46 protein-coding genes and 1 tRNA gene (1 of these 47 running past the window's edge) are annotated in these 57,671 nt (G+C 60.5%); 17 read left to right on the forward strand and 30 right to left on the reverse strand.

What is annotated here, in order from left to right; translation table 11 throughout:
• Positions 1–406: 406 nt before the first annotated feature.
• From rplT to recJ, 9 genes are all read right to left on the reverse strand, one after another.
• On the reverse strand, positions 407–766 hold the full coding sequence (gene rplT / locus DW754_RS04470; RefSeq protein ID WP_006234421.1) for a 50S ribosomal protein L20: 360 nt from the start codon (positions 764–766) through the stop codon (positions 407–409).
• A gap of 46 nt (positions 767–812) precedes the next feature.
• Complete coding sequence (gene rpmI, locus DW754_RS04475) at positions 813–1,004, reverse strand: 50S ribosomal protein L35 (RefSeq protein WP_006234422.1); 192 nt, start codon at positions 1,002–1,004, stop codon at positions 813–815.
• A gap of 32 nt (positions 1,005–1,036) precedes the next feature.
• Positions 1,037–1,606, reverse strand: a complete 570-nt coding sequence (gene infC, locus DW754_RS04480) for a translation initiation factor IF-3 (RefSeq protein WP_089573296.1) — start codon at positions 1,604–1,606, stop codon at positions 1,037–1,039.
• A 431-nt stretch (positions 1,607–2,037) separates the two neighbouring features.
• A tRNA-Leu gene (locus DW754_RS04485) sits at positions 2,038–2,124 on the reverse strand.
• A gap of 39 nt (positions 2,125–2,163) precedes the next feature.
• Complete coding sequence (locus tag DW754_RS04490) at positions 2,164–3,597, reverse strand: transglutaminase-like domain-containing protein (protein WP_117758815.1); 1,434 nt, start codon at positions 3,595–3,597, stop codon at positions 2,164–2,166.
• A gap of 352 nt (positions 3,598–3,949) precedes the next feature.
• On the reverse strand, positions 3,950–4,816 hold the full coding sequence (gene fba / locus DW754_RS04495) for a class II fructose-1,6-bisphosphate aldolase (protein WP_117758814.1): 867 nt from the start codon (positions 4,814–4,816) through the stop codon (positions 3,950–3,952).
• 194 nt (positions 4,817–5,010) lie between these two features.
• A complete protein-coding gene (locus DW754_RS04500; RefSeq protein WP_117758818.1) occupies positions 5,011–5,694 on the reverse strand; it encodes an MBL fold metallo-hydrolase in 684 nt (227 codons plus the stop codon).
• A gap of 88 nt (positions 5,695–5,782) precedes the next feature.
• A complete protein-coding gene (locus DW754_RS04505; RefSeq protein WP_117758813.1) occupies positions 5,783–8,143 on the reverse strand; it encodes a bifunctional (p)ppGpp synthetase/guanosine-3',5'-bis(diphosphate) 3'-pyrophosphohydrolase in 2,361 nt (786 codons plus the stop codon).
• A 15-nt stretch (positions 8,144–8,158) separates the two neighbouring features.
• Entirely contained in the window at positions 8,159–11,446 is a 3,288-nt protein-coding gene (gene recJ, locus DW754_RS04510) for a single-stranded-DNA-specific exonuclease RecJ (protein WP_117758812.1), read from the reverse strand.
• Between the two features lie 276 nt (positions 11,447–11,722).
• Between recJ and DW754_RS04515 the strand changes: the two genes are divergently transcribed.
• Positions 11,723–12,721, forward strand: coding sequence for a bile acid:sodium symporter family protein (locus DW754_RS04515; RefSeq protein WP_117758811.1), 999 nt, complete (start codon positions 11,723–11,725; stop codon positions 12,719–12,721).
• A gap of 30 nt (positions 12,722–12,751) precedes the next feature.
• Here DW754_RS04515 and DW754_RS04520 read toward each other — a convergent pair whose 3' ends face one another.
• From DW754_RS04520 to DW754_RS04555, 8 genes are all read right to left on the reverse strand, one after another.
• Positions 12,752–13,549 (reverse strand): DUF4931 domain-containing protein, encoded by a 798-nt coding sequence (locus tag DW754_RS04520; protein WP_117758810.1) that lies wholly within the window; start codon positions 13,547–13,549, stop codon positions 12,752–12,754.
• A 3-nt stretch (positions 13,550–13,552) separates the two neighbouring features.
• Positions 13,553–14,230, reverse strand: a complete 678-nt coding sequence (locus tag DW754_RS04525; protein WP_117758809.1) for a copper homeostasis protein CutC — start codon at positions 14,228–14,230, stop codon at positions 13,553–13,555.
• Between the two features lie 294 nt (positions 14,231–14,524).
• Positions 14,525–15,238, reverse strand: a complete 714-nt coding sequence (locus DW754_RS04530; protein WP_199411351.1) for an ABC transporter ATP-binding protein — start codon at positions 15,236–15,238, stop codon at positions 14,525–14,527.
• Positions 15,239–16,099: an ABC transporter ATP-binding protein gene (locus DW754_RS04535; protein WP_055287178.1), complete on the reverse strand. Its 861-nt coding sequence runs from the start codon at positions 16,097–16,099 to the stop codon at positions 15,239–15,241. It abuts the gene before it with no gap.
• A complete protein-coding gene (locus tag DW754_RS04540; RefSeq protein ID WP_117758808.1) occupies positions 16,089–17,168 on the reverse strand; it encodes a branched-chain amino acid ABC transporter permease in 1,080 nt (359 codons plus the stop codon). The genes DW754_RS04535 and DW754_RS04540 overlap by 11 nt, the downstream gene beginning before the upstream one ends.
• 9 nt (positions 17,169–17,177) lie before the next feature.
• Positions 17,178–18,059 (reverse strand): branched-chain amino acid ABC transporter permease, encoded by an 882-nt coding sequence (locus DW754_RS04545; RefSeq protein ID WP_099432746.1) that lies wholly within the window; start codon positions 18,057–18,059, stop codon positions 17,178–17,180.
• A 139-nt stretch (positions 18,060–18,198) separates the two neighbouring features.
• Positions 18,199–19,386, reverse strand: a complete 1,188-nt coding sequence (locus DW754_RS04550) for an ABC transporter substrate-binding protein (protein WP_117758807.1) — start codon at positions 19,384–19,386, stop codon at positions 18,199–18,201.
• A gap of 271 nt (positions 19,387–19,657) precedes the next feature.
• Positions 19,658–20,824, reverse strand: coding sequence for an ABC transporter substrate-binding protein (locus DW754_RS04555; protein WP_117758806.1), 1,167 nt, complete (start codon positions 20,822–20,824; stop codon positions 19,658–19,660).
• A gap of 250 nt (positions 20,825–21,074) precedes the next feature.
• Here DW754_RS04555 and DW754_RS04560 point away from each other — a divergent pair, with 250 nt between their 5' ends.
• Complete coding sequence (locus tag DW754_RS04560) at positions 21,075–22,418, forward strand: homoserine dehydrogenase (protein WP_117758805.1); 1,344 nt, start codon at positions 21,075–21,077, stop codon at positions 22,416–22,418.
• Positions 22,419–22,688: 270 nt separating this feature from the next.
• Here the strand turns inward: DW754_RS04560 and DW754_RS04565 are convergent, their stop codons facing one another.
• Entirely contained in the window at positions 22,689–24,251 is a 1,563-nt protein-coding gene (locus tag DW754_RS04565; protein WP_117758804.1) for a cation:proton antiporter, read from the reverse strand.
• Between the two features lie 184 nt (positions 24,252–24,435).
• Here DW754_RS04565 and DW754_RS04570 point away from each other — a divergent pair, with 184 nt between their 5' ends.
• Together DW754_RS04570 and DW754_RS04575 are read left to right on the forward strand one after the other, a co-directional pair.
• Complete coding sequence (locus DW754_RS04570; protein WP_117758803.1) at positions 24,436–28,182, forward strand: phosphoribosylformylglycinamidine synthase; 3,747 nt, start codon at positions 24,436–24,438, stop codon at positions 28,180–28,182.
• A gap of 98 nt (positions 28,183–28,280) precedes the next feature.
• Positions 28,281–29,216 (forward strand): DMT family transporter, encoded by a 936-nt coding sequence (locus DW754_RS04575; protein WP_117758802.1) that lies wholly within the window; start codon positions 28,281–28,283, stop codon positions 29,214–29,216.
• Positions 29,217–29,316: 100 nt separating this feature from the next.
• On the opposite strand, the gene DW754_RS04580 is transcribed toward DW754_RS04575, so the two are convergent.
• From DW754_RS04580 to DW754_RS04595, 4 genes are all read right to left on the reverse strand, one after another.
• Positions 29,317–30,459 (reverse strand): diguanylate cyclase, encoded by a 1,143-nt coding sequence (locus tag DW754_RS04580; protein WP_117758801.1) that lies wholly within the window; start codon positions 30,457–30,459, stop codon positions 29,317–29,319.
• A gap of 188 nt (positions 30,460–30,647) precedes the next feature.
• On the reverse strand, positions 30,648–31,670 hold the full coding sequence (locus DW754_RS04585; protein ID WP_055250648.1) for a 2-keto-3-deoxygluconate permease: 1,023 nt from the start codon (positions 31,668–31,670) through the stop codon (positions 30,648–30,650).
• A gap of 142 nt (positions 31,671–31,812) precedes the next feature.
• The gene (locus DW754_RS04590; protein ID WP_117758800.1) at positions 31,813–32,136 is read right to left on the reverse strand and encodes an AzlD domain-containing protein; all 324 of its coding nucleotides are present in this window, start codon (positions 32,134–32,136) and stop codon (positions 31,813–31,815) included.
• On the reverse strand, positions 32,126–32,818 hold the full coding sequence (locus DW754_RS04595; protein WP_158561622.1) for an AzlC family ABC transporter permease: 693 nt from the start codon (positions 32,816–32,818) through the stop codon (positions 32,126–32,128). The genes DW754_RS04590 and DW754_RS04595 overlap by 11 nt, the downstream gene beginning before the upstream one ends.
• Before the next feature lie 137 nt (positions 32,819–32,955).
• Here DW754_RS04595 and DW754_RS04600 point away from each other — a divergent pair, with 137 nt between their 5' ends.
• Positions 32,956–33,768, forward strand: coding sequence for an HD domain-containing protein (locus DW754_RS04600; RefSeq protein ID WP_117758798.1), 813 nt, complete (start codon positions 32,956–32,958; stop codon positions 33,766–33,768).
• On the opposite strand, the gene DW754_RS04605 is transcribed toward DW754_RS04600, so the two are convergent.
• The 3 genes from DW754_RS04605 to DW754_RS04615 are packed head-to-tail and all read right to left on the reverse strand — an operon-like array spanning position 33,765 to position 37,390.
• A complete protein-coding gene (locus tag DW754_RS04605) occupies positions 33,765–34,970 on the reverse strand; it encodes an electron transfer flavoprotein subunit alpha (RefSeq protein WP_117758797.1) in 1,206 nt (401 codons plus the stop codon). The genes DW754_RS04600 and DW754_RS04605 overlap by 4 nt on opposite strands.
• Positions 34,971–35,786, reverse strand: a complete 816-nt coding sequence (locus DW754_RS04610; RefSeq protein WP_117758796.1) for an electron transfer flavoprotein subunit beta/FixA family protein — start codon at positions 35,784–35,786, stop codon at positions 34,971–34,973.
• Positions 35,787–35,788: 2 nt separating this feature from the next.
• Positions 35,789–37,390 (reverse strand): FAD-binding oxidoreductase, encoded by a 1,602-nt coding sequence (locus DW754_RS04615; RefSeq protein ID WP_117758795.1) that lies wholly within the window; start codon positions 37,388–37,390, stop codon positions 35,789–35,791.
• Positions 37,391–37,735: 345 nt separating this feature from the next.
• Here DW754_RS04615 and DW754_RS04620 point away from each other — a divergent pair, with 345 nt between their 5' ends.
• The 9 genes from DW754_RS04620 to DW754_RS04660 all read left to right on the forward strand — a co-directional run bounded on the left by DW754_RS04620 (position 37,736) and on the right by DW754_RS04660 (position 47,457).
• On the forward strand, positions 37,736–38,032 hold the full coding sequence (locus DW754_RS04620; RefSeq protein WP_117758794.1) for a hypothetical protein: 297 nt from the start codon (positions 37,736–37,738) through the stop codon (positions 38,030–38,032).
• Complete coding sequence (locus DW754_RS04625; RefSeq protein WP_117758793.1) at positions 38,029–38,538, forward strand: hypothetical protein; 510 nt, start codon at positions 38,029–38,031, stop codon at positions 38,536–38,538. The genes DW754_RS04620 and DW754_RS04625 overlap by 4 nt, the downstream gene beginning before the upstream one ends.
• Before the next feature lie 88 nt (positions 38,539–38,626).
• The gene (locus DW754_RS04630) at positions 38,627–39,226 is read left to right on the forward strand and encodes a hypothetical protein (protein ID WP_117758792.1); all 600 of its coding nucleotides are present in this window, start codon (positions 38,627–38,629) and stop codon (positions 39,224–39,226) included.
• Entirely contained in the window at positions 39,210–39,467 is a 258-nt protein-coding gene (locus tag DW754_RS04635; RefSeq protein WP_117758791.1) for a hypothetical protein, read from the forward strand. Before DW754_RS04630 ends, DW754_RS04635 begins: the two co-directional genes overlap by 17 nt.
• Before the next feature lie 41 nt (positions 39,468–39,508).
• Positions 39,509–40,921 carry a hypothetical protein gene (locus DW754_RS04640; RefSeq protein ID WP_117758790.1) on the forward strand — a complete coding sequence of 471 codons (1,413 nt, stop codon included), beginning with the start codon at positions 39,509–39,511 and terminating at the stop codon, positions 40,919–40,921.
• 118 nt (positions 40,922–41,039) lie between these two features.
• The gene (locus DW754_RS04645; protein WP_199411451.1) at positions 41,040–41,756 is read left to right on the forward strand and encodes a DUF554 domain-containing protein; all 717 of its coding nucleotides are present in this window, start codon (positions 41,040–41,042) and stop codon (positions 41,754–41,756) included.
• An 88-nt stretch (positions 41,757–41,844) separates the two neighbouring features.
• Positions 41,845–43,599 (forward strand): TerB N-terminal domain-containing protein, encoded by a 1,755-nt coding sequence (locus tag DW754_RS04650; protein WP_233508868.1) that lies wholly within the window; start codon positions 41,845–41,847, stop codon positions 43,597–43,599.
• On the forward strand, positions 43,592–44,896 hold the full coding sequence (locus tag DW754_RS04655) for an ATP-binding protein (protein WP_117758789.1): 1,305 nt from the start codon (positions 43,592–43,594) through the stop codon (positions 44,894–44,896). Before DW754_RS04650 ends, DW754_RS04655 begins: the two co-directional genes overlap by 8 nt.
• Positions 44,897–45,012: 116 nt before the next feature.
• Complete coding sequence (locus tag DW754_RS04660; RefSeq protein WP_117758788.1) at positions 45,013–47,457, forward strand: DEAD/DEAH box helicase; 2,445 nt, start codon at positions 45,013–45,015, stop codon at positions 47,455–47,457.
• A 26-nt stretch (positions 47,458–47,483) separates the two neighbouring features.
• Here the strand turns inward: DW754_RS04660 and DW754_RS04665 are convergent, their stop codons facing one another.
• The 4 genes from DW754_RS04665 to DW754_RS04680 all read right to left on the reverse strand — a co-directional run bounded on the left by DW754_RS04665 (position 47,484) and on the right by DW754_RS04680 (position 51,987).
• Entirely contained in the window at positions 47,484–48,362 is an 879-nt protein-coding gene (locus tag DW754_RS04665; RefSeq protein ID WP_117758787.1) for a spermidine synthase, read from the reverse strand.
• Entirely contained in the window at positions 48,363–50,270 is a 1,908-nt protein-coding gene (locus DW754_RS04670) for an elongator complex protein 3 (protein WP_117758786.1), read from the reverse strand.
• A 98-nt stretch (positions 50,271–50,368) separates the two neighbouring features.
• Positions 50,369–51,268 carry a DUF4097 family beta strand repeat-containing protein gene (locus DW754_RS04675; RefSeq protein WP_117758785.1) on the reverse strand — a complete coding sequence of 300 codons (900 nt, stop codon included), beginning with the start codon at positions 51,266–51,268 and terminating at the stop codon, positions 50,369–50,371.
• Positions 51,265–51,987, reverse strand: a complete 723-nt coding sequence (locus tag DW754_RS04680; RefSeq protein WP_117758784.1) for a helix-turn-helix domain-containing protein — start codon at positions 51,985–51,987, stop codon at positions 51,265–51,267. The genes DW754_RS04675 and DW754_RS04680 overlap by 4 nt, the downstream gene beginning before the upstream one ends.
• A 267-nt stretch (positions 51,988–52,254) precedes the next feature.
• On the opposite strand from DW754_RS04680, the gene DW754_RS04685 reads away from it, so the two are divergent.
• From DW754_RS04685 to DW754_RS04695, 3 genes are all read left to right on the forward strand, one after another.
• The gene (locus DW754_RS04685) at positions 52,255–53,127 is read left to right on the forward strand and encodes a hypothetical protein (protein ID WP_117758783.1); all 873 of its coding nucleotides are present in this window, start codon (positions 52,255–52,257) and stop codon (positions 53,125–53,127) included.
• A 117-nt stretch (positions 53,128–53,244) separates the two neighbouring features.
• Complete coding sequence (locus DW754_RS04690; protein WP_117758782.1) at positions 53,245–54,084, forward strand: tRNA (guanosine(46)-N(7))-methyltransferase TrmB; 840 nt, start codon at positions 53,245–53,247, stop codon at positions 54,082–54,084.
• A 311-nt stretch (positions 54,085–54,395) separates the two neighbouring features.
• Complete coding sequence (locus tag DW754_RS04695) at positions 54,396–57,077, forward strand: RNA helicase (protein WP_117758781.1); 2,682 nt, start codon at positions 54,396–54,398, stop codon at positions 57,075–57,077.
• A 78-nt stretch (positions 57,078–57,155) separates the two neighbouring features.
• Here DW754_RS04695 and DW754_RS04700 read toward each other — a convergent pair whose 3' ends face one another.
• Positions 57,156–57,671: the final stretch of a DUF2130 domain-containing protein gene (locus tag DW754_RS04700; protein WP_117758780.1), read on the reverse strand. 1,242 nt of this gene lie beyond the right edge of the window; 516 of the gene's 1,758 nt are visible here — the last part of the coding sequence; the start codon falls outside the window, past its right edge; it ends in the stop codon at positions 57,156–57,158.

Consider the following 57,671-nt stretch of genomic DNA (forward strand, 5'->3'; position numbering starts at 1 on the left):
TCCAAGTTAGACCATTTCAAATGGTTCGATGTCTGCCCGGATGCGACACTGAAGTGAGTGTCCATCCTCGCAGTATCCGGTTCTCAAGGTGCACGCTCTGCGGCTGATCCGGTCCGACCGGGCCGCGCGGCAAGGAGATATATTGCCAGACCGCGAAGCCCTGTGGGACGTCAATTCCACTCTTCACAAGTCCTACACAACATATCGCTTTCTATAGCTAATAGAAAGACTGGTGCGGATCTTCCGCACGTATCAGATGATGACCCTTTGGTTCAGGAATATATAGAGATCGGTCACCTGTAAGTGTCTATCTACCCGCGCTTTTAGCAATGTAAACCGCGCTTCAGATAAAAAGAGGGAGCGCCGCGCACAACGCGACACTCCCCTAGCGATTCAAGAGAATCTATTAGGCCTCGAGAGCCTTCTTGGCGATGGTAGCCAGCTCGTTGAAGGACTCGATGTCCTCGTAAGCCATCTGAGCCAGGACCTTGCGGTCGAGCTCGATGCCGGCAACCTTCAGGCCGTGCATGAACTGAGAGTAAGAAATATCGTTCAGGCGAGCAGCAGCGTTGATACGAGTGATCCAGAGAGAACGGATCTCGCGCTTCTTGTTGCGGCGATCACGATACTGATACTGCAGGGAGTGCTGGACCTGCTCTTTAGCATGCTTGTAAGTACGCGAAGCGGCACCGTAGTAACCCTTCGCACGGTGCATAACGGTACGGCGCTTCTTCTTGGCGGCAACAGCGCGCTTAATACGTGCCATGTTCTATCAACTCCTAGACGGTAAAACGAAAAACGGGAACGCGAACTTAGGCGAGACGCGACTTGATGACCTTGCGGTCGGCAGCGGCGATCTCGGTCTCCTGACGGAAGCCACGCTTACGCTTGGTGGACTTCTTGCTCAGGATGTGGCTCTTGAAAGCCTTGGCGCGCATAAGCTTGCCGGTACCAGTCTTGCGGAAACGCTTCTTGGTGCCGCTGTGGGACTTCATCTTAGGCATGAAATACTCCTTAATCGGTTACAGAACACTAGTTACTTGCTATCGCTTGCCGCTTTATCCTCATCGAAGGCGCCCTTAATCGGGGCGAGCAGCATAAGCATGTTACGGCCTTCCATCTTAGGCTTGGACTCGACCGTAGCGTAAGGCTTGAGATCCTCGGCGAGACGCTCGAGAACGTTAAGGCCCTGCTCCGGGTGAGCCATCTCACGGCCGCGGAACATGATGGTGATCTTAACGCGTGCTCCCTTCTTGAGGAAACGCAGAACGTGGCCCTTCTTGGTCTCGTAGTCGCCAACGTCGATCTTGGGTCGGAACTTCATTTCCTTGACCTCGACCTTGGACTGGTTCTTACGAGCAGCCTTGGCCTTCATGGCCTGCTGGTACTTGAACTTACCGTAGTCCATGACCTTGCAGACCGGCGGCTCCGCGTTGGGAGCGATCTCGACCAGGTCGAGACCCTGATCGTCGGCGACGCGCTGGGCATCGCGGATGGCGAACAGGCCGAGCTGAGAGCCATCGACGCCAATCAAACGACACGAAGATGCAGTGATCTCGTCGTTGATGCGGGTGTCATCAGACTTAGCTATTTTCCCTACCTCCATTCATAAAAAAATAACCCGGCGCTTCTCAGCAACCAGGTCGTACACATAGACTTCCTCGATTTGAGGAAGGGAATCTAAGTTGTATGACCAGCCAGCTGCTCATTGGCGCCAAAAGGTGGGAACCCTCAGGTTCCTCTTTAGGGCATTGTGGGAACAACGCCTTGCGAATAATAACACGTACAGCGCGTTATCACATTACGTACACGAAAAAGGGACCTTGACCCCCTTGAACACTCGCTTGCATGTATGGTGCTCGAGGCGAGACTCGAAGGGCCTTCGCTTCGCGAAGCCCCGGGCTTCGGGCGCGTGGCGCCCTCGCCACGCTCCGCTACAAACAGGCCACAGGCCTGTTTGCTTAACGCTTCGCGCGCTCACGCGAGTTCGGCACGAAAAAGGGGGCCGCAACCCCCTTGAACGCTCACTTGCATGTATGGTGCCCGAGGCGAGACTCGAACTCGCACGTTGTTGCCAACGGTGGATTTTGAGTCCACTGCGTCTGCCAATTCCGCCACTCGGGCACGCAATGCGTGAGTTAGTTTATCACAGCTTTCTACCGATTAGTCCGAAAATGGAACTTCGAGCATTTCGATGAGTTCGACCGTGCGGAGCATCTCGCGCCGACGGCATCCGCGACCGTCGACCGAAGCCTCACCCATCTGGTTATCGTAAGGGTCCTCGCGCATGCCGTCGAAAGAGGGCTCAAACTCTGCCTGGAATCGATTGTTGGCCACCATACGCCACGGGTCGAGATTGCCAAAGTAGTGACGGCGGCGCCACTCCTCCCCCATCCTGCGAGCAGAAGATCCAAATGACACGTCGGCGTTGAGCCAACCGGTCTGCGGCGTATAGAACTCTGCCCAGTCGTGCGACCCCACCGAATCGGGCGCAACGTACAGGCCGCTCTGCCAACGGGCAGGCACGCCCGCGATACGGCACATGGTGATAAACGTGAGCGCCATAACGCCGCAATCGCCGCGGAGCGAATGCGCGCAGTCATCGACAATAGATCCCAAAAGCAAGTACGGCGGCTGATAGCGATAGTCGATATGCTGCGTCAGGTAATCATAGATAGCACGGGCGCGATCGAGCGGATCCTCGAGTCCGTCAACAACACCGGCCGTCAGCTGCAGCAGATACGGCGTGAATGCAATGTGCGGACGGTCCTCGGAAATATCCTCGGGCAGAGGCGCGTCCATACGCGGATGAACCGGAAGTGTGCCACCGTAGACATCACAATAAGCAGCATCGATGTGATAGCGATAGGTCGCCGAGAATGAGCGCTCACTCGAAGAAGACCACGAGACGGTACGCGCCGAAGCGTTCGCGGGAGCAACAGCACCCTCCGGCGTCATGTCGAGAATGTCGACCCGAGACTGCTGGCGGCAGGTGGCGGCAACGGGAAGCCAAGCGCGAACGGTCTCCCCCTCTAGAGCGCCGGGGACAGACACAGACGCTTTAAGCGTAATGACGCGAGCCAATCCGTTTTGCGACTCCATCTCCTTGAGCATCTCGTTGCGCAGTGCAATTCCGTCCGTAGGATCGGGACGCATGCCGGGGACCTCTTTGGGATATACGCGAAGCGAATCGAGGAAGTTGTCGAGAACGAACAGCTCGCCATCGATAAAGCGCCAGTCAATACGCTTACGGTCAATCAGATCGTCAAACTGCTCCTCGGTAAACTCAGGCCACTCCTCGCGAATCATCGTAATAGCCTGATCGCGCGACACCGAAAAATGAAGCGGCGTCTCGAGCATGCGATACCGCTCGGCACGAACACAAGCAGCCAGCGAAGGCTCGGGGTTCTGCTCCAAAAGGCGATCGCAGGCAGCAACAGCCTGCGTCAAATACCCGGCATCCTTAAGACGAAAAATCTCGGGCGGCAGTCCAACATCGAGATGACGAAAGTCATCACAGCGAACATCAGCAGAGCAACCAACTGGACCCTCGTCAATAACCTTCCCATCCGAAGGCAGCACATTAATAACAGCCATACCAAACTCCAAGTCATTAGAACTCTTGAAGCCCATTGTAGCGAGATAAAAAAGAAAGCCCCAATAAAGGAACCCTCAACACCGATAAACGGTACCTAGAAAAAATGAATTCAGCCCAGTAACCCTGTAGCGAGTTAACGAAGGAGGCCCCGTTTCCCCGGAGTTGATTCCGTCGCGCGACTTCTAGCGAAGCCAGTAGCCACCTTAATTCAGACTCGTAACCCTGCGGCGTTAAACGAAGGAAGCCCCGTCCCCCGGAACTGTTTCCTTGGCGCGACTTCTGGCGAAGCCAGGTGAGCGCAAAGGAAACAGTGTAGGGAGACGGGGCTTCCGGCGGGAAGTTTAGCGACGCTTACGCCTTGTTGACGGAGCCAAACTCCTCCATGAGCTCCTTGGTGCGGGCAACGATGTTCTCGCGACCAGGCTTGAGGAGCTTGCGGGGGTCAAAGCCCTTGCCCTGCTGATCCTTGCCAGCCTCGATATACTCGCGAACGCCCTTGGCGAAGACGAGCTGCAGATCGGTGTTGACGTTGATCTTGGAGATACCCAGGGAGATGGCCTTCTTGATCTGATCCTCGGGGATGCCGGTGCCACCGTGCAGGACGAGGGGCAGGTCGCCGGTCTGAGCCTTAATCTCGCCCAGGCGCTCGAAGGAAAGGCCAGCCCAGTCGGCAGGGTACACGCCGTGGATGTTGCCGATACCGCAGGCGAGGAAGTCGACGCCCAGGTCAGCAATCTGCTTGCACTCAGCAGGATCAGCGAGCTCGCCGCTGGAGGTCACGCCGTCCTCGGTGCCGCCGATGCCGCCGACCTCGGCCTCGATGGACATGCCCTTGGAGTGGGCAAGCTCAACGAGCTCCTTGGTGCGGTCGAGGTTAAGCTGGAAGGTCTCCTCGTGAGAGCCGTCATACATGATGGACGTGAAGCCAGCCTCGATGCACTTGAAGCAGTCCTCGTAAGAACCGTGATCGAGGTGAAGGGCGACGGGAACGGTAACGCCCGTGGCCTCGACGGCAGCCTTGACCATGTCGGCGCAGACCTTGAAACCGCCCATCCACTTAGCGGCACCAGCGGTGCACTGAAGGATCAGCGGAGACTTGGCCTCCTCGGCGGCCTGGAGAATAGCCAGGGTCCACTCGAGGTTGTTGGTGTTGAAGGCACCGAGAGCGTACTTGCCGGCCTCGGCCTTCTTGAGCATGTCTGCTGCGTTGACGAGCATAAAAGAAACCTCCTGTAAGGTTGCTCCGATAACGCCTGAGATTTTACCACGACATACCCGAGCATAAACGTTCGTTTGTTCACGAATACCATCCGATTGGACAAATTTTGACCGTTTGCCCCACAGAATCGACCCACTGGGGAAAATAGCTTGACGATTGAGCGGTCTTCGTGATTCGAAAGACGGCTTCGAGCCTACATCTGCATAAACGGATTCTGCATAAGTTCGCGCGCCATCGTGGTCGAATCGCCATGGCCCGTCAAGCAAACGGTATCGGGCGGAAGCGTCTTGGCAAGTTTGGAGAGCGAGCGCATAATCGCCGCCTCGTCACCGCCAGAAAGATCGGTACGACCGTGGCTGCCCGGGAAAAGCGTGTCGCCCACAAAGGCGATGTTCCCCTGCTCGGTCGCGGCGAACAGGACGATGCCGCCCGGCGTATGCCCCGGCGTCTCGATCACCTGCAGGCAGATATCGCCCAATTCAATCGTATCGCCCTCGGCAAGCAGCCGCGTCGGCTCGCCCGGATCGGGCGTCTCAATACCCCACATGGCGCGCTGCTCCTCGATATTTGCGCGAGGCACCGTCACGTCCTTAGCGCACAACTCATATAGTGCGCTGTCGCCAACGACAGCTCGAACCCCGGCGACCCCGCCAACATGGTCGGCATGACCGTGCGTGCAGACAGAGCCGAGTACGCGAACTTCGGGATGCGCGGTGCGGATATGCTCCACAAGACGCTCGCCCTCCCACGCCGGATCGACGATTAAGCACTCGTCATTCGAAATCACGGCGTAACTGTTGGTCTGAATCGGGCCGTTGACGAGTGCCTCAATCGAAGCTGCACCTCGGGGTGTCAGGTCCAAAGTCATATCGCCCATGCGCATACCCTCCTTCTAAAATACGTTCGAGGCACCAAACGATGCCTCGAACGTAACCAATATCTATGATGCTGAGAGGCTCTCGCACCTACACACGGCGCTTGAGCTGAGCTCCGCCTTCGCCGGGCATAAGACGGCGAGCGTCGTAGACCGAATCGACACTGCTGATGGAAGCCAGCAGCGGATCCAGACCGCTCGCGTCCGAGATCTCGACCATAAAGCGCAGGGTTGCAATACCCTCGCGGTTGGTCGACGTGGCGGCAGAAAGGATATTACCGCCCGCATCGCCAATGGCAATGGTGACATCCTTGAGCAGGCCCATGCGGTCCAGGCACTCGACCACGATCTCGACCTGGAAGAGGGTGTCGGCAGCGCCGTCCCACTCCACATCGATCATGCGCTCGGGATGTTCCATGAGACCCTTGACGTTAGGGCAGTTGGCGCGATGCACCGAAACGCCGCGACCGCGCGTGATGAAGCCGACGATGTCGTCGCCCGTCACGGGGTTGCAGCAATGAGCCAGACGGACCAGCAGGCCGCTGTTGCTCTCGCCCTTGACGATAATGCCGTTACTGGCGCTCTTGCCGCGCTTTTGCGGCTTGCGGTTGGAGCCGCGAGCGGGCTGCTTCACGACCTCGGCGATAGCCTCGGCCTTGGTGAGCTGTTCCTCGGGCTTGGGGTCCAAGATTTGCTCGACCTTATTGCCCACAGCGCGCGGGGCAACCTTGCCGGCGCCGACGGCGGCAAACAGGTCCTCGAGCTGCTTGAAGTTAAACTGCTCCGCCACGGCGTTGAGTGCACGCGTCGAACGCGGCGTAGAAATGCCATAGCCACGCTTACGCAGGTCCTTGGCCAGCATATCGCGACCGGCGGCAGCGTCGTCGTCCTTGGTCGCGGCGGCAAAATAGCGGCGGATCTTTGACTTGGCGGAAGGTGTCTTAACGATCTTGAGCCAATCGCGCGACGGCTTGGAACTCTTGTTAGTCAGGATTTCAACGCGGTCGCCCGTCTTGATCTCGTGCGTGAGCGGAGCCACCGCACCGTTGATTTTGGCGCCGACGCAGTGGTTTCCCACCTCGGTGTGAACGGCATAGGCAAAGTCGAGCGGCGTGGAGCCGGCACGAAGCGCCATGACCTCGCCTTTGGGCGTGAAGACAAAGATCTCCTGATCGAACAGATCGACCTTCAGCGAGTGCAGGTATTCCTTGGCATCGGTGATCTCGTCGGAAGCCGCCCAATCGAGCGAATGCTTGAGCCAGTTGATCTGGTCGTCCAAACGTTGAGCGTCATTGGTCTTGGAAGCAGACGATCCGCCCGACTTCTTATATAGCCAGTGGGCGGCAATGCCGTACTCGGCCTGCTCATGCATCTCGTAGGTTCGAATCTGAATCTCGAGCGGACGAGCCGTAGGGCCGATGACCGTCGTGTGGAGCGACTGGTAGTTATTGACCTTAGGCATGGCGATATAGTCTTTAAAGCGACCAGGCATGGGGTGCCACAGCGTATGCACCGCACCGAGCGTGGAGTAGCAATCGCGCACCGAATGGGTAATTACACGCAGCGCCACCAGGTCGTAGATCTCGGAGAACTCCTTGCCCTTGCGCTTCATCTTTTGGTAGATGGACCAATAGTGCTTGGAGCGGCCGTTGATCTGGAAGTCCTCCAGACCAATGCGGTTGAGCTCATCGGTAAGCGTCTTGATGGTCTCGGCAAGGTAGCGTTCGCGGACCTCGCGCGACTCAGCTACCATACGCGCGATGCGCTGGTAGGCATCGGGCTCCAGGTAGAAGAAGGACAGGTCCTCGAGCTCCCACTTAATAGAGCTCATGCCCAGGCGGTCGGCCAAGGGCGCGTACACGTCCATGGTCTCGCGAGCCTTAAACAGGCGACGATCCTCGCGCAGGGCTGCCAGCGTTCGCATGTTGTGCAGACGATCGGCAAGTTTAACGATGATGACGCGGATGTCCTTGGACATGGCGAGGAACATCTTGCGCAGCGTGAGCGCCTGCTTCTCGTCCATGCTGTCGACTTCGATGTTGGTGAGCTTGGTCACGCCATCGACGAGCTCGGCCACCGTATCGCCAAACAGGCCGGAAACATCGGTGAGCGAGGTCTCGGTATCCTCGACAGTATCGTGCAGCAGCGCGGCGCACACCACATCGCAGTCCATCTTGAGATCGGCCAAAATGATGGCAACCTCGACGGGATGGTTAATGTACATCTCGCCCGAGCGGCGCTTTTGGTTGCAGTGCTTCTCGGCGGCAAAGCAGTAGGCCTGCTCAACCTTAGAAAAGTCGTCCTCATTCATATATTTGAGGCACAGGCGCTCCAGCTTGTCGTAGCTGTCCGCCATAATCTCGGGCGGCAGCTCATCGGCATGCTTATAGTGCTCCATCTCCGAAAACGGCTGGAGGGTGGAATCATGGGCGGTACGGGCTGCGGCATCCATCGAGGTCCCCTTCCCCTAGGCCCGCGGTACGATCGGGCGGTTAACTTTGGCTAGCATATCAGAAGCGCACGAATCGAGCGCCCAGCTCCGGAAAGCCGAAAACTCCATGCGCGAGCGCAAGCCCTCCAAATAGCGAATTGACCTGCTCAATTGCACGCGGCCGGGGTTTTCGGCCATCGCGATGCGACGAGTGTCGTCAAACCCCGAAACTCGACAGAAACCAAGCTCTTCGAAGATTCCCAGGCCGCTTTCCACCGAACGCTCGTCGACCGGCGTGCGAGCATCGATGGCAAGGCACATCTGCGCGATGTCGATATCGCTCGCACTAAAGGAATCGTCCCCGGTTTTGCCGCGGTTGGAGCGCCACATGGTCTGCAGCGCGCGATAGAGCGTGACGAGCTCGTCGCGCTCGGGCGCATAGCAGTCGAGCAGGCGCTCGTTAATGCGGGCGTCGCGCGACGAATAGAGCAGATGGATCACGGCGGGCTGGCCATCGCGGCCGGCACGTCCGCTCATCTGGTTGAACTCGATGGCGCCAAACGGCATGTGGTAGAGCACGACATGACGGATATCGGGCAGGTTGACGCCCTCACCGAAGGCCGAAGTTGAAACGATGCAGCTGAGACTTCCGTCTCTAAAGGCTTCCTCAACACGGCGGCGATCGGAGCGCGCAAGCCCGGCGTTATAGAACGCGATATGGGTCGCACAGTCGGGAACGCGTTTGCGCAACGTCTTGGCAAGCGCCACGGACTGGTCGCGCGAGTTCACGTAGATAACGGTCTTCTCCCCCGTCGCCACGATCGACACCAGGCGATTTTCGCGGCTCGCAAGGTCACGGTCGTCCTCGAGTTGCAGGTTCTCGCGAACGGTCTCGTCGACCACCGTCCTGGTAATCGGCAATACACGAGCAAGCTCCGCCACGACCGGGGCCGTCGCGGTAGCCGTTGCCGCCATGACAACGGGGTCGCCCAGGGCTTTGAGGATATCGGGCATGTCGAGGTATGCGCTCCGGTCGCCGCCTTTGGCAAGACCGGCATGGTGCGCCTCGTCGATAACGACAAAGCCGATGCGTCCAGAACGTGCAAAGCGATCGCGATGGATAGACAGGAACTCAGGCGTCGTGAGAACAATGCCGGTGCGGCCCGAAGCCAGGCCGGCAAACACGTCATCGCGCGCCGCCTCCACGGTCTCGCCGGTCAGCACGCCAACGCCAATGCCGAGCGCGGCCATCGTCGAGGAAAGGTGATAGGCCTGGTCGGCAACGAGCGCGCGCAGCGGATAGACAAAGATACTCGCACGCCCGCGAAGAACCGCCTCGCGCGCGGCATGCACATGGAAGATAAGAGACTTGCCGCGCCCCGTTCCCATAACGGCCAGAACACTTTGGTGATCGGCCAGGGCATCGAGCGCCTCGACCTGCGCGCGGTGCGGCTGGTTCGATCCGATAAAGCTGTGAATGAGCGAGCGCGTGAGCTCGGTATAGGAAAGTTGGGCAAGCGTCTCGCGTTTACGCGACTCCAGGCGCAGGCCAGAATCCGCCGGTTGTACGCCGCGGCGAAGCTCACATGCCGGATCGTCGATATTGGGTGCCGTGGTATCGCGCACCAAGACATCTTTGATCATGAGCTTGGGCTTCACACGTCCCTGCCAATGCTCGGCCACGGCCTCGAACACCAAATCGACGGCGCTATCGCAATTGATAAGCCTATCGATCTGCGGCACACGAAACATGATGGCCGGCACACTCGTGGCGCCATCCGTCGCCACGAAGCGCATATGCTCGCCGGTCTTGCCCACCACGGCGCGATCGCACATCGTCACGCCCTCGGCAGCCAACAGCGGCACCTTATTACCCTGGCCAAACGGCTCAAGGCGAGAAATCTGCTCGATGGTCTCGATATTCAATTCGGAAAGGTCGACCGTGGCGGCAACCTCATCGGTGTCCTCAAAGTCCTCGGCGGGAAGCTCGGACAACACGGCGGAAAGGCGACGACGGAACTCGTCGAGCTTGGACGCCTCGATGGTCACGCCCACCGCACCGGCATGCCCGCCGCGGCGAATCAGCAGGTCGGAACAGCGCTCGACGGCTTCGAACAGGTTGACCTTGCCCACCGAGCGGCCCGAGCCACGTGCTATACCGTCCTCGATAGAGAAGAGCAACGCCGGCACGTGATATCGGTTGGTAAGGCGGCTCGCCACGATGCCTTTAACGCCCTCGTGCCAGCCCTCGCCACCCACGACGATTGCGCGACCGCCATCATAGGTCTCCTCGACCTTTGCCATGGCATCACGCGTGAGCTCCGCCTCAATCTCGCGACGCTGACGGTTGATCTCCTCGAGCTCGGCCGCCAGTGCACTTGCTTCGATAGGATCGCGGGCAAGCAGCAGGTCGAGCGCCAGCTTGGGATCGGCCATGCGGCCGGCGGCGTTTAAGCGGGGAATGAGCGAGAACGATAGACCGTCCGCCGTAATGGTAGCCAGATCGGCCTTGGCGAGCGCTGCAAGCGCGATGTAACCGGGACGAGCCGTCACGCGCATCTGCTGGATGCCCTCGGCGACCAGTGCGCGATTCTCGGGCGTGAGCGGCATCATGTCGGACACGGTACCCAGTGCCGCGACCTCAATCAGCGAACGCCAATACGACGGCTTGCCCAGACGCTCGCCCAAAACCTGCACCAGCTTGAGCGCCACACCGGCACCGGCAAGTTCACGCGAGGGGCCCTTATCCTCGAGTTTAGGGTCGGTCAGGGGCACGCCCTGCGGCACCTGATCGGAGGGCTCGTGATGGTCCGTGACCACCAAATCGATCCCCAGGCTCTCCAGATAGGAAACCTCTTCTTTGGCGGCAATGCCGTTATCGACGGTCACGATCAGCTGGGGACGAGCGAGCTCGTTAACGCGGTCGAGCGCCGCGCGCGAAAGACCGTAGCCCTCGTCAAAGCGATGTGGAATAAACGGCGTAACATCGGCGCCAAACGTGCGCAGCGCCTCGGTCAACAGGCAGGTCGACGTAATACCGTCAACGTCAAAATCGCCAAAGACCGCGATATGCTCGTGGTTGCGAATAGCATGCTCGACGCGGTCGGCAACGACCGACATGCCTGGGATAATGAGTGGGTCGGCCCAGTCGCGATCGAGCGAAGGCGTCAAAAACAGCTGGCCTTCCTCGATGGATGTAATGCCGTGCGCAACCATAATGCGCGCCACCAGCCCGGGAATGCCCAGGCCAACCGAAAGCTCCTTTTCGAGCTCGGGGTTTTGCTGAGCGACCGCCCAGCGATGCGTCGTCTTAAGCGATGACATAGGCGCCCACCCCCGATAGGGGCAGGTCGCCGCGATACCTCTCACGGTTCATAGCGATGAGTCCTCTGTGTATGCCCGCTTCGGCAGGCAGATCTGTTGAACGGATTTATTATACCGTGCAGCACGGACGCAAATCGCCGCAGCACGCCGCGGTTTCGGTAAACGATGCCGGTAATAGCCTCGAAATATTCGAGCGTTTCTGACGCACGGACGCATGCGAGCGTCTAGCATATCCATTCAAAACGGATTCACGAGCAAAGGGAGTCGCAAGCGCATATGAAGCAATGGGTTGGACTGGGCAAATTTCTCGCGGGATACATGCAGGTCATCGTTCCGATTTGCGTGGCGCTCGGTGTGCTCTTTCCCCAGCAGATTGGCGTACTCAAGCCTATCGTTCCCGCCCTGTTTGCCTTTATGACGTTTCAGGGTGCGCTCAGCAACACCTTCCACCAGGTAACCGAGGTGTTCCGCCGTCCGCTGCACCTGGTCTTGGCGTTGCTCGTCTCGGCGGTGCTTATCCCTATCGCAGCCTATGCCATGGGATCGTTATTCTTTGGCTCCAATCCCAACCTTGTCTGCGGTATCGTGCTCGAGTACAGCGTACCTGTGGCAGTCACTGCCTTTATGTGGATTAGCATGTTCGGCGGCAACGGCCCGCTCGCGCTCACCATCATCCTGACGTCCTCGGTCATCTCACCTGTGACGATTCCTCTTACGCTCAAGCTCTTGCTGGGCGCCACCGTCTCGATCGATGTGCCGAGCATGATGCAGGACATGGCCTTTATGATCGCCATCCCCGCCGTGCTCGGCATCGTGATCAATGAACTCACGCGCGGCTGGGGTCATGAGAAACTCTCCCCCGCGCTCTCGCCCGCCTGCAAGTTCATGATGATGGGGGTCATCGCGTCCAACTCCACCGCCATGAGCGAGTACGTGCTGCACATGAACGCGGTGCGCCTGGAAGTCGCCCTCTTTATCCTTTCGTTCGCCATCAGTGGCTTTATCATCGGCATCCTGGTCGCACGTGCCCTGCATCTGCCGTATAGCGAGACGACCACCATGTGCTTTACCTGCGGCATGCGTAACATCTCTTCGGGCGCCGTCATCGCCACACAGTACTTTCCCGGCGAGGTCGTATTCCCCGTCATGTGCGGTACGCTGTTTCAACAGGTGCTGGCCTCGATTATCGGACATCTCTTTGAGCGCCTGACCGGCGAGGAGCGCGCCAAACAGCGCAAGCGGGTCAAGGCCGGCCGCGACGCGATGGCAAGCTAGGCAGCACGCTTTTCGCAGGCACTCGCCTTGCTACGCGAGCGTTTCCAGATGCGCGCGTAGGCGCTCGGCATCGACATCGAGCGTTGTCTCGGCATTGACCTGGGCCAAACGATAGCCCACAAAGTAGGGCGAAACCACCCAACGTGGCAGCGCCTTGGCAATGGTCCGGCCGTCCATGTGGTAGAAGAACAAGTTGTACGACTCCGCACGACCGCCGTGGTGCTCGTGCAGGATATAGCACAGAGCTACCTGGATCGCATCGGCAAACAGGCCCGCTTCGGCTTGGTCGCGGGCGTCGTCGCTGGCGGCGATTCCCTGTGGAGCCGAGACGTTGACCTCAAAGAATCCCATGATCGGCTCGGTTGAGATGTTGACCGCGACCCTCCCGTGTCGCCAAACATCGATGCCTTCAAAGTTGGCTGAGGTCAGCGCCGCATAGCCGTCCTCCTGTTCCAAGCCCACAATCTGCATGTGTGGATGGACGAGGCTGCCGCCCGAAAGCGGGCCTTTGTTCTTGTACATGAGCACACTGCGGTACTGTTGGGAATCGATCATCTGCTGCCAGCAGCCCAGGGCAAACCGCATCACATGATGCAGCTCATCCGGTTCATAGGTCACCAGGTCGGCGTCGTGATTGGCCGACTCGATCAATACGGTCTGACGGGTGGCCCGCAAGGTCTTGAACTTATTCTCGAGCCAGATGCAGTCACCATCGCGCTGGATGATGTTGGCGAGCCCCTCCGTGTCGCAAAAAGGGCACGCGGTGCCAAGGCGACGATTATCGTCGGGCTTGCCGCTCGCCTGCTGAACGTCAAATACCAGCGCCACGGGTTATACCTCCAGCGGCACGATCTTGGTGCCATGGAGCTCGGAGACGCCTAGCGCCGCCGCGACCGCGTCGCGATTTGCCGTAGTAATGCCGCCGCCGGGAAGGATGGTCAAACGATCGCCCGCATACTCGATTAAACGAGCCAGGTGATCGAAATTATCCTCGATCGACGTGCCGGCAGCGCCGCCATGCGTGAGGATGCGCGTAACGCCGCAGTCGGCAAGCGTATCAATCGCATCGAGCTGAGCCTCGGGCGAGAGCTGGTCAAATGCCATGTGGAAGGTGATGTCGATGGGCTCACGCTTGCACTCCTCGGTCGCGCAGCCCGCAGCCATCACGAGAGCGCCCAGCGTAAGATCGTCGAGCGCCCAGCCGCTGGCACAGGGCTTGCAGCAGCCAAAGACCAGGCCGTCAACGCCGGCGCTCACAGCAAGGCCCAGGTCCATCTCCATCATGCGCAGCTCGTCCTGGTCGTAGTGAAAGTCGCCGCCACGCGGGCGAATCATGCACATCACCCGTGCATCGTGCTCGTGGACATAGTTGGTCGTAGCGCTGATAACGCCGGCCGAAGGCGTGGTGCCACCAACGGCAAGGTTGTCGCACAGCTCGATACGCCTTGCACCGGCATCGATAGCCGCCGGCACCCGCTCAAAGTTCTCGGCACAAAACTCGTACACCATAGATAGACCCCCAGATGACATTTCTATTTCCACACGGCATTGTCGCACTTTAAAAACCAACCCGCATGACAGAGCAAAATGATTTGGTGGGGACGAAGGAAAACGTCCCCAACGACTACCTCCAACGCCGCAGGCAGAGGACGGACAGCGAGCGGGCACCAGAGCGAACAGATTGGCATGAAAAGAGGGCGGCATAGACCTTCTGGTCATGCCGCCCTCTTTGAATGACAAGCTGTCGCTCTGGTGCCCGCGCAGCGTCGACTGGTCCGCCGTTCGGTAGAACGGCGGAACCGCCTAACCGCCCAAGTAAGCTTTGCGGACGTTGTCGTCGTGCAGCAGCTCTTGACCAGTGCCGGTCATGGTGATCTTGCCGGTCTCGAGCACGTAACCGCGTGTGGCGATGGAAAGCGCCATCTGCGCGTTTTGCTCGACCAGAAGCACCGTGGTACCGGCCTTGTGCAAGTCCTCGACAATCTGGAAGATCTGTTCGATCAGAATCGGTGCCAGACCCATGGAAGGCTCGTCGAGCATGAGCAGTTTGGGGTTACTCATAAGGGCGCGCCCCATAACGAGCATCTGCTGCTCGCCGCCTGAAAGGGTGCCGGCGACCTGGCGACGACGTTCCTTCAGGCGCGGGAACTGCTCGTAGACGCGCTCCAAGCCCGGAGCCACCGTGGACTTGGGCTGCGTATAGGCACCCATCTCCAGGTTCTCCTCGACCGTCATCTGCAAAAAGGCGCGACGACCCTCGGGAACCTGAGCCAGGCCCTTACCAACCAGCTTATCAGCGGGCGTATGAGTAATGTCCTCGCCCATAAACTTGATGGAACCGGTCTTGGAACGCAGCAGGCCCGAGACGGTCTTGAGCGTTGTGGACTTGCCGGCACCGTTGGCACCAATCAAGGCCACGATCTCGCCCTCGTTAACGTTAAAGGAGATGTCCTTAATGGCGTGGATGGCGCCGTACCAGACGTTGATGTTGTAGACGGAAAGCATCAGCTCTGCCATTTAGTTCTCCCCCTTATCCTGCTTGCCCAGATATGCCTCAATAACAGCGTCGTTGTTCTGGATTTCCTCTGCCGTGCCCTTGGCGATGACCTTACCAAAGTTGAGCACGCAGATGCCCTCGCAGATGTTCATAACGAGCGACATATCATGCTCGATAAGCATGATGGCAATGCCGAAGGTGTCGCGAATCTTAACGATGTTCTCCATGAGTTCCGCGGTCTCGGACGGATTCATGCCGGCGGCAGGCTCGTCGAGCAGCAGCAGCTTGGGGTTGGTGGCAAGCGCGCGGACGATCTCCAGACGACGCTGAGCGCCGTAAGGCAGCGATCCGGCCTGTTCATTTGCCAGGTGCTCCATGTCAAAAATGGACAGCAGCTCCATGGCACGCTCGTGGGCGGCCTTCTCGTGCTTCCAATACGTCGGCAGGCGCAGCACGCCCTCAAAGCCGGAGTAGCGCTCCTGGTTGTGCAGGCCGACCTTAACGTTGTCCTCCACCGTCATGGTGTTGAACAGGCGAATGTTCTGGAAGGTACGGGCGATGCCCATACGGTTGACCTGATAGACCGACTTGCCAGAGGTGTCCTCGCCGTCGAGCAGGATGGTGCCGTGCGTGGGCTGATACACCTTGGTGAGCAGGTTGAAGACCGTGGTCTTACCGGCACCGTTGGGGCCGATGAGACCGGCGATCTCGGTCTTGCCGATAGTCAGGCTAAAGTCGTCGACTGCCTTAAGGCCACCGAACTCAATGCCCAGGTGGATGCACTCGAGTGCCGGGCGCTCGCCCAGGTCGCGGTCGGGAACGATGGCGCCAGAAGGATACGGGACCATCTTGCCCTTGTTGAACTCAAACTTACTGGGCATCGGCTGCCACCTCCTTCTTGGAAGCAAAGCGGTCCTTGACGCGACCGAAGAACGCCTTGAGCTGCGGGTTGTTGGTAAAGATCATGACCAGGATCAGCACGATGGCGTAGATGAGCATGCGGTAGTCCGAGAACTGACGGAGCAGCTCGGGGAGCACCGTGAGCAACGCCGCCGCGATGACGGAGCCGCGCATATTGCCCAGACCGCCCAGGACCACGAATACCAGGATGAGGATGGACGTGTTGAAGTCGAACTTGGTGGCGGAAAGCTGCGAGAAGTTACCGCCGAAGAGGGCTCCGGCAGCGCCGGCGAGGGCAGCGGAAACCACGAAGGCAATCATGCGGTACTCGGTGACGGAGATGCCTACGGACTCGGCTGCAATCTTGTTATCGCGCACGGCCATAATGGCACGGCCGGTACGGCTGCGAACCAGGTTGAGCACGATCACGAGTGCGACCATGACCAGGATGGCACCGGCGAGGAAGGTCGAATAGGTCGACACGCCCGATGCGCCCTGCGCGCCCTTGATGATGGCGGTGCCGTCCTCGAGCAGATGCAGGTCGTCGATCGTAGAGTTGCCCGTGATGTTAAAGATCACGTGCAGGCCGCGGGAGTCGACGCCCACAATAAGGCAGGTGACGATCTCTTTGATGATCTCGCCAAAAGCCAGGGTCACGATGGCCAGATAGTCGCCGCTCAGGCGCAGGACCGGGATACCGATCAAGAAGCCCAGGATGGCGGCAGCGATGGCGCCGACCACGATGCTGATGATAAGGCGCACAGGATCGGAGGGAACGGCGCTCTCGAGGGCGACCGCGGTGACGATGCCCGTGTAGGCACCGACACTCATAAAGCCCGCATGACCCAGCGACAGGTCGCCCGCGATGCCGACGACGAGGTTGAGGGAAATGGCCATGACGATATAGGCCGTGATGGGAACCAGCTGACCGGCGATCATGCGCGGAATCATGTGGTTCGACTGCATAAAGAACACGATGGCGAAGGCCACGATGCACATGGCGTACGTAACAAAGTCGTGACGCGTCTGCTTGTCTTTAAGAAACTTCATAACGCTCACCTACACCTTCTCGGGGACGTACTTGCCCAAGAGGCCGGCAGGCTTGACGAGCAGGACGATGATCAGAACACCAAAGACGATGGAGTTGGCAAGGCTCGTGGAAATGTAAGCCTGTGCCATCGCCTCGATGATGCCGATGAGAATGCCACCGACAAAGGCGCCGGGGATGGAGCCGATGCCACCGAAGACGGCGGCGTCGAAGGCTTTGATGCCAGGCATGGCACCCGTCGTGGGCTGCAGCACCGGCGAGTAGGAGCACAGGAGCACACCGGCGATGGCGGCAAGGGCAGAGCCGATGGCGAACGTCATCGAGATGGTACGGTTGACGTTGATGCCCATGAGCTGAGCGGCGGCCTTGTCCTCGGACACGGCGCGCATGGCTTTGCCCATCTTGGTCTTACCTGTAAAGAACATCAGGCCGGCCATGATAACCAGGCAGGCGACGATGGTGACGAGCGAGACGGCGCTTACGTTGAACTTGGCCAAGAACTCCGGCACCTGGAAGGTGACGAGCGAAGTAAAGTTCTTGGGCGTGGCGCCCCACAGAAGCTGCGCGGCGTTCTGCAGGAAGTAGGACACGCCGATAGCCGTGATCAGAACGGCCAGCGGGCCTGCTTGGCGCAGCGGCTTATAGGCCAGACCCTCAATGAGAACACCGAGAACCGTGCAGACCACACAAGAGAGAACTACAGATGCCCAGCCCGGGAGGCCGAGATACGACGTGGCACAGAACGAGACATAGGCACCGACCATGATGACGTCGCCGTGAGCGAAGTTGAGCATCTTGGCGATACCGTAGACCATGGTGTAGCCCAACGCGATGATGGCGTAGACGCTGCCCATGGACAGGCCGTTGACCAGGTATTGGATAAAGACCGTCATGTTCCACATCCCCCTTTCGAATAGGTTTCCAGTTGATGTATGAAACAGGGACGTTACATCGTCCCTAGATACCAAGCAAGCAGGGAAGGCCAAAACCTCCCCTGCTTGGGATCAAAACCGCTCTATGTAAGGCGGCCAATTAGGCCTGTACGTACTTGCCGTCGGTGATGACGTAAGCCGTGGGCTCCTTCTGGACCTGGCCCTTATCGTTCCAGGTGAGCTTGCCGGTCAGACCGTCAACGGTAATCTTGAGCATAGCCTTGGACAGCTTCTCGGCGGCCTCGGTCGGATCGGCGTCGACGCCAAGACCGGCCTCCTTGAGGGCCTCGGCCACCGCGTGCACGCCATCGTAGGCATCGGCGGCAAACTGGTCGGGGGTATCGCCGTACTTATCCTTGTAAGCGTTGACGAAGTCGGCGTTCTTCTCGTCGTCGGCGGAGAACGGGGTCATGAGCAGCAGACCCTCGGCAAGAGAGGTATCGAAGCCCTCAACGCCCAGGATGCCGTCCATGCCGTCGCAGCCCATCATCTTGACGTCGTAGCCCATGTCCTTGGCGTTCTTGAGCAGGACGGACGCCGGCGTGTAGTAGATCGGCGCAAAGATCATGGTGGCGCCGGCCTGCTTGGCCTTGGTCAGCTGGTTCGTAAAGCTCGTGGCGGAGTCGTCCTTAAAGGTCTCCTCGTCAACAATCTCGAGCTTGGACTCAGCGGCCTGGGCCTTAAAGGAATCTGCGATGCCCGAAGAATATGCGTCGCCGGAGTTATAGAACAGCACGAACTTCTCGTCCGCATACTTCTGCGCCAGGAACTTGGCAGCGTTGACACCCTGGTTGGGGTCGGTGAAGCAAACCTGGAAGACACAATCCTTGCCGTCGGTGACGTCCTCGGAGGACGCGGACGGGGTGATCATGAACGTCTTGGGGTCGTTACCACACTCGGCGGCAACGGCAACCGACGCACCCGTGGTGGTCGGGCCGACGAGGGCCTGCATGCCCCAGTCGAGCAGGGTGTTAAAGGCGTTGACGGCCTTCTCGCCATCGGCCTGGTCATCCTCGGCCTTGCTAGCAAGCGGCAGCTCCTTGGTCGAGAAATCCTTGCAGCCAAGCTCGACACCCTGGGTAACGGACTTGCCGTAGGACGCGTTGGCGCCGGTCAGCGGGCCGATGGTGCCGATCTTAAACGAAGCGTCGCCCGACGCGGAACCGCTGTCGCCGCCGTTGGAGGAGCAGCCAGCTAGAATGGACATCGCCCCCAGACCTGCTGCGCTCGCGATAACGCTCCTGCGATTCATAACAGGGTTCAATGACTTACCGGTGAGGCTCGACATGCGGCTCTCCTCTCAAATCTCGTCGGGTTTCGGTTACCCGACAGGCCATCCTTCGCCGTGTTCGGCGTTCGCAAAATAGTAGACGCTTTAGTTGAGAAAAGTGACGATTATTTCAACTTTTCTTTTGTTTTGTCCATTTATCCATAATTATGCGTATTTCTATCGATTTATGCAGTTTAGCCACTTTATTGTGTGAAAGTAATATTTCCATTCTGTTACAAGCGCCCCTGCCCTGATTAAAACACCCTCACCGGTCGCGTTTTGTACGCACCTAGGCGGCGATGTACTTGCCGTCCTGAATCACATAGGCCGTAGCGGGCTTTTCAACCTGGCCCTTGTCGTTCCACGTCAACTCGCCCGTCAGGCCCTCGATCTTGATCTTGCGCATGGCCTTGGCAAGGTCGCCGGCAATGTCGGCGCCGTCGGCCGTAATGTCAATGTCTGCCTTATCGATGGCCTCGACAATCGCGTGGACGCAGTCATAGGCATCGGCGGCAAACTGGTTGGGCGTCTCGTCGTAGGCATCCTTATAGGCCTTGACGAAGTCGGCATTCTTCTCATCGTCAGCCGAAAACGGGGTCATGAGCAGTACGCCCTCGGCAAGAGAGGTATCGAAGCCTTCCACAGAGAGCAGGCCGTCCATGCCGTCGGTACCCATGAGGGTCATGTCGTAGCCCATGTCCTTGGCGTTCTTGAGCAAAACGGACGCCGGCGTGTAGTAGATCGGCGCAAAGATGAGCGTGGCGCCGGACTCCTTGGCCTTGGTGAGCTGGTTGGTAAAGCTCGTGGAAGAGTCGTCCTTAAAGGTCTCGGTATCGACGATGTCGAGCTTGGACGCCTTGGCCTGCTCGGCAAAAGCGTCGGCAACGCCCGAGCTATACGTATCGCCGGAGTTGTAGAACAGGGCGATCTTGGCATCCGCGTACTTCTCGGCCAAGAACTTTGCGGCGCTGGCGCCCATGGTGGGATCGGTGAAGCAAACCTGGAAAACCGTGGTCTTGTCCTTGGTGACGTCGAGCGACGAGGCCGAGGGCGTGACCATGAGCATATCGTCGGCGATCTCGCCCGAGACGGCGACGGCAGCACCGGTCGTGACGGGGCCGACGAGCGCCTGCATGCCCCAGTCGCACAGGGTATTGAAGGCGTTGATGGCCTTCTCGCCGTCAGCGACGTCGTCCTCGGACTTAAGCGAGAGTTTGAGGTCCTTGGTCGAAAAATCCTTGGCGGCGAGCTTGGCACCCTTCTCGGCCGAAACGCCATAGGTTGCCGCGGCGCCGGTCAGAGGGCCGATGACACCAATCTTGAAGGTCTTGCCGTCATCGGCGGAGCCGCCGTCCGAGCCACCCGACGAGCAACCAGCGAGTGCCGCGGTGCTACCGAACGCCGCGGAACCAGCCAAGAAACTCCTGCGGTTAAGTACGTTATTGATGCTAAACATGGTATCCCCCTTTTCGCTGGCCGCGGTGCGGCCGTCTTGCGGTACAGGGCAAACCTTATGGTGCAAACGTTGACAGTTTGTTACGGAGTTCCGTTTGTAGCGAGCATGTTTCCAATGTTTCCGCAGCGTTTCGGGGGTGCCGTTTTGTGCGACTCCTGTTGCCTGGCGAGCACGCGCTCTCGGTTCACGCTAGAATGCACTCAACCTTTAAGCGGTTAATCCATCCATAAGATGCACCAAGGAGCTATCTATGAGCGAACCCCTGCGCACCGTGAACGTCGGTCTGATCGGTCTGGGAACCGTCGGCGGCGGCGTGGCCCGTCTGATCAAGAGCCACCACGATGAGTACCTGGCAGCCTACGGCATCGACCTTAAACTGACCCGCGCCTGCGCGCTTGCCTGGGAGCAGGCCGAAGCAGCCGGTATTGAGCGCGAGGCCTTTACGAGTGACTGGCATGACGTCGTCGCCGACCCCGCCGTCGACATCGTCGTCGAGCTGATCGGCGGCGAGCATCCCGCAACCGAGATCTTCACCACTGCCTTCGAGAACGGCAAGCACGTCGTCTCTGCCAACAAGGCCCTGCTGGGCCGCCATGTCGAGACGCTCGCCGAGAAGGCGCGCGCGTGCGGCGTGCAGATTAAGTGCGAGGCCAGCTGCGGCGGCGGCATCCCCATCGTGAGCACGCTCGAGCACGACCTGGTGGGCAACAAGATCCTGACCATCGCCGGTATTCTCAACGGTACCACCAACTATATCCTGTCGCGCATGGATGCCGAAGGCGCCGATTACGCCGATGTGCTCGCCGACGCACAGGCCAAGGGCTATGCCGAGGCCGACCCGTCCGCCGACGTCGACGGCTTCGATGCCGCCAGCAAGACGGCGATCCTCGCTTCCATCGGTTTTGGCACCCGCGTTACCACCGACGATGTGTACCAGCAGGGTATCCGCACCATCGGCGCCGAGGACATCGCCCAGGCCCGCGAGCTCGGCTACACCATCAAGCTGCTCGGCATCGCCCGCAACACCGACGCCGGCGTCGACGTCCGCGTGCATCCCACGCTGATCCCCGCCGACCACATGCTCGCCAAGGTCAACGGTGCCATGAACGCCGTCTACGTAGTAGGCGACGCCGTGGGCGAAACCATGTTCTACGGTGCCGGCGCAGGCTCCTTCCCCACCGCGAGCGCCGTCGTGGGCGATATCCTGTCGCTCTCCGAGCAGATCAGCCGCGGCGTGGCTCCGCTGCCCGAGATTGAGCCCTATGGTCACAACCTCGCCTTTAAGCCTATGGACGAGCTCCAGACCAAGTACTATGTGCGCCTGAAGGTCGCCGACCGCGTGGGCGCCCTGTCCGAGACGGTCGACATCTTTGCCAAGCACAACATCTCGATCTCGCTCATCAACCAGGTCGAGGACGGCAAGCCGGGCGTCAGCGATGCCTGCTCGGTCATCTTCCTGACGCACCGCGCGCTCGAGAAGGACGTCCAGGCTGCCGCCGCCGAGCTTGCCAGCGTCGACTGCGTGGCCGAGGTCGCCAACGTCCTGCGCATCGAGGACGTTGAGGCCTGGACCGAAGGCGTCATGGCCAACTAGTCCACTACTTCGAACCTCAACGAAGCTCAACGCAAAAGGCGCGCTGCCTGCATCAACCACAGGCAGCGCGCCTTCTTCTGTTTGCAGGGGAAGCTGCGTCCCGGTATTTCAGCTCAGAACGGGGCGAAGCTTCCCTCAGGGCCTTTTTCGGAAACTATGTCCCATTCTGGGCGCGGATTCTGGGACACGCTTTCCGCAACGGGCCTCTCGCGGAAAGCACGTCCCACTCTGGACGCCAATTCCGGGATGCATTTTCCGCGGCGGCGTTGGCTACCTGCCGTCGTCGTCCTCGGCTTCTTCTCTTGCATAGAGCTCCAGCATGCGGCGGCGGTATTCGCGCACGGCGAGCTTGGCGCGCTCCAGACGGCGGCGCTCGCGTGGGGTCAGCTCGGACGGGTCGACCTCGTCTCCATAGGTCTTATCGGCAAGTAGGTGCGCCGCGTCCACGATGCGGGCATCGATGTGGCCGCTCGCCGCCTCGGCGGAAAGACGCTCGGCAATCGTATCGAGCGTAGGCAGGCCCTCGAATACGCGACCATGGCCATGCGAGGTCAGCAGCTCGTGCTCGCGTGCGAGCAGGCTCGCCAAATCGTGATGGGCGCGCAGGATGTCAAGTGCATCGGATGGATGCTCGGCAACCTCTGCCACGGCGGCGACCGGCGCGGCGTCGACTACGCGGTAGAAGAGCTGCGCGAGCAATGGCATCAAGAACACTGTGATGGCACCGGCGGCAACCATGACCGACGCAATATCTTGCGACAGCGCGCCCGCGTTGACGGCCAAGCTCGTTACGGCAACGATGATCGGCAGCGCCGTGGTGCAGTAGAGCGCCACGGTAATGCGGCCATACGCCGACACATCGCGCGTCACGGGACAAATGCTCATAGAGATGAGAATGGGCACGGCACGAATGATCAGCAGCGCCAAGATAAAGCCCACGAGCAGCCCGGGGCGCGACACCACGGCCGTCAGGTCGATCTTAGCGCCCGACACGGTAAAGAACACCGGGATCAAAAAGCCGTAGGCCAGGCCGTCGAGCTTGGTCTCAAGCGTATGGTTGCCCTCGGGGATGATGTAGCGCAAGACAAAGCCGGCGGCAAAAGAACCCAACACAATGTCGAGATCAAAGACGGCCGAGAAAGCCACGAGTGTGACCAGGATGAGCACCGTCAGGCGCACGAAGGTCTGCGACGTGGTATCGGCGCGCTCCTCGACAAACGCAAAGAAGCGGCTGCCGACGCGTTTGGAGCGGCTGGGGACCACGGCAAGCAGCACGCACACGGCGGCAAATAAGCCCAAGATCAGCAGCGTCTCGATGCCCGTACGGGCAGACAGCAGTACCGACATGGCGAGCACGGGGCCGAGCTCGCCCCACGTACCATAGGCAAGAATCGAATCACCGACGCGCGTTCCGGCAAGCAACCGCTCGCGCAAGATGGGCATGAGCGCCCCAAGCGCCGTCGAGGTCAAGGCGAGCGTCACGGCGATACCGTCGAAATGGCTGACCGAGAACCACGGGGTAAAGCGCACGGCAAGCCAGGCGATACAAAATGTGACAGCCCACGTGGCCATACCGTAGCGGCCCTCGATGCCCGTGATGTTCTTGGGATCGATCTCAAAGCCGGCAAGCAGGAACAAAAATGCCAGACCGAGCTCTGACACGAGCGAGACCTCGGCATCTACATGGATGACGCCGAGCATATGGGGTCCCAGCACTGCGCCGAACACGAGCAAAAAGACCGTTTCGGGAACGGGCTTTCCGGGAATCGCCGAGGCGATGAAGGGGCTTGCAAAGGCCACGAGCGCGATGATGGCGAGTGAAACGAATGCCATGTGATGCCTTTCTCTTGTTTGCGCATCACTGTAGCACCCTCGCCGTCCTCAACGCGCCGCGAGCTGTCGTATCATAGTGAGGTTTACAAACATGTGGCTCAAGGCGACCGCAGGGCAGACCCCGCAAACCGACCGCTGCCGCATACCGTACCGTACGCCCAACCGATCAGGAAGGCAGGAACCAATGGTCTCTCGTATTTACGTGGAGAAGAAACCCGGGTTCGACGTCGAGGCTCAGCAGCTCAAGGGCGAGCTGACCGAGATTCTCGGCATCAAGGGCATCGAGGCCCTGAGGATCATCAACCGCTACGACGTCGAGGGCATCGACGAGGAGCTTTTCCGCTCCTGCGTGCCGACCGTCTTTAGCGAGCCCCAGGTCGATGTGACCTACGACGAGCTCCCCGCAAGCGATAGCGCCGTCTTTGCCGTCGAATTCCTGCCTGGCCAGTTTGACCAGCGCGCCGACTCCGCCAGCGAGTGCGTGCAGCTCATCAGCCAGGGCGAGCGCCCCGCCGTGCGCTCCGCCAAGGTCTATATGATCTCGGGCGCTCTGGACGAAGCCGCCATCAAGGCCATCAAGGACTACGTGGTGAACCCCGTCGAGGCGCGCATCGCCTCGCTCGACTTGCCCGAGACGCTGTACATGGAGACGCCCGAGCCCCAACCCGTCGAGGTGCTCGACGGCTTCCGCGAGCTCGACGAGGCCGGCCTTGCCACCTTTATCGCCGATCGCGGCCTTGCTATGGACGAGGCGGACATTGCCTTCTGCCAGCAGTACTTCCGCGATGAGGATCGCGACCCCACCATCACCGAGATCCGCGTGATCGACACCTATTGGTCCGACCACTGCCGCCACACTACCTTCGGCACCGTCCTGGATGACGTGACGATCGACGACGCCGTGGTGCAGCAGGCCTTCGACCGCTACATGGAGATGCGCCACGAGCTCGGCCGCGACGCCAAGCCCGTCTGCCTCATGGACATGGGCACCATCGGCGCCAAGTACCTCAAGAAGACCGGCGTCATGACCGATGTCGATGAGTCCGAGGAGATCAACGCCTGCACCGTCAAGGTAAAGGTCGATGTCGATGGCGAGGACCAGGACTGGCTGTTCCTCTTTAAGAACGAGACCCATAACCACCCGACCGAGATCGAGCCCTTCGGCGGTGCCGCCACCTGCGTGGGCGGCGCCATCCGCGACCCGCTCTCGGGCCGCAGCTATGTGTACCAAGCCATGCGCGTCACCGGCGCCGGCGACCCCACCGTCCCGGTTTCCGAGACGCTCGAGGGCAAGCTGCCGCAGCGCAAGCTCGTAACCACCGCCGCCGCCGGCTACTCCAGCTACGGCAACCAGATCGGCCTTGCCACCGGCCAGGTCAACGAGCTCTATCACCCCGGCTACGTGGCCAAGCGCATGGAGGTCGGCGCCGTCGTGGGCGCTACCCCGGCAAACCACGTGCGTCGCGAGTGCCCCGCCCCCACCGACAAGATTATCCTGCTGGGCGGCCGCACCGGCCGTGACGGCATCGGTGGTGCCACCGGCTCCTCCAAGACCCAGAACACCGAGTCCATCGAGACCTCGGGCGCCGAGGTCCAGAAGGGCAACGCCCCGGTCGAGCGCAAGCTGCAGCGCCTCTTCCGCCGCGGCGACGCCTGTCGCCTGATCAAGCGCTGCAACGACTTTGGCGCCGGCGGCGTCTCGGTCGCCGTGGGCGAGCTTGCCGACGGCCTGTATGTCGACCTGGACACCGTGACCAAGAAGTACGACGGCCTGGACGGCACCGAGCTCGCCATCTCCGAGTCCCAGGAGCGTATGGCCTGCGCCGTCGCCGACGGTGACGTCGAGGAGTTCATGGGCTACGCCGCCGAGGAGAACCTGGAGGCGACCGTTATCGCCGAGGTTACCGCCGAGCCGCGCATGCGCATGGCCTGGAACGGTGTCGCCATCGTCGACCTATCCCGCGAGTTCCTCAACTCCAACGGCGCACCCAAGCACCAGGTCGCCCACGTGTGCGCCCGCAGCGTGTGGCAGCCCAGCTGGGCCGGCACCACACTTGCCGAGCGCATGACCTCGCTTGTCACCGACCTCAACGTTGCCTCCAACAAGGGCCTTTCCGAGCGCTTCGACTCCACCATCGGTGCCGCGACCGTGCTCATGCCTTTTGGCGGCAAGACGCAGCTCACCCCGAGCTCGGCCATGGTCGCCAAGTTCCCCGTGGACGGCGAGACCACCACGGCAAGCGCCATGGCATGGGGCTTCAACCCCTACCTGATGGAAGCCGACCAGTTTGCTGGCGCCTACCTGTCCGTGGTCGAGTCCATCGCCAAGCTCGTGGCTGCCGGCTTTGAGCACAAGCGCGCCTATCTCTCCTTCCAGGAGTACTTCGAGCGTCTGCGCACCGAGGCCGAACGCTGGGGCAAGCCCACGGCGGCCGTCCTGGGCGCCCTCATGGCCCAAGTCGACCTGGGTGCCGGCGCCATCGGTGGCAAGGATTCCATGAGCGGCTCGTTTGAGGACGAAGCCGGCGAGCTCAACGTTCCGCCGACTCTGATCAGCTTCGCTGTGGCCGTGGGCCGCGCGGCGCGCGCCGTCTCCCCTGAGTTCAAGGGCCTGACGCACCGCGTCGTCCGCATCGCCCCCGCTACCTACGGTGAGGACTACCGACCCGACGCCCAGCAGTTGCTCGCCGCGTTTGACGCCGTCGAGGCGCTCACCGCCACTGGCGACGCCCTGGCCGTCTCCACGCCCGGCTACGGCTGCGGCGCCGAGAGCCTCTTTAAGATGTGCGTCGGCAACCAGATCGGCATCGAGCTTGCCGAGGATGTGGACGTGGAGAGCCTCTTCACCCCGCTCTACGGCAGCTTTATCGTCGAGCTCGCCGAGGACGCCGAGCTGCCCGAGGTCGCCGACGGCGTTGTCGTCGAGCCCCTGGGCACCACCGTCGAGGGCTATGTCATCGACACCGGCTCCGAGGTCATCGAGCTCGCCGAGCTCCAGGAAGCCTGGGAGAGCGGCATCGAGAGCGTCTTCGCCTACCGCAGCGCCGGCGAGACCCCCGAGGTCGAGACCATCGACTTCCGCGCCAAGGACATCCACGTGTACGGCGGCGCCAAGATCGCCCGCCCGCGCGTGATCATCCCCGTGTTCCCCGGCAACAACTGCGAGTACGACAGCGCCCGCGCCTTCCGTGCCGCCGGTGCCGAGGCCGACACCTTCGTGATCAACAACCTCACGCCCGAGGCCGTCGCCGAGAGCACCCACGAGCTTGCCCGCCGCATCCGTGCAAGCCAGATCGTCATGATCCCCGGCGGCTTCTCGGGCGGCGACGAGCCCGATGGCTCCGCGAAGTTCATCACGGCGTTCTTCCGCGCTCCCGAGGTCACCGAAGCAGTCCGCGACCTGCTCCAGGCCCGCGACGGCCTGATGCTGGGCATTTGCAACGGCTTCCAGGCCCTGGTCAAGCTCGGCCTGGTGCCCTACGGCGACATCGTCGACGCCACGCCCGATGCGCCCACGCTGACGTTCAACACCATCGGTCGCCATCAGAGCCGTCTGGTGCGCACCCGTATCTCGTCCAACCTGTCCCCGTGGCTGTCGCAGTGCAGCCTGGACGACCCCTACACCGTCGCCATCAGCCACGGCGAGGGCCGCTTTGTCGCCAACGACGAGGTGCTCGCCCAGCTCATCGCCAACGGCCAGGTCGCCACGCAGTACGTGGGCGAAGACGGCAAGCCCAGCATGGATCTTTCCGTCAACCCCAACGGCTCCGCACTCGCCATCGAGGGCATCACGAGCCCCGACGGCCGCGTCCTGGGCAAGATGGGCCATGCCGAGCGTCGCGGCGACAACCTGTACCGCAACGTGCCCGAGCATGTCCCTGGCGATAAGTTCATGCCGATCTTTGAGAGCGGCGTGGCCTACTTCGCTTAATGCGTCCCATCGGGTACAATCCCCTCGGGTAACAACACCCGCCACCGGCACACCCGGTGGCGGGTTCTTTTTTGCTTCACGCATACAGGAAGGACATCATGGAAAGCCGCAAGCCGTATCTCGCCACCCTGCCCGGACTCGTCCTGGGCTGCCTCGTCTGCTGCGCGCTCTGGGGATCGGCTTTCCCCTGCATCAAGATCGGCTACGGCCTCTTTGGCATTCCCTCGCACGACGGCGCCTCGCAGCTGCTCTTCGCAGGTTTGCGCTTTACGCTTGCCGGCGCCCTGGTTATCGTCGGGATGAGCGCGGCTCAGCGCCGTCCACTCGTTCCGCAAGCGCGCGATATCAAACCCATCTGCATCTTGTCGCTCTTCCAGACTATCGGGCAGTACTTCTTTTTCTACCTGGGACTCTCCCGTGCAAGCGCCATGTCGAGTTCCATCATCGAAGCCAGCGCCAACTTCCTCGCAATCCTCTTTGCCGCCCTGGCGTTTCGCACCGAGGAGCTCGATACGGCCAAGGTGCTTGGCTGTATGCTGGGCTTTGCCGGCGTCGCGCTCGTCAACCTTTCGGGCGCAGACGGCACCTTTGGCTTTACGCTCGACGGCGAGGGCTTTATCCTAGCCTCCACCGTCGCGGGTGCCCTTTCGACCTGCCTCATTGGCATCTTCTCGCGCGAGCACGACGGCGTCTTGCTCGCCGGCTGGCAGTTTTTAGTCGGTGGCTTGGTCCTTACCGCCATCGGCTTTTTGATGGGCGGTGCGCTCTCCCCCACGGCGATTGCCCCCGCCATCGCACTCATCATCTATATGGCACTCATCTCCGCAGTCGCGTACTCGCTGTGGTCGCGCCTGCTTGCCGTCAACCCCGTCAGCCGCGTCTCGGTCTTTGGGTTTATGAACCCCGTCTTTGGTGTGGTGCTGAGCGCGCTGCTGCTCGGCGAGGGCGCTGGCACGAGCCCCGTTACCGTCATCGTTGCCCTACTGTTGGTCTGCGCCGGCATCATCATCGTCAACAAACCCAAAAAGGTCTAACGAGCTGCCCTATTTAGCAGAGGGGATTCATATACTTTAGTTTAATGGAGTACATCGGAGAGCCGAGGGCCACCATGCACGCAAGCGTGTGCCCCTTTTTCTAGCGTATCTGGACGCCGGACTTCTTTTTCTCGGCCTTGACGCGGTAGAGCTCCGCGTCGGCAGCGCGAAGTAAGTCTTGCCAGGTATCGACACCGTCACCGACCCGTGCATAGCCGATGGACATCCGCAACAAATACGGAACCTCGGCGCGTGCGAGCTCGTCGTTGATTGTCGCGCACAGACGCATGATGTCCTGCTCCGCCGTCACCTTTTGAAGCACCACGAACTCATCGCCGCCATAACGTGCGATAAAGCCACCAGACGCCGAGCAGACCTCTTTGAGCGTAGCAGATATGACCTGGAGGGCATGATCGCCCTCAACATGTCCATACCGGTCGTTAATCTGCTTAAAGCCGTCAGCGTCCATCATAAGCAGATATACATCTTCGGCCTGATCCACATTTGAAAAGAGCGACAGCATATAGGTCTCAAAACGGTTGCGATTGTTGAGGCCAGTCAACGGGTCGGTCGAGATCAGCTGCTCCTGGTAGATGATGTAGAGCAGCAGGATGCTCAGCGTTATACCGACACAAAGGCCCGGTACCGAAAACAAAACCTGGAAGGTACCGCCCACCAGAGCGGGAACCACAAAAAAGGCGAGGGTGCGATAAATGGCCTTCGTTTGCAAGCTTTCGACTTTTCGAGCCTGAATAAAGGCATGCAAGGACGTATATATGATGTAGCAGTAGCTCACGATAGGTTGAATCATATAAAGCGCTCCGCGACGATATACGCCCTGCGCATCGATATAGAACATAGTGTGCGTCCAGTAGCTGGTAAATGCCAGCACGACCACCAATACGGTTGGCAACGTCACGATCGCAACCCTATAGCGCGCGGTCAAAAGGCGAGAGCCCTGCACTGTCTCGGAATAGAAAAACCAAATGAGGCACGCGATGGCGAACAGCGAAAACGAGACCGCGTTGGAAATCCAGTTGGCCGTGATGCCTACAGGAGTGCTCACGCCGTCCGAGAGCGTCCAGATCATATCGAAGAAAATGTAGGCAGCAGAGGTATAGCCGAGCATGCTAAACAAGAGCTGCTGGGTACTCGAGAACAAGGAGCGACGACTTCGCGCGGCAAGCCCGATAAGAACAATCATGCATAGCAGGAATATCTCAATCTTGAGTGCCTTAACCACTAGACGCCATCCCTTCAATATCCAAGTGGTCAGAATCGCCCAATTCGAATCTGGGCAACAAACACCCCCTACTCCGCAGGGGTAAGGGGAATCATAGCAGAGCGCCCGAACGTCACTGCAAGACAGCTTTCGTTCGGACGCTCAAACGGCGCGAGTTGCACGCCGGCATCATTGATTGGTAGCGATTGCTATTCGCCATCGATGTCGGTCGCGACGGCCTCCTCGATGGCCTCGACACCGGCAGGCGACAGATCCTCCTTGCCCTGGCAGAACTTCTTGTCGACCCAGCCGGTCAGAATCGGGGCCATGATTGCCGTGATGATGACGGCGGTGGCGATCTGCGCATACGCGGTGGGCGCAAGCTCGGCATAGCGCGGAGCGACCTCGGCGAGGGCGACCGGCGTGGTCATAGCCGTGCCGGCGATAGTGGAGCAGGCAACTGCCGCCTTGCCGTTACCACCGCACAGGCGCTCGAACGCAAAGGTGATGGGGCCGACGATAAAGAGCGTGATGAGGCCCAGCAGGATGCCCGAGATGCCGCCGGTGATAAAGCTCGACAGGCTCATGGACGCACCGAGCTGAAAACCGATGACAGCGATCGCGGGATTGGCGCCGGGGACCAGCAGGTTCTTGATGAACGGGAAGAGGTTGCCCAGAACCATACCGATAACGAGCGGCAAAATGGAGCCGATGATGGTGCCGACGGGGATGTTGGCGAGACCCGAGACACCGAGGATGATCATCGTGACGGCGGGGCCGGCCGTAAAGAACAGGATACCGACGGCGCCCTGCTCGGACTCATCGCCGAACTCGCCCATGATGCCCGTGTAGAGCGCCATGTTGCAAAACGTAATGCCGCCGATGATGGAGACCGAGCTCAGACCCAAAAGGTTATCGTTAAAGAAGTACGCGACGCCCAGGCCCAACGCGGCCGCAACAACAAGCTTGGGGATCAGCACGACGATGCCGGTCTTGATAGCGCCCGGCGTGGACTTAAAGCTGATGCCGGCACCCACAAACAGCAGGATCGCGGCAACGATGGTGTTGGAACCACCGCGGCAGGCGGCGGTAAAGAAGCCGCCGATCTCAAAGACCTGCGGGCAGAAGGTATTGAGCAAAAGGCCAACGATCATCGGGTAGATCATGATGTCACCCGGGATACGCGGGACTTTGAATTTCTTTTGCTCGTTGGCGGTCGCTTCCTGTGCCATGAAACCCCCATTTCCGCCGACGCAGAACAAAAGCCCACGTCACACTTTGCTACAGTAAAGTTTGACCATGGTACCAGAAGAAGCAGACCGCCTCGGTGAGAAATTCGATTCGTTGTGCCGGGACGCTAAACGTGCCCCGCTCTTATATGAGGCTCAAAACGATATAGAACACGATGCCCGAGACGCAGCACCACAACATCGACTTTGTCTTGATTGCCACCGCCACGACGCCGGCGGCCGCAATCCAGGGAATCAAGCCCTGCCACAAGCCGGCGTCGAAAGCGCCAGGGCTTATCAAATCGTTGGCGACCAGCGCCGCAAAGGCGGCAGGCGGAATATAACCCAAGGCCTCGGTAACGCGGGGCGACAGCGTTCTCCCGCGCAAGGCAAACGCCGGGGCAATGCGGAAAAACGCGATGGCCGCCCATGACGATAGCCATAGGACCAAAAACTCATTAACGGGCATCGCGAGCGCCCCTTCCCTCGGCGAGGACATCGCACGCGAGTGCCGTGACAACGCCGACGAGTACACTTGCCGGCACGGCGATATTCGTCCACCCCCAGAACTTGCATATGGCGACGGACACCGCAGCCAAACCGGCAGCTACGACATTGCCGCGCGACAGTCGCTGCGAAAAGAGTAGGCAGATAAAGAGCGATGTGCAGACAAAACCCGCAATAGCGGTGGGAACATCGACAACGGCGCCGACGATGGCGCCCGTCGTACACGAAACGCCCCATATTGCGATGAGGATCACGCTGAGCACAAAGGACTCGAGCGGACCCCAATCCTCCCCTTTAACCAACTTGGCAAGCGAGATGCCATATGCCTCCTCGGTAAGCGTCGCGGCAACAGCCAGCGTCTGACGCTTCGAGGCACCCCTCAGATGCGGTGCGATCGATGCCGAGTAAAGCGCAAAGCGCGAGGAGATTGCGGCGACGCTCGCGACGATCGACGCCTCAGGCACACCCGCCAGCCACAGATTGCAGATCATAAACTGCCCGCTGCCCGTCACGAACGTGCTGCTCAGAGCAAAAACCATCCAGGGTTCCATTCCCGTCTGCGCCATAATCATTCCGCACGGCGCGGCTATCGCAACATAGGTAAGCATCACCGGCCAGACGGTTTTAACGATTTTGAGCACCATAGCGTTCCTCGTCCCGACAAGATTTCCGAGCCGCATTCAACGACACGGCAGAACCATCGCCCGATGGCAACCGAGTTCACCTACAATTGCCACCGGATCGAAAGACACAGAAAGACACAACTTTTTAGGAAGTCATTATGACAGCTATCGATCGAACGCGGGCTGCCGCGGCCTTCAAGACCTACACCGATGCCTACGATGCCGCCAATCCGCGTATCGCGCTCAAAATCGAGCATACGTACCACGTTGCCGAGGCATGCGATGCCGTGGCACGCGAACAGGGCTGGTCACCGCAGGACATTGACTTGGCGTGGCTTTGCGGCCTGCTGCACGATATGGGCCGCTTTGAGCAGCTGCGACGCTGGGATACGTTTAAGGATGCCGAGAGCATGAGCCATGCGGCGTTGGGCGTCGAGGTTCTCTTTGGCGAAAACCCTGCAGACACGCCCGCGACAACAAGTATCCGCGACTTTATCGACGATCCGGTAGAAGACGAACTCATTCGAGCGAGCATTGCCTATCACAGCGATTTCCGTCTGCCCGCGCAGCTCGGCGAGCGCACGCGGCGCTTCTGCGATATTGTGCGCGATGGCGACAAGATCGACATCATGCGCACCATCGCCGACAGTACCGTCGACACCATCCTCAAAGTAAATGAGGACGCGTTTCTTGCCAGCCACTTCTCGGCACCGACGCTGGCCGCCTTTGACGAGCACCGCTGCGTCACGCGCGATGAGCGCAATGAGCCCGCGGACTACTTGGTGGGGCTTATCTGCTTTATGTTTGAGCTTGTCTATCCGGCAAGCCGCGCGCTGGCGCGCGAGCAGGGCGATATCTACCGCCTGCTCGACGCGCCCTTTGGTATCACGCGCCCCTTTACCGATCCCGCCACGCAAGCGACCTGGGAGCGCTTAAAGAAGGAGATGCGCGCTTGGCTGACCGGCGCCTAGTGTTCGAGCTGGGCCAGGAGCTCTTCGACGACTTCGACGGCGTCGCCGACAACTTTATACTGCGCAGCGCCGAAGATGGGGGCATCTGGGTCCTCGTTGACGGCGATGATGCACTCCGCACCGCCGATGCCGGCAAGATGCTGGATGGCACCCGAAACGCCGATGCTCACAAGGAGCTTGGGCGAAACCGACACGCCCGTCTGGCCAATCTGGTGGCGATACTCCAGCCAGCCCGCCTCCACGACGGGTCGCGTGCAGCCGAGCTCGGCACCCAGGGCTTCGGCGAGCTTTCGCATCAAGGGTAGGTTTTTCTTGGAGCCAATACCGCGACCCACAACAACTAGACGCTCGGCATCGGCAATCGAAGCCTGCTGGCCCCATTCCTCGGCGGGAATCGAAATCTCGACACGAGCCTTGGCGTCTTCCGCAAGTAATACCTGGGTAATCGTTCCGGAGCGGCTATAGTCAAAGTCGGGCGCCTTAAAAATGCCGGGGCGCACCGTTGCCATCTGGGGACGGTGGTTGGGGCAGATAATGGTGGCCATCAAGTTGCCGCCAAACGCCGGACGCGTCTGTTGCAGCAGGCCCGTCTCCGTATCCATCGAAAGCACGGTGCAGTCGGCCGTAAGGCCCGTCCGCAGGCGCACGGCAACGCCAGGCGCCAGCTCGCGGCCAAAAGCGGTCGCACCGTACAGAATGGCTTCGGGCTTGCGCTCGGCTACCAAATCGCAGATGAGGCGAGCATAGACCTCCGCGTCGTTCTGACGCAGGCGCTCGTCACGACAGACCAGAACTTCGTCCGCACCGGCGCAAACCAGATGCTCCAGGTCCTCAAGCGAGCCCTCGGGGCCCATGCCGACCAGCGCCACCAGGCGACAGCCGCGTGCATCGGCAAGCTCGCGGCCCTTGCCCATGAGCTCGTAGGCCACCGGGGCCACGTCATCGTGCTCGTCGGTCTGAACGAATACCCAAATGTCTCGATACGCATCGAGGTCAACCGCGCCGGCGGCCTCGTCGCGCTCGATCGAAATGGCGTTGACGGGACAGGCGTCGACGCACCCGCCGCACAAGATGCAGCCGTCGGTCACATGGGCGCAGCGGTTGGGGCGCTCGCCCTCCACCACAATGCCACCCGAGGCACAGGCGCGAACGCAGCGGCCACAGCCAACGCATGCCTCGCTATCGATTATCAGTCCGCTCATCTATGCCATCCCCTCGATAATCTTGGCAAGCTTTGCCGCCTGTTCGACCGGCGTGCCCTCGATGGCCTCGCACGTTTGGTCACGGTCGAGCACAAACGAGCGCACGACCTGCGTCGGCGATCCGGTAAGGCCGCAGCGCAAAGGGTCGGCATGCACATCGGCAGCACTGACCACCCGCACATCCGCATCTTCGGCCGCGCGAATGCCGGCGATGCTCGGCATGCGCAGCTGGCCGATCTCCTTGGCGGTCGTCATCGCGCACGGCATCTCCAGATACACCGTCTCCTCGCCGGCATCGCAGCCGTGAACAAGCGCCAGTGAACCACAGGTCGTAAAGCCCGCGCTCTGCACGCAGCTCACGTCGGTCACGCAGGGAATCTCAAAGGCACCGGCAAGCTCGGGACCAATCTGGGCCGTATCGCCGTCCACCGCCATCTTGCCGCAGATGAGCAGGTCGAAGTCCTCGTCGAGCGCCTCGATGCCGCACTTGAGGGCATAGGTGGTTGCCAGGGTATCGGCACCTGCAAAGGCGCGATCGGTTAGCAGCAGTGCGTCATCGGCGCCGCGGGCGATGCAGTCGCGCAGTAGCAATTCGGTTGCAGGGATACCCATCGATACCACCGTCACGCGCACATCCATGCCAAAGCCGATAAAGTCGTCCTTGAGCGCCAACGCACATTCGAGGGCACTTGCATCGAAGGGATTAATGACCGCCTGCTTGCCATCGCGCACGATGGTATTGGTTTTGGGGTCCATCTTGACCTCGGTGCTTCCCGGCACCGCCTTGACGCACACCACCATATGGAAATCACTCATCTTCACGCGCCCCCTTTCTGGACGAGTTCATCCAAGAGCTTCTCCGAAAACAGGTTGCCACGGCCCAGCTGCCCGGCAGGATCGAGCTGCAGCTTGAGTCGAGCCGATTCAACCATGGCCTCGTGGCCGTACATCGTCTCCAAAAAGCCCGCTTTGATCTTGCCGACGCCGTGCTCGGCAGAGACGGCGCCGCCCATAGCCGTTACCTCCGCAGCCCACTGGGCAAACAGCTCACCGCCGCGACGGTAGTCTTGCGCATCGCGAGGCAGGATATTCACATGCAGATGGTTGTTGCCGATATGTCCCCAGGCGGCAGACTCAAGCCCGCTTTCGGCCAGCGTGCGGCGATAGAGGGCAACGACATCGGCCAGGCGCGTGTTGGGCACCGACATATCCGACCCCAGCTTGGTAATGGTGGGGTCGGTGCGGCGGCGCTCGTCGATGAGCATGTTGACGCTCTCGGGAACGGCGTGGCGGAAGAACCGCTGGCATTCGCGATCGACCTCGGTGCGTGCAACCCAGGTCGCGTCGTCGTGGCCGCCCGCAAGCTCCAAAACCCATCCCAGGTGGTACAGCTCCTCGGTCGCTTGCGCCTCGTCGTCGCAGTCGAGTTCCACGTAAACACAGACCTTTGCCTCATCGTCGAGTGCCGGCAGCGAGGCAAACGCGGTCGACTGCTCGCGCTGGCGGCGAAGGATATCCAAGGCGCCGGCATCGAAATACTCAATAGCGGCGGCATGGGACAGCACGGGGCGCACGGAATCGGTAAAGGACACCGCCTTGTCCTCGCTGTCGAAAAAGCAGCTCACACCCCATACGACCGAAGGTGCCGCCTGCAAGGCAATCTCGAGCTCGGTAATGACGCCGAGTGTGCCGCACGCACCGATAAAGAGGTCGATGGCGTCCATATCGTCCGAAACGAAATAACCCGACGCGTTTTTGGTCTTGGGCATGGTATAGCCAGGAAGATCCAGCTCGAGCGCGCGGCCTTCCGCTGTCACGAGCGACAAGTGGCGTGCGTCAGCGTGCGCCTGACCTCGATGAAGCTCAAGCAGGTCGCCGTCCGCCAGTGCCACGTGAAGCCCCGTAACGTGCGGGCGCATGGGGCCGTAGGCGTAACTGCGGGCACCGGAGGCATTGCACGCCGCCATGCCACCCAGGCAGGCAGATGCCTCGGTGGGATCGGTGGGAAAGAACTGCTCAGGAGCTGCCTGGAACTCCTCATAGGCCTCAAGCGACACCTGATCCCAGTCAGCGGTCGGCAATGCCTTCTTACCCAGCTGCTTGCGCAACTCCGAAAGCACGACGCCCGGCTCCACGCGCAGCAGAAAACGGCCTCGCTCGTCGCGGCGAAGACCCAGGTAGCGATTCATACGAGAAGTGTTGAGGATATGTCCGCCGTGAGGCACGGCACCGGCAGCCAGACCGGTCCGAGCACCCTGGACCGTTATCGGAACATGCTCGGCATGGAGCTTTCGCAGAATGGCGCGAACTTCGTCCTCCGTTGTCGGAAACGAGATGCTCGACGCCTCGCCCGATGTGCGAGATTCATCGCGACCATATTCTTCGAACTCGTCGCCGAAGGGTTTGATGGCTGCAGACACGCGAACTCCCCCTTTAGTTAACTACAGTGTTTGCAGGGAGATGTTACCGCATCGTTTCGTCGACGTGACTGAGACCGTCTCCATAATTGGCGAATTTTACGTTTGCGCAATTCGGCGAGCGGCGGCGTTTTCTCGGCAGGCGCTCTATTTAACGCGCTCCTTTCCATCGCAGCCACGCACACAATTGGCGCTCGAAAAAACTTGAGATATTTTTTAGCGTCTCTCACCTGCGGCGATGTAAACCCGTCAAGCATTTGGTCAGAAATTGGTCAAGTTGTGGCTGATACGGTCGGCATCGACAGCCAAAACCAATAGAAGGTTTGGCCCAAAAACAGGGAGGTTCCCATGGCATATTACTGGCCCCAGTACGGCATCGCCATCGAAGTTGACGATGACCCATATCTTCTGCCCTTCGATGAGGAGGCATTTCCCGATGCGGTTGTCTATCACGTCACCACCGACGTGATTTGCGATCCCGAATCGTTTTCGGCACTCGCCCACCACATCGCCCACATCCACGACATCAAACTCGACCCAAACTTCGACGAGCTCATCTACTCGCGACGCCTCATGCTCCACATGCTCTTTGGCGCCGATCCGTCCACGTTCGCGCGCGTCTATACCACTAAGGATGCCGCATGAGCGTAAGGAAGCAGTCGAGCCCCCTAGGGTCAAAACATCGAAAAAGGCTCGGCGTTGTCTGCCTGGCCATCGCCTGCGCCCTTATCGCCGTCGGCCTTTACGCCTGGCAGTCAAAGCCTGTCGCCGAGACAGGTGCCTCGGTCACAGCGGCGGAGGGTAAGTCGCGCCAGGAAATCCAGGACGAGCTCGATGCCATCGTCCGCGACAACATGATGACAATCTCGGTCGCACCGGTCGCCCAGCTACAAAAAGGCGGCAAGCTGCGCGTCAACGTGCAAAACGTCCAGGATAACAAGTTTCCCCAGCGTTTCCGCGTGATCCAAAACGACGAGACCATCTATGAATCGGGGGTGGTCGAGACCGGCAAGACCGTTGAGACCTGCCCCGCAGGCGACATCAAAGAAGGCGAGGCGTATATCGAGATTCAAGCGCTCGACGCCAAGACCTACGACGCCCATGGCAATCCCACGCGCATCAAGGTGCGGGTTGCGCAGACAGAAGACTAGACCTGCCACCTGTTATGAAAATGCGCACCCGTGCCGCTTTCGTCTAACCCTCACGGAAACGGTCCGTGACGAATAGAAAGGAACGATTATGGACATCACCGGGAATTTGAGCGGGGCCAGGGTGCTCGTCGCGGGCGCAGGGCTGGCGCTCGCACTCGCAATGGGCGCCGCGCCGACCACCGCCCTGGCGGAGGGACGCACTGGAACCACCAACGTGACCATCAGGACCGAAATCGACAACATCAAGTTCAAAGCCCCGACCGTCATTCCGTTCGTCGCTAAGGCAGACGGCACGCTCCAGGGCCCTTCCGAGAATACAACCACCATCGACAATCTTTCGGCCTATGGCATCCATGTTACCAACATGAAGATTGCCGCCCAGAAGTCCTGGAGCATCGTCGCCGACGCCAAGACGGGGACCGCCCAGAACTCCATCGATTTTAAGGTCGGCCCAGACAAGGCACTCCAAGACGCCCACGCCGCGACGCAGGAAGCGGGCCTCGACCTTTCCAAAAATGCATCCTTCGACATGGGCTACCAGGGCATCGCCGATGGTACGGACAAGATTAAGCTTAAGACGAGCGGCGCTGTCGCCCGCGTCACGCGAGACATCTTCCATGTGACCGGCACGGGCGACCAGGTCGCAACCATTACGTGGACGGTCGAGCCCGGTGCGCACACGGCCTAAGGCAATTGTCCTTGCCGTCATCATCGGCGTTGCAACGTTTGCCCCGATCGCCGCTTTTGCCCAACAAGAGCAGGCGCAGGCTGCCACGCAGGTAACTGTCGATCTATCGGAACTCGAACGCAGTGGCCAACATGAACCCCTAGCGCAAACGAGCGACACGCGACAGCTCCTGGCAGCAGGAATCGCCACGGCAGGCGCTAGCGCCATCGGCCTTGGTCTGCGCATCAAACGCAGCCAGTAGCCGCGATAATCGAGACCGTCCAGAACAGGTAAGGAGAACCCATGGCATCAAAGAACCTTTTGCCCGTTGCCGCGCTCTGCAGTGCGCTTGCCACCGGCATGCCCGTCGCCGCTCTAGCGACACCCGCCGTGGACGTCCCCTTACCTGCCGTCAACTGTCTCGCCACAAACCAGATGAGCACCATCGCGCGCCAACGCTTCTCGCTTGCGCAGGCAAGCATTTCGGCCTCGGGGTGCCTCCGTCGCTGCACGAACAGCTCGATAGTCGTGGATACCGAGCGCTCGAGCACAGCGGACGGCCCCCTAACGGGATGCATTATCTGCACATGGCGCGCAGCTGCAACTGATGCCGATGGCGATTCCTGCGACGTGGAGCTGCGCCTCGACATCACCCTGTCCGATGACTCGGCGGACGGGGCAACAGTCGCCTTCGACAGCACGTTTTTCGAAAACGGAGGGGGTGTATGCCTGGGCTGCGTCCCCTCGAGCGCCGATGGCACGCAGCCCGCTATCTCATTCACCGCATCGCTGAAAATGACCAAGGCGGGCACCGACGCCACGGCAAATGGCGAGATCGCTCTGATGTTCTACGCGAGCGGCACAGAAAGCCAGGAGATTCGGGGCAAACAGCGGACCGGATCGCTCAGCCTGACGCGAGGGGCAGATCCCGGTCCTGTCGATATCAGTGCCGAAACGCAAGATGTGCATCACGTCCTTGTCGATCCGGCGCTCCTCGAGATGGAATGGAGCGGAGTAGGAGCGGTCGGACTCGCCCCCTCGACGGGTGACATCGCAAGCGACTCCAGCGAGAGCAGCGGTGAAATAGCGCCTGGGGACAATGGCGCACCAGGCGGCATAACACCGCCATCGAGCGGTCCTTCAGCCACTTTCAGCGAGCCAAGCGAAACAGCCACCGCAGTGGGCTGCACGCAAGCTGGCGAAAACTTGGGGTGTCCCATGCCGGCAGACATCGACGAGGGCAATTGTTGCATGATGGTCGCGCTCGACCGCACGGAAACCGTCGACGCCGCGAGCATTGAGGCCACCGCTGCCGATAAGCCCGTCCGCAAAGCAGCCATTATCGCATTCCCTAAAACCGTCGAAGTTGTTTTTCTGCCATCGGGCGAGGTCGTAGCCCCCACCTTGCTCACCTTGCTTGGGGCAAAGGGCACGGCCAACCAAATCGACAACCTCACGGTCGCCGACCCTGCGACCACCGCAAAACTGCACCTGTATGCCGTAACCTCGGACGGAGGCAAAACCGAGGAATTCGACGGTGAGAACCTCCTGAATAACCGGATACTCCATAAAATGGAAGACGTCTCGTATCAAATTGAGCTCGTGGGATTTGACCGAGCTCGAGATGCCGATATCATCGCCGCGGCCATTGAGTCCCCGCAGCGACTCATGACGCTGTGCTTCGATTACAGCCCCTATGTCGTGATGGGAGGCTGAGGCTTGGGCACCAAATGCCGTCATTAATACCACTTATATAACGTATAGGATGAGGCATGACGCACCCTGCAGCCCGTTCTGCTACGATTGCCAGGTTGGCATCAATATGGGAGGGTTCATGCCGGGTTTGGGAACGGTCATCAACGTCGCACTTTTGATTGCGGGCGGACTGCTGGGCCTTATAGGCGGACGCTTTATCACACCCCGCATCCAAGACACGCTCATGAAGGCGTCGGGGCTGTGCGTTTTGTTTATCGGACTGGGCGGCACCATGCAAAAGATGCTCGTCATTGACGGGAAAGCGCTGGAGACCACCGGCACCACCATGCTCATCGTCTCGTTTGCCCTCGGCTCGCTCATCGGCGAGGCCGTTAACCTGGAAGCCGGCATCGAAAACCTGGGCGAATGGCTCAAGCGCAAAACCGGCAGCGAGGGAGACAACGAGTTCACCAATGCCTTTGTCTCGACATCGCTGACCGTCTGCATCGGTGCCATGGCTATCGTGGGATCAATCCAAGACGGCTTGCTCGGCGACTGGTCCACGCTTGCCCTCAAGGGCGCGTTGGACTGCATCATCGTCTGCACCATGACGGCTTCGCTCGGCCGCGGCTGCATCTTCTCCGCCCTGCCCGTTGCCGTATTCCAGGGAACGATTACGCTGTTTGCCGGCGCGCTCTCCCCCATCATGACCGCCGCCGCCCTCGACAGTCTATCGCTCGTGGGCTCTATACTCATCTTCTGCGTCGGCGTCAACCTCATCCGTCCTCAGACCTTCCGCACGGCCAATATGCTCCCCTCCGTTGTCATAGCCGTCATCTACGCCCTCCTGTTCTAAATCTATCTACGTAACGGTATCTCGAACACCTGTTTGATGCTGTGCTATGATATGAGGTCACCGAAGCTGCGTTAGGAGAGGAGAAACGGTGGCCGACCAGGACATCAAGATGCTCATCGAGCGCATTATGGCCGAGGCCCGGACCCATCAGTCTGCTCGCTTCTCAAACGAAGTCTATGCTGACGAGCCGATTCTCAAAACCGGTCGTCAGATGCAGAACTTCCTTCCCGACCAGTACCGCAAAATGCGTGAGATATCGCGTTGGCAAGAAGACCCCAAGGGTGGCGCGGGACGTTGGCTTTCGGAAGCCGAGCTTTTCTACCGCCAAGGCCTGCTGATGGCCGACTTTGAGGACGACTGTCCCTACAACGGCACATTCAAGTCGTACTTTCCCACCTATAACGCCATGAGCGATCGGCAGCTGCGCGGCTATTTTACCTGGCGCACCCAAGTGCGCCGCGGAACCGTCGAGGAAACGTCTACGTCCTTTGCCTTTCTGTATCTCTATGAGCTGATCTGCGGCATTGGCGTAGATGACCCACTCGATGGTTTTAACAAAATCAAGGCCTTTTGGGATGCCTATCGCGCCTTTGAACCCGGCATCGACCGGTTCGCACGCGTGTGGCTGCAGGACTACGCCGTGTTCCACGGACTCGACCCCAAGCTGCTTCGTGATTCTAAAACCGTCATGTTCGACAACGCCCTTATCGAGCTGCGGCGCTCGGCTCGAGACCTTGCACCAGCACCGTCGGACCTGGCGCCCGCGCGTCGCAAGAACTCCGAGCCCACGCTCCCCCTTCCGCCCGACGAGGCTCGCGAGGAGCGACTCATGGCCGCCATCAACGCCCTCTCCACGTATAACCTCAATAACTCACGGCTCGATCGCAGCCACCATCGCGACCTGCGCCACGTGGCATGCGCCGTGTATGTCCGTATGGCGCGCTACTATGACACGCACCGAAAGACCGGTATCGTGGCGAGCTTGTTTGGGGAGGAGACGGCCATGCCCTATACCATGTTTGCCTCGGCCGTGTTCTTTGCGCCCAATCGCCACGAAGACTGCGAATACCGCTTGGATCCCATCCATATCTACCGTTGCCAAAACGGTTTTTGGGAATGCATGCGGATTCACGGCAGCAGGCAAAAGAGCAGCAAGCTTGGCGAGATGATGCGCGCCTGCGACCAACGCCTGCGCCTGGCCCTAGACCCCACCCACCCCCTGAAGGAGGAGAAGGTCCCCAAATATCTGGCCAAGATCATCGACGACGAGATCGTGGCATGGCTTTCGTGGGACGCCGCGCACCAGCCCGTCAAGATCGATATCGACCTGAGTCAGCTGGGACACATTCGGAGCGCCGCCGCACAAACACGTGAGGCACTTTTAATTGATGAGGAGCGCGAGGACGATGTGCCCACAGAGGTCGATACGGAGGGCTCCGAGCAGCCGGAAGCCAAACCCGCGGCCGGCGTGATGGTCGAGCCGATCGCGGCGCCCACGGAGCGCAACGAAGCCGACGAGCCAACCATTTCCACCGAACAGTTTGGCGTCGTGGCACCGCTCCTCGCACCGACGCCAGTGGTCGTATCGACTGCACCCGCTGGCACCGCAACCGAACTCGCGCCCGCCGCAGATGCCTTCCTTCGCGCGCTCCTCGAGCGGAACACGGCGCAGGCCACATTGGCGGTGGCACAGTCGGGCAAGAGTGAGGACATGCTCGTCGATAGCATCAACGAAGCGCTCTTTGACCTGGTGGGCGACACCGTTATTGAATTTGGCTCAGCAGGACCGCAGATTATCGAGGACTACGAAGCAGACGTGAGAGGATACCTAGACCATGAGTGATACCGCATCCGCAGCACCCCGCGTGCCCAAGCGCGTCGCCGCCGTCATTCTCAACTCGCTCAAGGGCGGCGTGGTCCCGCGCATCGGCCTTCCCTATATCACCGTGGGGCGCGAGGTCGAGATCCGTGCTCTGCTCACCGACCTGAGCCTCATCGCCGATGGCGGCGCAAGCTTCCGTTTCCTAGTCGGTCGCTACGGCGCCGGCAAGAGCTTTTTGCTCCAGACCATCCGCACGCACGCCATGGGCGAGGGATTCGTCGTGGCCGATGCCGACCTATCCCCTGAGCGCCGTCTGCAGGGCGGCCAGGGACAGGGCCTTGCCACCTACCGTGAGCTCATCCGCAACATATCGACCAAGACGCGCCCCGAGGGCGGTGCGCTCAACCTTATCCTGGATCGCTGGGTCGCCTCGTGTGCCGATGCCGACGAGTCTGCCGTCAATGCCCAACTGGCCCCACTCGAGGAAATGGTCCACGGCTTCGACTTCGCCCGCATGCTCCGCCGCTACCGCGCGGCCGTATCCGAGGGCGACGAAGAAGCTATGAGCCGCGTGACCAAATGGATTCGCGGCGAGTACCGCACCAAGAGTGAGGCACGCGCCGAGCTGGGCTCCTCGACCATCATCAGCGATGACGACTGGTACGACTACGTTAAGCTCATTGCGCGCTTTTTGGTCTGCAGCGGCTACAAGGGCATGCTGGTGCTCATCGACGAGCTCGTGAATCTGTATAAGATTCCCAACGCCATCACGCGCCAATACAACTACGAGAAGATCCTGACCATGTACAACGACACGCTCCAGGGCAAGGCGCAGTACCTGGGCATGATCATGGGCGGCACGCCAACCTCCATCGAAGACCGCCGCCGTGGCGTGTTCTCCTACGAGGCCCTGCGAAGTCGACTCGCTCAGGGCCGCTTTGCACGCGAGGACCTTAAGGACATGCTCGCGCCCATCATCCGCCTGCAGCCACTCACCTACGAGGAGTTGCTGGTGCTGATCGAAAAACTCATGCAGATCCATGCCGGATACTTTGGCTGGACGCCCACGCTTACCGAGAACGACTTGGTAGACTTTCTCAAGATTGAGTTTGGCCGCGTGGGAGCCGATACGCACCTGACGCCGCGTGAGGTCATCCGTGACTTTATCGAGCTGCTCGATATCCTGTGCCAGAACCCCGATGCAAACGTGGCCGAGTTGCTGCAAAGCGTCGGCGGCGACGCGCTGGCACCGGCAGCCGCAACAGGCGACACCGGCACCGCAGACGGCGACCGCAACTTCGCCGAATTCACCATCTAACCTGCCAAAAAGGGACAGGTCTATTTTGGCAGCTTTTATCTGCACAAACGTTGAGACAGCAATGCAGCAAACCATTGCCAACCGCATTGAGAGGTTCGTATTTGAGGGGAGGCCCCGTGAACGCCTTTGACCGATATGCTCCGTTTATCCAAGACTTCATCTACTCCCACGATTGGGAGAGTCTGCGCTCTATCCAGGTTGCGGCGGCAGATGCCATCTTTAACACACAAGACAATGTACTCCTAACGGCATCCACAGCTTCCGGCAAAACCGAGGCAGCCTTCTTTCCCATCCTGACCGAGTTTTGGGAGAACCCGCCCGCGAGCGTGGGCGCCCTCTACATCGGCCCCCTCAAAGCGCTCATCAATGATCAGTTCGTCCGCCTCAACGACCTCTGCGAAGAGGCCGATATCCCTGTCTGGCACTGGCATGGCGATGTCTCGCAGTCGCACAAGGCTAAGCTCATTAAAAAACCGAGCGGCATCCTGCAGATTACACCCGAGTCACTCGAAGCGCTTTTAATCCATAAGCACATGGCGATCCCGCGCATGTTTTGCGACCTGCGCTACGTGGTCATCGATGAGGTCCACTCGCTCATGCGCGGCGACCGTGGCGGGCAAACGCTCTGCCTTATCGAGCGACTCTCGCGCATGGCCGGCGTGCAGCCTCGCCGCATTGGCCTTTCGGCTACCATCGGCGACCCCGAGCGCACGGGCGCTTTTCTCTCACAGGGAACGGGGCGCGACTGCGTTATCCCCCGCTTTGAAGAACCGCGCCGCGTGTGGCGCATCTCCATGGAGCACTTCTACAACTCGGGCCCCCAGGCGCAGCAGCGGGGATTCATGGGTACAGGTCCTCAAGAGGCCGAAGTGCTTGCGTGCGAGCGCATCGATGCGGCGGCATCCGCGGCACTGCCCGCCGGCGCCCAAGACATGCGTCACAGCGGACAGCTCACACAAGAGGAGCGCCGTCAACGTCGTGAGCGGGCACAGGGCAAGGCCGCTCCCAAGGACCGCCAAGCTTCCTCGGCCCCCGAGGGCGAAGTCGACATCCCCCAAGCACCCGAACAGGCATTACTCAACCCCACCGATACAGCACCAGACAACGCCGACCCCGGTATGGGATATATCTTTGAGCACACGCGCGGCCGAAAGTGCTTGGTCTTTGCCAACTCGCGCGAGGAGGCAGAGGCCGTATGCTCCATGCTGCGTAGCTACTGCGAGAGCCGGCACGAGCCCGACCGCTTCCTTATCCATCACGGCAACCTCTCGGCATCGCTACGCGAGACGGCAGAAGAGCTCATGCGCGACGAGGAACAGGCACAGACAACCGTCACCACCTCCACGCTGGAGCTCGGCATTGATATCGGTCGCCTGGAGCGCGCGTTCCAGATCGATGCACCGTTTACCGTCAGCTCCTTTTTGCAGCGCATGGGGCGCACGGGACGCCGCGATCTTCCGCCCGAGATGTGGTTTGTCATGCGCGAGGAAGAGCCCGAGCCGCGCACGATGATGCCTGAAACGATACCTTGGAAGCTCCTCCAGGGCATCGCGCTCGTACAACTCTATCGCGAGGAAAAGTGGGTCGAGCCGCCCGAGCTCGATCGACTCCCCTACAGCCTGCTCTATCACCAGACCATGTCGACCCTCGCCAGCACCGGCGAACTCACGCCTGCCGAACTTGCCCAGCGCGTGCTCACGCTCAGCTATTTCCACCGCGTCTCGGCCGATGACTATCGCGTACTGCTGCGCCACCTCATCAAGATCGACCACATCCAGGTCACCGAGGGCGGTGGGCTCATTGTGGGCCTCGCGGGCGAGCGCATCATTAACAACTTTAAGTTTTACGCCGTGTTCCAGGAAAACGAGGAGTTCACCGTTCGCAGCGAGTCGGCCGAGTTGGGCACGATCGTCAATCCGCCACCGCCCGGTGAGCGCATCGCCATCGCCGGACACTGCTGGATTGTCGAGGAAGTGGACTGGAAGCGTCATACCGTCTTTGCCACGCAGGTCAAGGGCCGGGTGCCGGCCTACTTTGGCGACTGTCCCGGTGACATCAATACACACGTACTCGAGCGCATGCGCAAGGCGCTCAACGAACACGCCGCGTATCCGTACCTTATGGGTAACGCACGGGCCCGCCTTGCGCAGGCTCGTCATACGGCCGAGATTTCGGGCGCGGGAACTAAACCGCTCATTAACCTGGGCGGCGATACCTGGGTGCTCTTCCCCTGGCTGGGCAGCTACGCCTTTTTGGCCCTCGAGCGCATGCTCAAGATTAAATGTGCCGCGGAGTTGGGCCTTCGCGGACTCGACCCATCACGCCCGTACTTTATGCAGTTTAAGATGAAGGCCGACGAGGAGACGTTCTTTGAGGTGCTCGCCGCCGAGGCCGAGAAGGACTTCGATCCCATCGAGCTCGTCTATCCCGGCGAGGTGCCTTATTTTGACCGCTACGACGAGTTTGTTCCCGAAGAGCTCGTGCGCAAGGGCTTTGCCGAAGGCGTGCTCGACATAGAGGGCATGAAGCAGCGTGTCCGCAGCTGGAGCGACCACGCCTAAGACCCGTCTTTTTGGGACGGAGAGACTTACTTGTCGTGAAGGACGGTGCCGAGGAAGTCGGTGTCGAAGGGCACAGCTTCGGCAAAGACATAGTCGCCGTCGCTGGCGATGAGCAGGTAGTTCTCCTCGCCGCCGAACTCCGCATCGCCGCATGGGACCACCCAGGCGTGGGCGAATACCTCGAGTGCCGCGGCAACGCAATCGCGCAGGAACGTCACGTCGCTCCCCCTGTTCGCACTCACGATATTGGCAACATAGATGCCCCCGGGGTTCAGGCTGCCTCGCACCAAACGCAACGCCTCAACCGTCGCCAGCTCGCGCACGGGCTCGACACCGCCAAAGCAATCGCTCACGACCACGTCGTAGCGACGATGGCCCACGCTCATCACGCCCAGGTACGAACGCGCCTCAGCGGTAATCACCCGCAAGCGGTCGCCCACCGCGCGCTCCAGCTCGTCCAGGTAGAACCAGCGGCGCGCCAGGCGCGTAATCTCTCCGTCATACTCGATAACGTCCATGCGCAAACTCTCGTGCGACATCAACGCGAACTTGGGATAGGCAAACCCACCGCCGCCCAGCATGAGCATACGGTCGATACCATGCCCGTAAGCATCACGCATTGCGTCCTCGGCCTCAAACACATCGTCAAATGCACGATAGTACGCAAAGACCGGCTCCGCCCAACGATCGCCAGCATAGCTCGCGCTTTGGTAGACGCCGCCCTGCACGAGCACACGGACCTCGTCACCGCCCTCATCGTGCATGCGCTTCACGCGCGCCAACCCATTGCGGGTTCGCGCAACCTGCAGACAGGCAGCACGAACAGCGACAGCGGCCGCACCAAGCGCCGCGGCTCCCAGAGCAACGCCGGCAACGACGCCGGCAGAAACACTCGGCTTGTTCATCTAGAGCTCCTTTTGCAGATAAAGGCCATGGTCATAAAATCCAAGATGGCGATAGTACTCGCGTGTGCCAATCGCGCTAATCACGTTGATACGTGCATAACCAGCATCCCGGGCAATCTCGCACGCACGCTCTACGAGCAAACGTCCCAACCCGTGATGCTGCGCCGCCTGGCCCTGATCCCCCACGCGTGCCGCCATGCCATACACGTGTACCTCGCGAATCATCGCCTCGTCCGGCGTCGTCGGCAACTCGTCTGCATGCGCGGCAACAAACGAATGGTCGGGCAGCGACAACCGCAAAAAGCCCGCGATCTTGCCCTGCGGCGTCACCCACTGCAAAAAGCGCTCGTGCGTCACCGGCGTCTCGTATGCTACCTCCTCATCAAGAGATAGCTCATCCAAGTCGGCACCAGCCGTGCTGATCTCGCGATAGCGAATCTCGCGCACCGTCGCACCATCCCCCCGAGCAGCCAGGCGGTTCTCGACGAGCTGACGCAGGTTGGGTTTCTTGTTGCCCACCATGATGTCGTCGGAGCTAAAGTCGCGGATCATGCGGCTGATGCGGCAGAACGCCGGCGTCACCACGATGTCGTCGGCCAACACATCGAGCAGCTCGTCCTCGGTATAGGGGCGCCACTCGCCACGCTCGTAACAGCCCACCAGACGCGAGCCCTCGATGAGCGCGCACGGGTAGACCTTGACCTCGTCGGGCATAAAGGCGCCCTCGGTCATAAAGCGCTCGTAGTCGCGCTTGTCCCCATCAGGCGTGGCGCCCAGCAAGTTGAGCATAAAGTGCGCGTGGATCTTAAAGCCAAACAGGCGCGCGAGCGAAAACGCCCGCTCGATCTGCGCCACCGAAATGCGGCGCTCGTTGATATCGAGTAGATGCTGGTCAAGACTCTGAATACCCATCTGAATCTTGGTGCAGCCCAAGCGGCGGATAAGTGTGAGGGCCTGCGGCGTTACGGCATCGGGACGTGTCTCGATAACGAGCCCCACCACGCGATGCTTCGCCGTCTCGTTGATGCGCTGCTGACGCTCAAGTTCCTCCATCGTTGCCGCCTGCCACTCGGCAACCTCGCCCCACGGCGTGCCAGGGCCGTACAGACGACGCACCGCACGGTTGTAGCCGCCCACAGCAACATCCACGCGCTCCTGCTCTCCTGCAACACCGCTCGCGAGCTCGGCCTCGTCTGTCGCAATGCCGGCAGCCCGGTAGCGCTCGCGACGCCCCGCCACCACCGGCGGCAGGGCATCGGCGGGCGCATCGTCGAGCAGGCGCCCCGCCTCGGCACGACTGATGCCCGGACGCGCCAACATGGGATTTGCCGCCACGCCCGCCACCGCATCATCATTGAGCGCACGGAAGAGCTCCAACATAAACCACGTCTGATACCCTTGCGGATAGTCGCTCCAGGTACCGCCAAGCACAATAAGCTCGATTTTATCGGTCGCATGACCCATCTGCGAAAGCGCGGTCAGGCGAGCGCTCACCTGCAGATACGGGTCGAAGCAGTTTTGCTCCGCACGGGCGCATGCCGGCTCGGCGTGCAGATAGCTTTTAGGCATGCGCAGGTCGTTGGGGCAAAACAGGCAATCGCCCGAGCACGGCCAGGGCTTGGTGATGACGGTAATGGTCGCCACGCCCGAAGCCGTGCGACGAGGCTTCATGCGTAGCACCTGCAGCAGTTGACGCTCCAGCTCCGCATCGACATTCCATCCAGCCCAACGAGCCGGCTCCTCACGTTTAACCCGCTGGTAGAACGGCAGCAGACGGCGCTTGGCCAAATCGCGTTTGTCGGCACCCTCGCGGCGCGCCTCGGCATGTATCAGTTTGACGAGCGCCTTGTCGTCTACGGTCTCGCCGCAACGCAGGGCCTCGAGTATGTTCAAGATAATCTGTTCCATGCCCCCATTGTAAAGGCAAAGGCCCCGAAGCCCGTCACGGCTCCGGCGCCTCCATCAAACAGCGCGTCTATGGTTTATAAGTCTTCGATAACCACCCGTCACTCTGGATCAAACGACATGTCGCCCGAACCGACCTCAAAACGATACGTGGCAGACTTATCGCCGTTGTCGAATTCAAGATTCAATATGGTCTCGCCATCGTAGCCAAGCGGAAGGAAATCGCTCTCGAAGTCGCCGCTGCCCACGGTGAGGCTCGCCTTAAAGCCCGTCGAGCTCGGAACCGTCATCTCCACGTCGCCCGAGCCCACGCTCACGTCCATCGACTTCGCGGGCGCCTGGTAGAGCTCGAACGTCATGTCACCCGAACCAACCTCGGCATTCAGGGTGTCGGTCACGGTGCCCGTAAACTCAACGTCTCCCGAATTCAACGTTATATCCAGATCATGGCACGCAATGTCCGCGACCGCCAGGTCGCCCGACCCTACATTCGCCGTAATGCCCACCAGGTTATCCGCAACATCTCGCGGCAGCTCAATGGTAATTGTGCGGTCAATCGCGCGCTTATCATCGTAGTCGAACTGACTGATCTTGAGCGTAGATCCCTTGACCTCAGCAAGGTTCCGGGTAGCCGCATCAGAAGCAGACGTTCCCTTCGCAACGCGGCCGCTTTCGATAACACGCACCGGGCCGCCAGAGACACATTTAACCTCGACCGTGCCCGACGTCACGTCCAAGTCAAGCGATGTGAACGCGTCGGCATCAAACGTTTCGCTCGAAAGCTGTTGAGGCCGAGCGGAATAGTTACCGCTATCCAAGAGATCATCGTCGTCAAACATATCGTCAAAATCAGACAAATGGCCAGATAGAATACCGGTTGTACGCACCATATCGGAATGAGCCAATAGCCGCGAAGTGCCAAAGACAAGCCCGATGATAAACACGAACGCTCCGATGCCAACGCCCAAGCGTACCTTGGATTCATGCGAAAGCTTCATCATTCATCACCCTCTTTGGCACATGGCTCAGCGGTGGCCGCGGTAGCCACGCCAGCATCAGGTTCCGCAGAAGTATCCTTCCCCTGGGCCTTGATCGCCACCGACGCCGGGCCAACCTGAATATCCCCGCGCGCCCAATCGCCATCGAGCGCACGCGCCACCCAGTGATAGATGGGAATCGTAAAGAAGATCAGCGCGGCAAAGGGACCGGCACCAAACAGGAACATCAGCAAAAAGAACAGCAGCCAGCACACGGCCCAATACGGGAACGACTGGAACGGGCCCTTCACCGGAGTCGAGCCAACCGCGGCGCCACTCGTCGCCTGCGCCGTAGCGGCATTGGCGGCCTGCGCACTCCAACTCGCCGCCTGCGCCGCCTTGGCCGCGGCATCACTTGCCTGCGTAGCTGCCTCCGTGGCGCGTGCCGCCGCCTCATGGGTGCGGGCGCGCTCCGCCGCCTCGGCCTCGCGCTGACGGGCGCGGTCCTTGTTCTCAAACTCGATATCGTCCTCGATCTCATCGCTCGGATTGAGCAGCTCGTCCAGGCTCACGCCATAGAGTTTGGCGAGCGAGATCAGATTCTCGGTATCGGGCGAGCTCTCCGCGCGCTCCCATTTGCTGACCGCCTGGCGCGACAGTCCCAGCTTTCGTGCCAGCCCTTCTTGGCTAAAACCCTTGCTGCGACGAAGGTCGGCGAGCCGCTGCGCAGTTTCTACATTCATGGTTCCTCCTATGTGATGCCAGCCGTGCCGCCGGACCGTTTTTGTTCTTAAGGCGCCTTGCACAGTTAAAAATCTATCCGCCACCGCCAAAAGCATGCCACCTATTCTAGTGAGATTTTTGACAACCGGCGGTTGCGGGTGCATATGAGCTGCGGAAATGTGTCCAAACGAAGCAATGGCACCTAGCCCGGTTGTCCCCGTTGCGGCGTTAACGGTAGTATGGTCGTACTGTTTATTCCGCACCGCCAACGGAGGGAGTTCCGCGCCGTGAACCGCGATTTCGCCTCATCGCTCATCCAGCTCAACAACACGTTCTATCGCGAGCACTCCGCCTCCTTTTCCGATACGCGTCAGGCCCCGTGGCCCGGCTGGGTGCGCACCATGGACATTGCGCTCGAGCAGCTCGACGTCGCCACGATCGAGCATCCCGTCCGCGTCTTCGACCTTGCCTGCGGCAACATGCGCTTCGAGAACTTTGCCGCCGGCGGCACGCTGGCTGCCAAAGGCGTGGACGGCACGAGCCCCTCGGCAGACGCCAGCTGCCCCTTCGAGTTCTATGGTGTCGACTCGTGCCAGGACCTGGCCATCGATGCACGCGGCCACGCCCTGCGCATTCCCAACCTGCACTTCCAGGAACTCGACGTACTCGACGCCCTTATGAAGCTCAACCCCGCCGAGACACCCGACGTGCTTTTCGACGCCCCGCTCGCCGACATCTCGGTCTGCTTTGGCTTTATGCACCATGTGCCGTCGTGCGAGTACCGCGTACGCGTGCTCGACGCCCTGGTGCGCCAGACGCGCCCGGGCGGCATCATCGCCATCAGCTTTTGGGAGTTTATGAACGACGAGCGCATGGCGCGCAAGGCTGTTCGCGCCGAGGCCCGCGCCGAGCTCACCCCGCCGTTTGAGGGTTACGATTCCGCGCAGTTTGAAGCCGGTGACCACCTCATTGGCTGGCAAAACGACCGCCACGCCTACCGCTATTGCCATCACTTTGACGATCAGCAGATCACCGACCTGGTGCGCGGTGTCCGCACGTTCTACAAGAGCGGCGAGGTTCCCGTGCGCGAGCTTGAGCGCTTCCATGCTGACGGTCGCAGCGGCGAGCTCAACCGCTATGTGATTCTCAAGCGCCTGTAGGCACCGACGACTCGCCGCCGAGCCGCATCGCATCTTTTGGGCAAGCTATGCCCGCCCTTTTCAACCCATTGACGGAACGCGTAGCTATGCGTTCCATACTTATGACCAAGGAGCCTCATGGGAGCCGTCCACGTTCGCACGCCTAAGAACTTTGTGCTCGAGGAGCGCCTGGAGCGCTACGCCGATGCGATTGAGACGAACCCCGAGGCCTATGCCGGAGATTGGCGCAAGGCCTGCGCGCCAGTTGGCAGCAAGCCCTTCGAGCACCTTCACCTGGATCTTGGCTGTGGCAAGGGAACGTACCTTGTAGAGCGCGCAGTCCGCGAGCCAAACACCCTCTTTATCGGTATGGACCAGGAGCCCATCTGCATCGCCTATGCCGCGCAGAAAATCTGCGAGCAGAAACTGACCAACGCACTCGTCCTGCCCCGAGGCGCCGCATCGCTGCCGCAGCTATTTGCCGCAGGTGAGCTCGATGCCATCACCATCAACTTTCCCACGCCGCAACCCAAGGCCAAGTACGCCAAAAAACGACTCGTCCATGTCGACCATCTGATGCTCTACCGCCCGCTCCTTGCAGCCGGCGCCACCGTCACCCTGCGAACCGACAGCAAGCCATTGCGCGACTACGCCCTGGGGCAGTTTGCCGCGGCCGGCTACGACACGCTTTGGACAAGTGACGACGTGCGCCGCGACCATCCCGAATACCCCGAGACCGAATATGAATGCCGCACGCGCGAGATGGGCGCCGCCGTCTATGGCATTTGCGCCACACCCGGCGCGCAGCCCAGCGATGAACAGCTCGCGGCGGGCCGCGCGCAGGAGCAAAGCCTAGCCTGCTACCTGCCCGATAACCTCGATGAGCTCGCCTATGTGCCTCTGGGCATGGAAGAAGCCGTCGAGAACTTTAGAAACCGCGCCCGCAAGGGCAAGAAGCGCTTACCGCAGGAGTCCTAGGGGCTTCTGATGGTCGCGGCGTCGGCAAACAAGCGCGAATAGGCGCCAACGAACGACCCTCGAGCCTAAGTGAGTAGACTTTTTTGCAATAGCCAAGCACAACCCGCATAGCGAAAACTAAAACCGCAGGTAGAGCGCTTGCGCAAAAGCCATGTGCTCGCGATATTGCAAAAAGCCTACTCACTTAGCTGGCAACTGCACCAAACGGCTGGGCAGAACGCCCATTTCCTGCATTTTCTCGCGTGCCGGCGCCCTGCATCGTTGCTACGCCATAATAGTTGGCGGACAAACGCGAGAGAAAGCAACCACACATGGTACAGACCACGACAGATACCGCTGCCAACACCGTTTCCGGCGCCGGCGCTGCCAGTTCATTCTCGGGCGGCACGGGAACCGAGGCAGAGTTCGGTTCGCTCGGCGCGCTCTCCCCCACCTGGTGGGAACCCGAAGACGGCAGCGAGCCCGAGCCATGGCTCACGCCCGACCAGGCCTTCGAGCGATTCTTTGAATGGACGAGCAATCGCGGTATTGAGCTGTGGGACCACCAAGAAGAGGCCCTCATGGACCTGGCTGCCGGCGATCACGTCATTTTGGGAACACCGACCGGATCGGGCAAGTCGCTTGTCGCGCTGGGCATGCTCTTTATGGGCATGGCGCAGGGCAAACGTTGCTATTACACGGCTCCTATCAAGGCTCTGGTCAGCGAGAAGTTCTTCGATCTGGTACAGGTGCTCGGCCGCGATAACGTCGGCATGATCACCGGCGACACGCATATCAACACCAAGGCGCCCGTCATCTGCTGCACGGCCGAAATCCTTGCCAACGATGCACTCCGCGAGGGCGAGGGCGCCGACGTAGGCTGCGTGGCCATGGACGAGTTCCACTACTTTGCCGACCCCGATCGCGGTTGGGCCTGGCAGGTGCCGCTGCTCACCCTGCCTCACACGCAATTCATGCTCATGAGCGCCACGCTCGGCGATGTCACCGCGATCGCCGCTTCGCTCGAGGAACACACCGGCGCTACCTGCGACTTGGTCGTCGATGCCCCGCGTCCTGTTCCGCTGAGCTACGACTATGTGACGACCTCGCTCGAGGGCACCGTCGAGCTCGCCATGCGCCGCGGCGAGGCCCCGCTCTATATCGTACACTTTAGCCAGGATGCCGCCCTTGCAACGGCGCAATCCCTCGCCAACTTTGGCATTGCCAGCAAGGAGCAGCGCAAGGCTATTAAGGAAGCCGCCAAAGGCACGAGCTTCTCCACGGCTTTTGGCAAGATCCTCAAGCGCTTGCTCGGCTGCGGCGTCGGCGTGCACCACGCCGGTATGCTGCCGCGCTATCGCCTGCTGGTCGAGCGCTTGGCGCAGCAGGGCCTGTTGCCCGTCATCTGCGGCACCGATACGCTCGGCGTCGGCATCAACGTGCCCATCCATACCGTGGTGCTCACCGCGCTCACCAAATTCGACGGCTACAAGATGCGTCGCCTGCGCGCCCGTGAGTTCCATCAGATTGCCGGTCGCGCCGGTCGCTCGGGCTTCGATACCGAGGGCATGGTCATCGCCGAGGCACCCGAGCACGAGATCGAGAATGCCAAGCTTATGGCCAAGGCGGGCGACGACCCCAAAAAGCTCCGCAAGATTAAAAAGAAGAAGGCCCCCGAGGGCTTTGTCACCTGGAACAAGCAGACGTTCGAGCGCCTGATCGAGACGCAGCCCGAAACGCTCAAGCCGCGCCTGCGCATCACGCACTCCATGGTGATTAGCGTGGTCGAGCGGGGCGGCAACGCTCGCGCCCGCGTGCACGACCTCATCGAGACAAGCCTGCAAACGCCCGAGGAAAAGGAAAAGCTCGAGGTTCGCGCCGACGAAATCTTCGCCACGCTCATCGATTCCGGCGTCGTCGTGCGCACCGAGGTGCCGCCCGCACCCGACGCCCCGACTGACGCCGCGCCGGATATCGACTACGCGCTGACGGTCGACCTGCCCGAGGACTTTGCGCTCGACCAGCCGCTCTCGCCGTTTTTGCTTGCCGCGCTGGAGCTGCTCGACCCCGAGAGTGAGACCTATACCATGGATTTAATCTCAATGGTCGAGGCGACGCTCGAAGATCCCAAGCAAGTGCTGCGTGCGCAGGAGCGTGCCGCACGCGATCGAGCTATGGCCGAGATGAAGGCCGACGGCATCGAGTATGAGGAGCGTCTGGAGCGCATTCAAGACGTCACGTACGAAAAGCCGCTCGAGGATTTGCTCGACGCCGCTTTTGACAAGTACTGCCAGGAAGTACCCTGGGCAAACGACTACCAGCTCTCTCCCAAGAGCGTCCTGCGCGATATGCTGGAAAGCGCGAGCGATTTTAAGGGCTACATTCAAAAGCTCGGCATCGCCCGCTCCGAGGGCATTTTGCTGCGCTACCTGGCAGAGGCTTACCGTTCGCTCGACCGCACCGTACCCATCGAGAAGCGCGACGAGCGCCTGCGCGACATTATCTCGTGGCTGGGCTTTGTGGTGCGCTCGGTCGACTCGAGCTTGGTAGACGAGTGGGAAAACGCTGGCAACCCGGCAGCCCTCGACGCCGCGCCGCCGCAGGGCATCGACGAGGTCGTGGCGGACCGTCGCGGCTGCACGCTGTTGGTGCGCAACGCGCTCTTCCGCCGCGTGACTCTTGCCGCCCGCGAGCATGTGCGCGACCTGGGCGAACTCGACGACGACTGGGGCATGAGCGAGATCCGCTGGCAAAAAGCACTCGACGCTTACCACGAGCAGCACGAGGAGATTCTCACCGACGGCGACGCGCGCTCCTCTGCTATGTTCTCGATCGACGAGTCCGACGAGAAGGCGCTCCACGTGTGGCACGTGCACCAGATTTTTGCCGACGAGGACGGCGACCACGACTTTGGCATCATGGGCGATGTCGATCTGGACGCCACGCAAGACGGTGGCGAGGTCATCTTCAAGAACTACCGCGTCGGCTTTATCGAGGACTTGCTCGAAGACTAGCCAACATAATGGAACGAAACGAAGCGGGGCCGCTGGCAACATCGCCAGCGGCCCCGCTCTTGCACTATCCGCTATGCCTTACTCGGCATCCTCGACCTCATACGAATCTGCCTCGGCTGGCTCATCGTTTGTCTCTGGTGTAGCCTCATGCGCCTCGTCAAACGCTGCCTTCATGGTCTTGTTGCCCCATGTGAGCTTGCGGATGGTAAGCTCATCGGCCTTGTTGTGGGCAAGACGCAGGTTCTCGGTGCTGCGGCGCAGGTCGTCCTTGGTCTTCTCGAGCTGCTTAATGGCGGCATCGATCTCCTTGATTGCCGACTCGAATTGCTTACTCGCCAAGTTGTAGTTGCGCGAGAAGCCATCCTTGAACTTCTCCATCTTGGCTTCGAAGTTCGTGACGTCGATATTTTGCTGTTTGTACTCCGCCAGTTCCTGCTTATAGCGAAGCGAACCCATGGCGGCGTTGCGCAGCAGCGTAATCATGGGAATGAAAAACTGTGGGCGGATCACGTACATCTTCTCGTAGCGATAGCTCACGTCCACGATTCCTGCGTTATAAAGCTCGCTCTCGGGCTCGAGCAACGTGCAGAGCAC

The sequence above is a fragment of the Collinsella sp. AM29-10AC genome (genome assembly GCF_003469085.1).
In the GTDB taxonomy this organism is placed as follows: Bacteria; Actinomycetota; Coriobacteriia; order Coriobacteriales; family Coriobacteriaceae; genus Collinsella.

Coding starts and splice junctions, on each gene's coding strand:
- DW754_RS04645 (WP_199411451.1), top strand. CDS start 41,040: ATGCCGGGTTTGGGAACGGTCATCAACGTCGCACTTTTGATTGCGGGC.
- DW754_RS04620 (WP_117758794.1), top strand. CDS start 37,736: ATGGCATATTACTGGCCCCAGTACGGCATCGCCATCGAAGTTGACGAT.
- DW754_RS04500 (WP_117758818.1), bottom strand. CDS start 5,694: ATGGGCGATATGACTTTGGACCTGACACCCCGAGGTGCAGCTTCGATT.
- DW754_RS04550 (WP_117758807.1), bottom strand. CDS start 19,386: ATGTCGAGCCTCACCGGTAAGTCATTGAACCCTGTTATGAATCGCAGG.
- DW754_RS04575 (WP_117758802.1), top strand. CDS start 28,281: ATGGAAAGCCGCAAGCCGTATCTCGCCACCCTGCCCGGACTCGTCCTG.
- DW754_RS04590 (WP_117758800.1), bottom strand. CDS start 32,136: ATGCCCGTTAATGAGTTTTTGGTCCTATGGCTATCGTCATGGGCGGCC.
- DW754_RS04610 (WP_117758796.1), bottom strand. CDS start 35,786: ATGAGTGATTTCCATATGGTGGTGTGCGTCAAGGCGGTGCCGGGAAGC.
- DW754_RS04680 (WP_117758784.1), bottom strand. CDS start 51,987: ATGAATGTAGAAACTGCGCAGCGGCTCGCCGACCTTCGTCGCAGCAAG.
- DW754_RS04570 (WP_117758803.1), top strand. CDS start 24,436: ATGGTCTCTCGTATTTACGTGGAGAAGAAACCCGGGTTCGACGTCGAG.
- DW754_RS04565 (WP_117758804.1), bottom strand. CDS start 24,251: ATGGCATTCGTTTCACTCGCCATCATCGCGCTCGTGGCCTTTGCAAGC.
- infC (WP_089573296.1), bottom strand. CDS start 1,606: ATGGAGGTAGGGAAAATAGCTAAGTCTGATGACACCCGCATCAACGAC.
- DW754_RS04585 (WP_055250648.1), bottom strand. CDS start 31,670: ATGGCACAGGAAGCGACCGCCAACGAGCAAAAGAAATTCAAAGTCCCG.
- DW754_RS04600 (WP_117758798.1), top strand. CDS start 32,956: ATGACAGCTATCGATCGAACGCGGGCTGCCGCGGCCTTCAAGACCTAC.
- DW754_RS04555 (WP_117758806.1), bottom strand. CDS start 20,824: ATGTTTAGCATCAATAACGTACTTAACCGCAGGAGTTTCTTGGCTGGT.
- DW754_RS04505 (WP_117758813.1), bottom strand. CDS start 8,143: ATGGATGCCGCAGCCCGTACCGCCCATGATTCCACCCTCCAGCCGTTT.
- recJ (WP_117758812.1), bottom strand. CDS start 11,446: ATGTCATCGCTTAAGACGACGCATCGCTGGGCGGTCGCTCAGCAAAAC.
- DW754_RS04695 (WP_117758781.1), top strand. CDS start 54,396: ATGGTACAGACCACGACAGATACCGCTGCCAACACCGTTTCCGGCGCC.
- DW754_RS04490 (WP_117758815.1), bottom strand. CDS start 3,597: ATGGCTGTTATTAATGTGCTGCCTTCGGATGGGAAGGTTATTGACGAG.
- DW754_RS04525 (WP_117758809.1), bottom strand. CDS start 14,230: ATGGTGTACGAGTTTTGTGCCGAGAACTTTGAGCGGGTGCCGGCGGCT.
- DW754_RS04540 (WP_117758808.1), bottom strand. CDS start 17,168: ATGAAGTTTCTTAAAGACAAGCAGACGCGTCACGACTTTGTTACGTAC.
- rpmI (WP_006234422.1), bottom strand. CDS start 1,004: ATGCCTAAGATGAAGTCCCACAGCGGCACCAAGAAGCGTTTCCGCAAG.
- rplT (WP_006234421.1), bottom strand. CDS start 766: ATGGCACGTATTAAGCGCGCTGTTGCCGCCAAGAAGAAGCGCCGTACC.
- DW754_RS04670 (WP_117758786.1), bottom strand. CDS start 50,270: ATGGAACAGATTATCTTGAACATACTCGAGGCCCTGCGTTGCGGCGAG.
- fba (WP_117758814.1), bottom strand. CDS start 4,816: ATGCTCGTCAACGCAGCAGACATGCTCAAGAAGGCCGAGGCCGGCAAG.
- DW754_RS04515 (WP_117758811.1), top strand. CDS start 11,723: ATGAAGCAATGGGTTGGACTGGGCAAATTTCTCGCGGGATACATGCAG.
- DW754_RS04655 (WP_117758789.1), top strand. CDS start 43,592: ATGAGTGATACCGCATCCGCAGCACCCCGCGTGCCCAAGCGCGTCGCC.
- DW754_RS04530 (WP_199411351.1), bottom strand. CDS start 15,238: ATGGCAGAGCTGATGCTTTCCGTCTACAACATCAACGTCTGGTACGGC.
- DW754_RS04665 (WP_117758787.1), bottom strand. CDS start 48,362: ATGAACAAGCCGAGTGTTTCTGCCGGCGTCGTTGCCGGCGTTGCTCTG.
- DW754_RS04625 (WP_117758793.1), top strand. CDS start 38,029: ATGAGCGTAAGGAAGCAGTCGAGCCCCCTAGGGTCAAAACATCGAAAA.
- DW754_RS04605 (WP_117758797.1), bottom strand. CDS start 34,970: ATGAGCGGACTGATAATCGATAGCGAGGCATGCGTTGGCTGTGGCCGC.
- DW754_RS04640 (WP_117758790.1), top strand. CDS start 39,509: ATGGCATCAAAGAACCTTTTGCCCGTTGCCGCGCTCTGCAGTGCGCTT.
- DW754_RS04675 (WP_117758785.1), bottom strand. CDS start 51,268: ATGATGAAGCTTTCGCATGAATCCAAGGTACGCTTGGGCGTTGGCATC.
- DW754_RS04690 (WP_117758782.1), top strand. CDS start 53,245: ATGGGAGCCGTCCACGTTCGCACGCCTAAGAACTTTGTGCTCGAGGAG.
- DW754_RS04535 (WP_055287178.1), bottom strand. CDS start 16,099: ATGCCCAGTAAGTTTGAGTTCAACAAGGGCAAGATGGTCCCGTATCCT.
- DW754_RS04630 (WP_117758792.1), top strand. CDS start 38,627: ATGGACATCACCGGGAATTTGAGCGGGGCCAGGGTGCTCGTCGCGGGC.
- DW754_RS04595 (WP_158561622.1), bottom strand. CDS start 32,818: ATGGTGCTCAAAATCGTTAAAACCGTCTGGCCGGTGATGCTTACCTAT.
- DW754_RS04560 (WP_117758805.1), top strand. CDS start 21,075: ATGAGCGAACCCCTGCGCACCGTGAACGTCGGTCTGATCGGTCTGGGA.
- DW754_RS04545 (WP_099432746.1), bottom strand. CDS start 18,059: ATGACGGTCTTTATCCAATACCTGGTCAACGGCCTGTCCATGGGCAGC.